This window comes from Achromobacter marplatensis (genome assembly GCF_002209535.1).
In the GTDB taxonomy this organism is placed as follows: Bacteria; Pseudomonadota; Gammaproteobacteria; order Burkholderiales; family Burkholderiaceae_B; genus Achromobacter; species Achromobacter marplatensis.
The window spans coordinates 564,669-621,000 of the sequence record NZ_NJIG01000003.1; the positions used below are offsets into that span (position 1 = coordinate 564,669).

General features: G+C 66.5%; 53 protein-coding genes (2 of these 53 only partly in view). 29 read left to right on the forward strand and 24 right to left on the reverse strand.

Going from position 1 to position 56,332, the window contains the following annotated elements:
* Window positions 1–123, forward strand: the final stretch of a protein-coding gene (locus CEY09_RS09570; RefSeq protein ID WP_035212922.1) for a LacI family DNA-binding transcriptional regulator. Its footprint begins 921 nt before the window's first position; 123 of the gene's 1,044 nt are visible here — the last part of the coding sequence; the start codon falls outside the window, past its left edge; the stop codon is at window positions 121–123.
* A 15-nt stretch (window positions 124–138) separates the two neighbouring features.
* Here CEY09_RS09570 and CEY09_RS09575 read toward each other — a convergent pair whose 3' ends face one another.
* Both CEY09_RS09575 and CEY09_RS09580 read right to left on the reverse strand, forming a co-directional pair.
* Window positions 139–936, reverse strand: coding sequence for a class I SAM-dependent methyltransferase (locus tag CEY09_RS09575; RefSeq protein ID WP_088588442.1), 798 nt, complete (start codon window positions 934–936; stop codon window positions 139–141).
* 186 nt (window positions 937–1,122) lie between these two features.
* On the reverse strand, window positions 1,123–2,352 hold the full coding sequence (locus tag CEY09_RS09580) for an MFS transporter (RefSeq protein ID WP_234818258.1): 1,230 nt from the start codon (window positions 2,350–2,352) through the stop codon (window positions 1,123–1,125).
* A gap of 156 nt (window positions 2,353–2,508) precedes the next feature.
* Here CEY09_RS09580 and CEY09_RS09585 point away from each other — a divergent pair, with 156 nt between their 5' ends.
* From CEY09_RS09585 to CEY09_RS09595, 3 genes are all read left to right on the forward strand, one after another.
* A complete protein-coding gene (locus CEY09_RS09585) occupies window positions 2,509–3,414 on the forward strand; it encodes a LysR family transcriptional regulator (protein WP_272938453.1) in 906 nt (301 codons plus the stop codon).
* 142 nt (window positions 3,415–3,556) lie between these two features.
* The gene (gene hutG / locus CEY09_RS09590; protein WP_088588445.1) at window positions 3,557–4,360 is read left to right on the forward strand and encodes an N-formylglutamate deformylase; all 804 of its coding nucleotides are present in this window, start codon (window positions 3,557–3,559) and stop codon (window positions 4,358–4,360) included.
* A gap of 33 nt (window positions 4,361–4,393) precedes the next feature.
* Window positions 4,394–5,407 carry a LysR family transcriptional regulator gene (locus CEY09_RS09595; RefSeq protein WP_006224107.1) on the forward strand — a complete coding sequence of 338 codons (1,014 nt, stop codon included), beginning with the start codon at window positions 4,394–4,396 and terminating at the stop codon, window positions 5,405–5,407.
* Window positions 5,408–5,414: 7 nt separating this feature from the next.
* On the opposite strand, the gene CEY09_RS09600 is transcribed toward CEY09_RS09595, so the two are convergent.
* From CEY09_RS09600 to CEY09_RS09615, 4 genes are all read right to left on the reverse strand, one after another.
* On the reverse strand, window positions 5,415–6,344 hold the full coding sequence (locus CEY09_RS09600) for an electron transfer flavoprotein subunit alpha/FixB family protein (RefSeq protein ID WP_088588446.1): 930 nt from the start codon (window positions 6,342–6,344) through the stop codon (window positions 5,415–5,417).
* On the reverse strand, window positions 6,344–7,093 hold the full coding sequence (locus CEY09_RS09605; protein WP_088588447.1) for an electron transfer flavoprotein subunit beta/FixA family protein: 750 nt from the start codon (window positions 7,091–7,093) through the stop codon (window positions 6,344–6,346). Before CEY09_RS09605 ends, CEY09_RS09600 begins: the two co-directional genes overlap by 1 nt.
* Window positions 7,094–7,155: 62 nt before the next feature.
* Window positions 7,156–7,668, reverse strand: a complete 513-nt coding sequence (locus tag CEY09_RS09610) for a HutD/Ves family protein (RefSeq protein ID WP_088588448.1) — start codon at window positions 7,666–7,668, stop codon at window positions 7,156–7,158.
* Between the two features lie 4 nt (window positions 7,669–7,672).
* The gene (locus CEY09_RS09615; protein WP_088588449.1) at window positions 7,673–8,860 is read right to left on the reverse strand and encodes an NAD(P)/FAD-dependent oxidoreductase; all 1,188 of its coding nucleotides are present in this window, start codon (window positions 8,858–8,860) and stop codon (window positions 7,673–7,675) included.
* A gap of 266 nt (window positions 8,861–9,126) precedes the next feature.
* Here CEY09_RS09615 and CEY09_RS09620 point away from each other — a divergent pair, with 266 nt between their 5' ends.
* The 11 genes from CEY09_RS09620 (at window position 9,127) to CEY09_RS09670 (ending at window position 19,950) form a co-directional block, all read left to right on the forward strand.
* Entirely contained in the window at window positions 9,127–10,140 is a 1,014-nt protein-coding gene (locus tag CEY09_RS09620) for an aliphatic sulfonate ABC transporter substrate-binding protein (protein WP_167390041.1), read from the forward strand.
* Between the two features lie 18 nt (window positions 10,141–10,158).
* On the forward strand, window positions 10,159–10,929 hold the full coding sequence (locus tag CEY09_RS09625; protein WP_035212924.1) for an ABC transporter permease: 771 nt from the start codon (window positions 10,159–10,161) through the stop codon (window positions 10,927–10,929).
* Complete coding sequence (locus CEY09_RS09630) at window positions 10,917–11,705, forward strand: ABC transporter ATP-binding protein (RefSeq protein WP_167390042.1); 789 nt, start codon at window positions 10,917–10,919, stop codon at window positions 11,703–11,705. Before CEY09_RS09625 ends, CEY09_RS09630 begins: the two co-directional genes overlap by 13 nt.
* A 200-nt stretch (window positions 11,706–11,905) precedes the next feature.
* Window positions 11,906–13,087: an ABC transporter substrate-binding protein gene (locus CEY09_RS09635; RefSeq protein WP_088588451.1), complete on the forward strand. Its 1,182-nt coding sequence runs from the start codon at window positions 11,906–11,908 to the stop codon at window positions 13,085–13,087.
* 12 nt (window positions 13,088–13,099) lie between these two features.
* A complete protein-coding gene (locus tag CEY09_RS09640) occupies window positions 13,100–13,957 on the forward strand; it encodes a branched-chain amino acid ABC transporter permease (protein ID WP_088588452.1) in 858 nt (285 codons plus the stop codon).
* A complete protein-coding gene (locus CEY09_RS09645) occupies window positions 13,954–14,976 on the forward strand; it encodes a branched-chain amino acid ABC transporter permease (protein WP_088588453.1) in 1,023 nt (340 codons plus the stop codon). Before CEY09_RS09640 ends, CEY09_RS09645 begins: the two co-directional genes overlap by 4 nt.
* Entirely contained in the window at window positions 14,973–15,728 is a 756-nt protein-coding gene (locus CEY09_RS09650) for an ABC transporter ATP-binding protein (RefSeq protein WP_088588454.1), read from the forward strand. Before CEY09_RS09645 ends, CEY09_RS09650 begins: the two co-directional genes overlap by 4 nt.
* Entirely contained in the window at window positions 15,725–16,432 is a 708-nt protein-coding gene (locus CEY09_RS09655) for an ABC transporter ATP-binding protein (protein ID WP_088588455.1), read from the forward strand. Before CEY09_RS09650 ends, CEY09_RS09655 begins: the two co-directional genes overlap by 4 nt.
* Complete coding sequence (locus CEY09_RS09660) at window positions 16,429–17,667, forward strand: thiolase family protein (protein WP_088588456.1); 1,239 nt, start codon at window positions 16,429–16,431, stop codon at window positions 17,665–17,667. Before CEY09_RS09655 ends, CEY09_RS09660 begins: the two co-directional genes overlap by 4 nt.
* A 28-nt stretch (window positions 17,668–17,695) precedes the next feature.
* The gene (locus CEY09_RS09665) at window positions 17,696–19,225 is read left to right on the forward strand and encodes an AMP-binding protein (RefSeq protein WP_088588457.1); all 1,530 of its coding nucleotides are present in this window, start codon (window positions 17,696–17,698) and stop codon (window positions 19,223–19,225) included.
* Window positions 19,222–19,950, forward strand: a complete 729-nt coding sequence (locus tag CEY09_RS09670; protein ID WP_088588458.1) for a GntR family transcriptional regulator — start codon at window positions 19,222–19,224, stop codon at window positions 19,948–19,950. Before CEY09_RS09665 ends, CEY09_RS09670 begins: the two co-directional genes overlap by 4 nt.
* Before the next feature lie 16 nt (window positions 19,951–19,966).
* Here the strand turns inward: CEY09_RS09670 and CEY09_RS09675 are convergent, their stop codons facing one another.
* Together CEY09_RS09675 and CEY09_RS09680 are read right to left on the reverse strand one after the other, a co-directional pair.
* Complete coding sequence (locus CEY09_RS09675) at window positions 19,967–20,482, reverse strand: DUF4952 domain-containing protein (protein WP_088588459.1); 516 nt, start codon at window positions 20,480–20,482, stop codon at window positions 19,967–19,969.
* Window positions 20,479–21,468: a LysR substrate-binding domain-containing protein gene (locus CEY09_RS09680; protein WP_088588460.1), complete on the reverse strand. Its 990-nt coding sequence runs from the start codon at window positions 21,466–21,468 to the stop codon at window positions 20,479–20,481. The genes CEY09_RS09675 and CEY09_RS09680 overlap by 4 nt, the downstream gene beginning before the upstream one ends.
* A 93-nt stretch (window positions 21,469–21,561) precedes the next feature.
* Between CEY09_RS09680 and cydC the strand changes: the two genes are divergently transcribed.
* Entirely contained in the window at window positions 21,562–25,176 is a 3,615-nt protein-coding gene (gene cydC / locus CEY09_RS09685) for a thiol reductant ABC exporter subunit CydC (RefSeq protein WP_088588461.1), read from the forward strand.
* Here cydC and CEY09_RS09690 read toward each other — a convergent pair.
* Window positions 25,148–27,727 (reverse strand): penicillin G acylase, encoded by a 2,580-nt coding sequence (locus CEY09_RS09690; RefSeq protein WP_088588462.1) that lies wholly within the window; start codon window positions 27,725–27,727, stop codon window positions 25,148–25,150. The two genes, cydC and CEY09_RS09690, sit on opposite strands and share 29 nt — an antisense overlap.
* A gap of 153 nt (window positions 27,728–27,880) precedes the next feature.
* Here CEY09_RS09690 and CEY09_RS09695 point away from each other — a divergent pair, with 153 nt between their 5' ends.
* A complete protein-coding gene (locus tag CEY09_RS09695) occupies window positions 27,881–28,858 on the forward strand; it encodes a LysR family transcriptional regulator (protein WP_088588463.1) in 978 nt (325 codons plus the stop codon).
* Here the strand turns inward: CEY09_RS09695 and CEY09_RS09700 are convergent.
* From CEY09_RS09700 to CEY09_RS09740, 9 genes are all read right to left on the reverse strand, one after another.
* Window positions 28,788–29,558, reverse strand: a complete 771-nt coding sequence (locus CEY09_RS09700; protein WP_088588464.1) for an SDR family NAD(P)-dependent oxidoreductase — start codon at window positions 29,556–29,558, stop codon at window positions 28,788–28,790. The genes CEY09_RS09695 and CEY09_RS09700 overlap by 71 nt on opposite strands.
* Window position 29,559: 1 nt before the next feature.
* On the reverse strand, window positions 29,560–30,258 hold the full coding sequence (locus tag CEY09_RS09705) for an ABC transporter ATP-binding protein (RefSeq protein WP_088588465.1): 699 nt from the start codon (window positions 30,256–30,258) through the stop codon (window positions 29,560–29,562).
* A gap of 10 nt (window positions 30,259–30,268) precedes the next feature.
* The gene (locus CEY09_RS09710; RefSeq protein WP_088588466.1) at window positions 30,269–31,042 is read right to left on the reverse strand and encodes an ABC transporter ATP-binding protein; all 774 of its coding nucleotides are present in this window, start codon (window positions 31,040–31,042) and stop codon (window positions 30,269–30,271) included.
* Complete coding sequence (locus tag CEY09_RS09715) at window positions 31,039–32,040, reverse strand: branched-chain amino acid ABC transporter permease (RefSeq protein WP_088588467.1); 1,002 nt, start codon at window positions 32,038–32,040, stop codon at window positions 31,039–31,041. The genes CEY09_RS09710 and CEY09_RS09715 overlap by 4 nt, the downstream gene beginning before the upstream one ends.
* A 31-nt stretch (window positions 32,041–32,071) precedes the next feature.
* On the reverse strand, window positions 32,072–32,992 hold the full coding sequence (locus tag CEY09_RS09720; RefSeq protein ID WP_088588468.1) for a branched-chain amino acid ABC transporter permease: 921 nt from the start codon (window positions 32,990–32,992) through the stop codon (window positions 32,072–32,074).
* A gap of 28 nt (window positions 32,993–33,020) precedes the next feature.
* Entirely contained in the window at window positions 33,021–34,202 is a 1,182-nt protein-coding gene (locus CEY09_RS09725; RefSeq protein WP_088588469.1) for an ABC transporter substrate-binding protein, read from the reverse strand.
* A 60-nt stretch (window positions 34,203–34,262) separates the two neighbouring features.
* On the reverse strand, window positions 34,263–35,717 hold the full coding sequence (locus CEY09_RS09730) for a 2-hydroxymuconic semialdehyde dehydrogenase (RefSeq protein ID WP_088588470.1): 1,455 nt from the start codon (window positions 35,715–35,717) through the stop codon (window positions 34,263–34,265).
* A 72-nt stretch (window positions 35,718–35,789) separates the two neighbouring features.
* Window positions 35,790–36,440 carry a class II aldolase/adducin family protein gene (locus CEY09_RS09735; RefSeq protein ID WP_337360712.1) on the reverse strand — a complete coding sequence of 217 codons (651 nt, stop codon included), beginning with the start codon at window positions 36,438–36,440 and terminating at the stop codon, window positions 35,790–35,792.
* On the reverse strand, window positions 36,437–37,300 hold the full coding sequence (locus tag CEY09_RS09740; protein WP_088588471.1) for a VOC family protein: 864 nt from the start codon (window positions 37,298–37,300) through the stop codon (window positions 36,437–36,439). The genes CEY09_RS09735 and CEY09_RS09740 overlap by 4 nt, the downstream gene beginning before the upstream one ends.
* A 150-nt stretch (window positions 37,301–37,450) precedes the next feature.
* On the opposite strand from CEY09_RS09740, the gene CEY09_RS09745 reads away from it, so the two are divergent.
* Window positions 37,451–38,164, forward strand: coding sequence for a GntR family transcriptional regulator (locus CEY09_RS09745; protein ID WP_006224130.1), 714 nt, complete (start codon window positions 37,451–37,453; stop codon window positions 38,162–38,164).
* Window positions 38,165–38,558: 394 nt separating this feature from the next.
* Entirely contained in the window at window positions 38,559–40,445 is a 1,887-nt protein-coding gene (locus tag CEY09_RS09750; RefSeq protein ID WP_088588472.1) for an ABC transporter ATP-binding protein, read from the forward strand.
* Between the two features lie 86 nt (window positions 40,446–40,531).
* On the opposite strand, the gene CEY09_RS09755 is transcribed toward CEY09_RS09750, so the two are convergent.
* Complete coding sequence (locus CEY09_RS09755) at window positions 40,532–41,200, reverse strand: LysE family translocator (RefSeq protein WP_234818260.1); 669 nt, start codon at window positions 41,198–41,200, stop codon at window positions 40,532–40,534.
* 97 nt (window positions 41,201–41,297) lie between these two features.
* Here CEY09_RS09755 and CEY09_RS09760 point away from each other — a divergent pair, with 97 nt between their 5' ends.
* A complete protein-coding gene (locus tag CEY09_RS09760; protein ID WP_006224133.1) occupies window positions 41,298–41,780 on the forward strand; it encodes an Lrp/AsnC family transcriptional regulator in 483 nt (160 codons plus the stop codon).
* 6 nt (window positions 41,781–41,786) lie between these two features.
* On the opposite strand, the gene CEY09_RS09765 is transcribed toward CEY09_RS09760, so the two are convergent.
* A complete protein-coding gene (locus CEY09_RS09765) occupies window positions 41,787–42,461 on the reverse strand; it encodes a DJ-1/PfpI family protein (RefSeq protein WP_088588473.1) in 675 nt (224 codons plus the stop codon).
* Window positions 42,462–42,527: 66 nt separating this feature from the next.
* Between CEY09_RS09765 and CEY09_RS09770 the strand changes: the two genes are divergently transcribed.
* Entirely contained in the window at window positions 42,528–43,445 is a 918-nt protein-coding gene (locus tag CEY09_RS09770; RefSeq protein ID WP_006224135.1) for a GlxA family transcriptional regulator, read from the forward strand.
* Between the two features lies 1 nt (window position 43,446).
* The gene (locus tag CEY09_RS09775) at window positions 43,447–43,827 is read left to right on the forward strand and encodes a zinc ribbon domain-containing protein (protein ID WP_088588475.1); all 381 of its coding nucleotides are present in this window, start codon (window positions 43,447–43,449) and stop codon (window positions 43,825–43,827) included.
* Here the strand turns inward: CEY09_RS09775 and CEY09_RS09780 are convergent.
* On the reverse strand, window positions 43,824–44,546 hold the full coding sequence (locus CEY09_RS09780) for an SDR family oxidoreductase (protein WP_006224137.1): 723 nt from the start codon (window positions 44,544–44,546) through the stop codon (window positions 43,824–43,826). The genes CEY09_RS09775 and CEY09_RS09780 overlap by 4 nt on opposite strands.
* Window positions 44,543–45,538 (reverse strand): Bug family tripartite tricarboxylate transporter substrate binding protein, encoded by a 996-nt coding sequence (locus tag CEY09_RS09785; RefSeq protein WP_006224138.1) that lies wholly within the window; start codon window positions 45,536–45,538, stop codon window positions 44,543–44,545. Before CEY09_RS09785 ends, CEY09_RS09780 begins: the two co-directional genes overlap by 4 nt.
* Before the next feature lie 123 nt (window positions 45,539–45,661).
* Here CEY09_RS09785 and CEY09_RS09790 point away from each other — a divergent pair, with 123 nt between their 5' ends.
* From CEY09_RS09790 to CEY09_RS09805, 4 genes are all read left to right on the forward strand, one after another.
* Window positions 45,662–46,702 carry a cyclase family protein gene (locus tag CEY09_RS09790; protein ID WP_088588476.1) on the forward strand — a complete coding sequence of 347 codons (1,041 nt, stop codon included), beginning with the start codon at window positions 45,662–45,664 and terminating at the stop codon, window positions 46,700–46,702.
* 3 nt (window positions 46,703–46,705) lie between these two features.
* Entirely contained in the window at window positions 46,706–48,322 is a 1,617-nt protein-coding gene (locus tag CEY09_RS09795) for an AMP-binding protein (protein WP_088588477.1), read from the forward strand.
* Window positions 48,323–48,324: 2 nt separating this feature from the next.
* The gene (locus CEY09_RS09800) at window positions 48,325–49,068 is read left to right on the forward strand and encodes a GntR family transcriptional regulator (protein WP_006224141.1); all 744 of its coding nucleotides are present in this window, start codon (window positions 48,325–48,327) and stop codon (window positions 49,066–49,068) included.
* Between the two features lie 145 nt (window positions 49,069–49,213).
* Complete coding sequence (locus CEY09_RS09805; protein ID WP_088588478.1) at window positions 49,214–50,485, forward strand: ABC transporter substrate-binding protein; 1,272 nt, start codon at window positions 49,214–49,216, stop codon at window positions 50,483–50,485.
* 15 nt (window positions 50,486–50,500) lie between these two features.
* On the opposite strand, the gene CEY09_RS09810 is transcribed toward CEY09_RS09805, so the two are convergent.
* The gene (locus tag CEY09_RS09810; RefSeq protein ID WP_088588479.1) at window positions 50,501–51,775 is read right to left on the reverse strand and encodes a Zn-dependent hydrolase; all 1,275 of its coding nucleotides are present in this window, start codon (window positions 51,773–51,775) and stop codon (window positions 50,501–50,503) included.
* Between the two features lie 8 nt (window positions 51,776–51,783).
* The gene (locus CEY09_RS09815; protein ID WP_088588480.1) at window positions 51,784–53,139 is read right to left on the reverse strand and encodes a dihydroorotase; all 1,356 of its coding nucleotides are present in this window, start codon (window positions 53,137–53,139) and stop codon (window positions 51,784–51,786) included.
* Between the two features lie 100 nt (window positions 53,140–53,239).
* Here CEY09_RS09815 and CEY09_RS09820 point away from each other — a divergent pair, with 100 nt between their 5' ends.
* The 3 genes from CEY09_RS09820 to CEY09_RS09830 form a co-directional block, all read left to right on the forward strand.
* Window positions 53,240–54,130, forward strand: a complete 891-nt coding sequence (locus CEY09_RS09820) for a LysR family transcriptional regulator (protein ID WP_088588481.1) — start codon at window positions 53,240–53,242, stop codon at window positions 54,128–54,130.
* 222 nt (window positions 54,131–54,352) lie between these two features.
* Window positions 54,353–55,444: a DUF917 domain-containing protein gene (locus CEY09_RS09825; RefSeq protein WP_088588482.1), complete on the forward strand. Its 1,092-nt coding sequence runs from the start codon at window positions 54,353–54,355 to the stop codon at window positions 55,442–55,444.
* A 10-nt stretch (window positions 55,445–55,454) separates the two neighbouring features.
* Window positions 55,455–56,332, forward strand: partial view of a urocanate hydratase gene (locus CEY09_RS09830; RefSeq protein ID WP_088588483.1) — the 5' portion only. Its footprint extends 790 nt past the window's final position; the window shows 878 of its 1,668 coding nt (coding positions 1–878); it begins with the start codon at window positions 55,455–55,457; the stop codon falls past the right edge of the window.

The window sequence follows — 56,332 nt, forward strand, 5'->3', positions numbered from 1 at the left end:
CAGATGGGCCGGCTGGGCCTGGAACTGCTGCTGCAGAAATTGGCGGGCGGCCAGCCCGACAGCCTGCGGCTGGCGCCCGAACTGGTCGTGCGCGACAGCAGCAACCGCAAGATCGCGGGCTGAGCCGCGCGTCGACGCCTAGCCGGGCTTGACGGCGTAGGTGGCCAGAAAGGTCGGCACGTAGCGGTCGATCAGGAAACGGGGATTGGGCTGGTGGTCTTCGTGAAAGCCCGCGAGCAGGAATCCCGCTTCCAACTGCCCGCCGATCTGGTCGGCCAGGCTGTGCCCGAACACCACCGCCTCGCCGCGCGCCAGCTTGGCCGCCAACGCCGCGGCATCCAGGTCGCGGGTGTCGGCATAGGGCAAGGCATAGGCCGGCCGGATCACACCCTGCTTCGCGTAGGCCGGGTCGCGGTCCCCCACGAACACGATCGGGTTGTAGAAGCTGGACAAGAGACGTCCGCCGCGGCGCAAGACGCGGTGACACTCGCGCCACACGGGGCGCACGTCCGGCACGTACAGGTTCGAGATCGGGTGGAACACCACGTCGAATGACGCGTCGTCAAACGCGGACAAGTCGCGCATGTCGCCCTGCACCGCGTCCAGCGCAAGTCCGTCGCGCGCGGCGACGCGGCGGTCCTGGTCCAATTGCTTTTCCGACGCGTCGAACACGGTCACCTGCGCGCCGGCCGCAGCCAGCACCGGCGCCTGCTGGCCGCCCGCCGACGCCAGGCACAGGATGCGCAGGCCTTGGGGGTGATCGAGCCAACCTTGGGGCAACGGCCCCGGCGTCAAGTGCACCGACCACTTGCCCGCGCGCGCGGCGGCAATGATCTCGGCCGTGACGGGGCGCGACCACTCGCAGTCTTGGGCGGCAAGCTGGTCCCAGGCGGCCTGGTTGTGGGCAAGAAAATCGAAGGAAGAAGAGGCAGTCATGAAGGATCCTGTAAAGCAACTGGCGCGACGCCGCACGGGGCGGCAGGCACGCCTGAGAATGACGGCCGGCTCCGTAGAGCGGGCCGGCTGCGACCGCGGCCCGCAGCGCAAAGGCCGGGCACGACAGTCTGATTCTTGTCGGCTTTAGAGGATCACTTCGATGCGCTCCTTGAAGATGTGGGGATTCTACCGAAATGCCGAACCGGCTTCACGCGCCCGCACTGCCTGTTGCCACCACCACAGCGCGCCCGCCGGCAGCAGCATGCACGCGGCCGCCAGCCACAGGTTCGCCCGCAAGCCCAGCGCGTCCACGCTGGGTACGCCCAGCAAGGAGCCGGCAGCGATACCCAGGTTGAACATCGCCACGAACAGCGCCGTGGCCGCTTCGACGGCGCCCGGGGCCGCCCGCATCATCCAGGCCTGAAGCGATACCGACACGCCGCCGTACGCCAGCCCCCACGCCACCAGCAAGACACCGCCGGCAAATCGCAGATGCCCCAATGCGGCCAGCAACGCCAGCGTCAGCAGCAAGGCAAGCGTGATCGTCAGCAGGACGCGGCCCGGCTGGCGCGCAGCGGCCTCCCCCGCCACGAAATTGCCCGCCACCCCGGCCGCGCCATAGGCGAACAACAGCGGGCCGATCCACGGCTGGCCAAAGCCTGCATGCGATTGCAGCAACGGCCGGACGAAGGTGTAGGCCATGAAATGCCCCGCCACCAGGAACAGGGTGATCGCGAGGCCGAGGCGCACCGCCGGATTGGCCAGTTGCGCAGCCAGTTGGCGTGCGGACAAGCTGCGCGGCGCAGGCAGCGGCGGCAAGGCCAGGGCGACCAGCAGCAGCACGGCCGCGCACCCTGCCGCCATCGCGCCGAACGCGGCACGCCAACCCGCCAGGTCGCCAATGAAGGCGCCTAGCGGCACGCCCAGCACCGAGGCCACGGCCACGCCGCCGAAGATGATGGCGGTCGCCGTTCCCACCGACTGGGGCGGGACGATCCTGCCCGCCAGGCCACCGGCGATGGCCCAGATGCCGCCGATGCAGATTCCCACCAGCATCCGCGCCCCCAGGAGCCAGGGCATGGACGGCGCCAGCGCGCTGGCCAGATTGGCGGCGGTCAGCATCGCCAGCAGACCGCAAAGCAGCCAGCGGCGGTCAGCGCCTTTGGCGCCGACAACGACCAGAGGTGCAAACAGCGCCGCCAGGATAGCGGGTACGAAAAGCATCAGCCCGCCCTCGCCCACCGACACGTGCAGGTCGCCGGTGATGGGCACCAGCAGGCCCACCGGCAGCATTTCGGTGGTGACGACGCTGAACGTGGCCAAGCCTACGGCAAGAACGCCTAGCCAGGCGCGCCGGGAGGTCTGGATGAGCGGGTCGGAACGGGAGTCAGAAGATGAAGGTGTGCTGCGGGACATAGGATGACGCTATCCGGAAAAGGCCCGTTGCCAGGCCGACCCCTACACAGTCTACTGTTTCCATTCTGCTGATAAAGTAGGCGTATAGCGATACACAAGGGACAATTCGTAGACAATAACGCCGCCCCTTCCAGTCGTCTGGATCACATCGGCGATCTGCTGGCGTTCGTGCGCGTAGCCGATGCGCAGAGCTTCACGGCAGCCGCCGAAAAGTTGGGCCTGTCGCGGTCGGCCATCGGCAAATGCATCGCGCGGCTTGAGCAAAACCTGGGCGCCCGGCTGATGCACCGAAGCACGCGCAGCGTCAGCCTGAGCGACGACGGCCGGATCTTCTACGACCATGCGCAGCGCATCCTGTCCGAAGTGGACAACGCCACCGATGCCATGGCCAGCCGCAAGCAGGCCCCGCGCGGCCGCCTGCGCATCGATCTGCCAGTGTCGCTGGGCAGGCTGCACCTGATGCCGCTGCTGCGCGACTACCTGCGACGCTGGCCCGACGTGGAGGCGGACGTCAGCTTTTCCGACGACTACACCGATCTGGTGCGCGACGGCATCGACGTGGCGATCCGCATCGGCGGCGACGTGGACAGCCGGCTGGTAAGGCGGGTGCTGGCACCGCACCGGCTGATCACCTGCGCCGCGCCGGGCTACCTGGCGCGCCACGGCGTGCCGGCCACGCCGGATGCCTTGAGCCAGCATCAGACGCTGGCCTTCACGCACGTGGGGCAGTTGGTGCCATGGCGCTTTGCCGTCCAGGGGGAGGAACGCCACGTGCCCGTCGCCGGCCGCCTGCGGCTGGGTCATACCGAAGCCTTGCGCGACGCCGCGCTGGCAGGCGACGGGATCGCGCAACTGGGCGCGTTCCTGGTGGCCGACGACTTGCGCGCGGGCCAGCTTATGCCCGTGCTGGAAGCCGTGGCCCCGACGGGCTCCCCGGTGTGTGCGGTGTATCCGCACCGGCGGCATCTGTCGCCCAAGGTGCGCATGCTGATCGATGAGATCGCCGGCGTCTGGAACACGGCCCCGCCATGGGGGCCCTATGCGCAGCCGTCACGTCCATAGTTCTTTGCATCAGCCAGCCTGATCATCAATATCCATTAAACTGATGCAATTACCGCGACGGGCCATGCTGCCTAGCATACAAGCGCCCATCGCCTGCGGCAGCACGCCGCAGCGCACCGTCTTTGTTACCCGGAGTTTTCCCTTGAGCGACATCTATCATTTCAGCCGCGGCACCGCCCCGCTGCTGATCTCCATTCCCCATTTGGGCAGCCAGATCCCCGATACGCAGCGCGCACAGATGACGCCGCTGGGCCTGGAGTCCGGCGATACCGACTGGCACCTGGACACGCTGTACCAATTCGCCCAGGCGCTGGGCGCGTCGGTGATCGGCGCGCGTTATTCGCGCTATGTGGTGGACCTGAACCGCCCGCCCAATGACGAAAGCCTGTACCCCGGCCAGACCAAGACCGGCCTGTGCCCGACCCAGACATTCCGCGGCGACGCGCTCTACCAGAACGACGCCGTGCTGACGGACGCCGAGCGCGCGCACCGCCTGCAAACCTATTGGCAGCCCTATCACGCCAAGCTGCGCGAAGAGCTGGATCGCATCAAGGCCGAGCACGGTACGGTGCTGCTGTGGGAAGCGCATTCCATCGCCAGCGTGCTGCCGCGCCTGTTCGAGGGCAAGCTGCCCGACCTGAACATCGGGACCTCCGACGGCGCCGCCTGCGCACCGGACATCCTGGCGGCGGTCAAGGAACAGCTGGACGGCTGCCGCGACTACACCTGGGCCATCAACGGCCGCTTCAAGGGCGGCTACATCACGCGCCACTACGGCGCGCCGGCCGACAACGTCCACGCCATCCAGCTGGAAATGTGCCAGTCCACCTATATGGACGAAACGCATCCCTACGGATGGCGGGTCGACTTGGCCGACAAGGTCATCCCGGTGGTCGAAGGCATGGTGCAGGCCGCCCTGCGGCAGACCACGGCGCGCCAGCGCTGATCCCTCGCACCTCCGTCCAGGACAGGCCAGGCAATGAACCGATTTTCCTTCACCACGACGGAAAACTATCCGGAATGGAGCCTGCTGCTGACCTGGGTGGCGGTGGTGGAAGCCGCGTCCGTTTCCGGCGCGGCACGCCTGCTGGGCCTGTCACAAGCGGCCGTGTCGCAGCGGATCAAGCAGTTGGAAGGCGCCATGTCGACCGAACTGCTGGACCGCAGCACGCGGCCGGCGCGTCCCACGCCCGCAGGCGAACTGTTGTTTGACCATGCCGCGCGCCTGCTGGCCCAGGCAGGCGACATGACGGAAAGCGTGCGCAACCTGAGCCGGGCCAAGCGCAACATCGTCCGCTTCGGCTGCGTGGATTCCTTCGCGGGCACCTTGGGGCCCACGCTGATCCACGGCCTGTCCGGCGCGTCGCGCCAGATCCGGCTGTGGTCGGGCATCACGCCCGTGCTGGACAAGCAGCTGGAGGACCGGCAACTGGACCTGGTGGTCACCACCAGCGCGTTGGCTGGCAAGCCCACCATCAAGAAGATCAGCCTGTTCAGCGAACCCTATGTGCTGATCGTGCCGCGCACGATGGACATGGACAAGATCGCCACGCTCAAGGAACTGGGCAAGCGCATGCAGTTCATCCGCTACAGCGCGCGTTCGTTCATCGGCGCCGAGATCGATCGCCTGATCGAATCGCACGACGTGATGATCGAGCGCACCTTTGAATTCGACAACACCGATCCCCTGCTGAGCCTGGTCACGGCGGGCATCGGCTTTGCGATCAGCACGCCGCTGTGCATCTGGCAGTCGCGCCATTTCGTGGACCAGTTGCGCGTGCTGCCGCTGGCGCCTTACCTGGGCGCCGCGCGCAGCGACGACGCGAGCCTGTCGCGCACGCTGTATCTGGCGGCGCGGCAACAGGAAGTGGGCAAGCTGCCCACCGAGGCGCGGGACGTGATCCTGATGGCGGTGGAACGCCTGATTCAGAAAGACATCGCCCCGGCCTTGGGGCTGCCGCCTGCCACGCTGTGGCGCAGCATGCGGCGTTGACGCGCCACTACAGCCCGGCGGTGAAGGCGGGAACCGCCTCGAACAGATCGCCGACCAGCCCGTAGTCCGCCACGCCAAAGATCGGCGCGTCGCCGTCCTTGTTGATGGCGACGATGGTCTTGGAGTCCTTCATACCGGCCAGGTGCTGGATGGCGCCCGAGATCCCGACCGCCACGTACAGCGCCGGCGCCACGATCTTGCCGGTCTGCCCCACCTGCCAATCATTGGGCGCATACCCCGCATCCACCGCAGCGCGCGAAGCCCCAAGGGCTGCGCCCAGCTTCTGCGCCAACGGGTCCAGCAGCTTGAAGTTTTCGGCGCTGCCCAGGCCGCGCCCCCCTGACACCACCACGCGCGCGCCACCCAGTTCCGGGCGTTCCGACACCGCGAGTTCGCGGCTGACGAAACGCGCCCGGCCCGCATCGGGCACGGCTGCCACCGTTTCGACCGGCGCGCCGCCGCCCTCGGCGGGTGCGGCGTCGAAGGCCGTCGGCCGGATCGTCGCCACGACGACGGGGTAGCCGCTCTTGACCGTGGCGATCGCGTTGCCCGCATAGATGGGGCGCTTGAACGTGTCGGCCGACACCACCTCGATCACATCGGACACCTGCGCCACGTCCAGCAAAGCAGCCACACGCGGGGCCGCGCTCTTGCCTTGCGTGGTAGCGGCCAGGAACAGATGCGTGTAGCCGCTTGCTGCCGCCACCGCCTGCGCGGCCAGGTTTTCGGCCAGGCCATCCCCCAGATGCGGCGCGTCGGCCAGCAGCACTTTCTGGACGCCCGCGATACGTGCGGCGGCGTCCGCCACGGCTTGCGCACCCGCGCCCGCCACCAGCACGTGGATCGGCATGCCCAGCTTGCCCGCGGCGGCGATGGCGTTGCGCGTGGCACCGGCAAGCCCGCGGTTGTCGTGTTCGGCAATAACCAGGACCGCCATCAGATCACCTTCGCTTCGTTTTTCAGTTTGTCGATCAGCGCGGCCACATCCGCCACCTTGACGCCGGGTGCGCGCGCGGCGGGTTCTTCCACCCGCAACGTTTCCAGCCGCGACCCCGGATCCACGCCCAGCGCCTCCGGCGTCAGGACATCCATCGGCTTCTTCTTGGCCTTCATGATGTTGGGCAGCGTGACATAGCGCGGCTCGTTCAGCCGCAAATCGGCGGTGACGATAGCGGGCAGCGTCAGCGCCAGCACTTCCAGGCCGCCGTCCACCTCGCGCGTGACGCGTGCCACGGCGCCGTCCACCTCGATGGCGCTGGCGTTGGTGGCCTGCGGCCAGCCCAGCAGCGCCGCGAGCATCTGCCCGGTCTGGCACGCGTCGTCGTCAATCGCCTGCTTGCCCAGGATCACCAGCGCGGGCTGCTCCTGTTGCACCACGGCGCGCAGCAGCTTGGCCACGGCCAGTGGCTGCAGCGCGACGTCGGTCTGCACCAGCACGCCGCGATCCGCACCGATCGCCAGCGCGGTGCGCAGCGTTTCCTGGGACGACGCCGTGCCGCAAGACACGGCGACCACGTCGGCCGCCGCGCCTTGCTCTTTCAAGCGCACGGCCGCTTCGACGGCGATTTCATCGAACGGGTTCATCGACATCTTGACGTTACCGATGTCCACGCCGCTCTGGTCGGCCTTGACGCGCACGTTGACGTTGTAGTCAACCACGCGCTTGACCGCGGCTAATACCTTCATGCGAACACTCCTGGATTAAGGAATCAATCAATGCCCCCGGCAGGAGGCGAAGAGAAGAACGGTCAGGCGGCAGGAATCGCCGCCCCGCGCAAGTCCAGCAACACGGCGTCCAGCCCCGGCCCGACGTCCACCTCCACGCTCATGCTGAACGCCTGAACCAAAGCGGGGACGGCGGCAAGCGCGCCGACAATTAACGGGGCCGGTGCCGAGCCGGCACAGGACACCGTTGCCTGGGCCGCACCGCGCAGCACGAACAGGTTCAACACCCGAACGGGACCACCCAGCAGACGGGACTGCAGCGCGAGGTCGCCGGCAAACGCCGTCGGCACGCCGGGCAGCAGATCAAGCCCGCCGCCCTCTCCTTGCAGCGCCAGGCCCTGGCCCGACAGCACGACCGAAACGCGGTCATAGCCCGGAAAGCGCGAATACGGGCCATCCTGCTCGATGTCCGCGATGCTGACGCGCCAGCGCGGCACCGCCGCCTGCCCGTCCACCGCCAGCGTGCGCGTGACGCCCCCGCCGTTCTTCCACGGCTCGGGCGGCAAGGCCTGCCAGGCTGCCTGTGTCCAGCGCATGCGATCAGGAGACGGCGCCAAGGCCGTACTTCCCGGTCAGCAATGCGCCGCTTTCGAAACGGCCAATGTCATAGGGCTTGAGCGACACATCGGTCGGCAAGCCCAGTGCTTCCTGCGCCAGCACGCGCCCCACGGTCGGCGACAACTTGAAGCCGTGGCCCGAAAAACCGAAACCCACGATCAGGCCCTGCACGCCAGGCACGCGGCCCAGCACAGGGTTCCAGTCGGGCGTCACGTCGTACACGCCGGTCCAGGATGAGGCCAGCCCCGCGGTCTCGTAGGCGGGGAAGCGCGCGGCCACCTGCTCGCCCACTTCCGCCACGTAATCCAGCGGAATGTCACCCTGTTCGGCGTCGCTCTTTTGCAGGGCCTCGCCCACGATGCCCTCGCTGACCAGCATCTGGTTGCCGCCATAGCTGCGGCAATACAGCATGCCGGGGGACGCCAGGTCCTTATAGACCGGCATCGAATACGTGTAGGGCGCGGTGTCGCATTCCAGCGCCAGCACCGCGTGGCGCTCGGGCACGACGGGCATCGCAACGCCCGTCCACGCGGCCAATTCCGATGTCCAGATGTTTTGCGTGCTGATCACCAGCGGGCTGGCGTAGTCGCCTTCAGAGGTGGACACGCCGACCACGCGACCATGCTCGATGAGCAATTTGCGGACGTCGACGTTTTCGCGGATGATCACGCCCCGCCGGCGCGCGCCGCGGGCAAAGCTGGTGGCCACCAGATACGCGTCAGCAAACCCGGCTTCGGGTTCAAAGCCGATCAGCGCGGCATCGTCGAACGAAGCAATGGGCAACAGCTCGCGCGCCTGGGCGGCGTCCAGCAGTTCCAACGCAATGCCTTGTGCGCGCTGTTGCTCGAGCGCGCCGCGCAACGGTTCCAGCTTGTCGTTGTCGGCCGCGCTGATCAGGTAGCCGCACTTGACCAGGCCGCAAGAAGCTTCCTCGTCGCCCACATAGCTGGCGAAATTGTTGAACACGTTCCACGAGCGCTGGGCCAGCTCTACGTTCTCGCGCACCGAATAGTGGGTGCGCAAAATGCCGGACGATTGAGAGGTCGTGCCGGCGCCGATCGTGGCCCGGTCCAGCACCAGCACATTCTTTGCGCCCAGCTCGGCCAGATGGAAGGCTACCGAACTGCCGATCACGCCGGCACCAATCACGATCACGTCAAAACTTTTCACGGACAAGGCTCCAAGGACAAGTGGCGCGAGTGTGAACCTGCCGTCTCCTGGCCGCCGCAATATAAGCAGCGCGAATACTTAATAAAAGCGGCCGATGAAACGGCGTCCGCAAAACCGGATTGCTTAAGCACGGCGAATTTTGACCATCGCCGCTCCTTATATTCACGTCGCGAAGCGATGGCCGGGTGACAGTCTGGCCTGCCGCACCCCAGAGTGCCGGCGACATGACATCTATCGGTCAATCTACATTCCAGTAGGGGAAAAATATGAACATGACTCGCCGCGCCATGCTGGTGCGCACCGCAGCTCTGGCGGGCGCCAGCGCCCTGGGGTTTCCCATGGTCGGCCGCGCCGCCAACGCCTCGTACACCTACGGCGGTTCGGCCTGGCTGGGCCACTATTCGGCCTACATCGCGATGAAAACGGGCCTCTTCGCCAAGCAGGGCCTGGACATCAAGTGGCAGAGCTTCGCCACGTCGTCCGACCGCATGAGCGCCGTGATGGCCGGCAACATCGACCTGGCCGGCACCGGCGTCGTGTCGTCGCTGGCCCTGATGGCCGCCGGGGCACGCCAGTTCCAGGTGATCGCCACGCCCAACAACTTCGGCCGCGCCGAAGGCGTGCTGGTGCGCGACGACGTCAAGTCAGTGACGGACCTGAAGGGCAAGAAGATCGGCGTGACCTACGCGTCCAGCGCCCACGTGCTGCTGCTGGACGTGCTGCGCCAGGCGGGTCTTGATCCCGACCGCGACGTCTCCATCATCAATCTGCCGGCCACCAACCTGCTGTCCGCCTATCAGGGCAAGCAGATCGACGCCGCGGTGGCCTGGACGCCGGCCTTCGACCGCATCAAGGCGGTGCCGGGCACGCACGTGCTGTTGGACGACACCGCGTTCTCGCTCTACAAGCAGTACGCCATCACCCCGGGGCCAGACGTGCTGCTGACGCATGCCAAGCTGGGGCGCGAAAACCCGGAAGCGGTGAAGAAATTCCTGCACGCCGTCTTCGAGGCCAACGCGATGCTGAGCCAGCAACCCGACGAGGCCGCCGGCGTGCTGCTGGAACTGACCGGCCTGTCCAGGGACGAGCAACTGGCCGTCATCAAGCAGACGCAGTGGTATTCCGCCGCGGATCAGAAGGGGCTGATGGTGGAACCGGGCAACTTTGTCACCGGCATGCAGCAACTGGCCGAGATGCTGGTGTCGCTCAAGCAGATCGACAAGGCGCCCCAGGTGAAAGACTGGGTCCAGGCTTCGTACCTCCCGGCCGCGACCCGGTAAGCACGGGACGCCTCGCCTATGTCCTCGCGTTCGTCTTCAAGGGAAACACGGCTGATCTGGGTCAGCGTGTTTTCGCTTCTTAGCTTCTTGTTGCTGTGGGAAGGCCTGTGCCGCGCCGGCGCAGTCGATCCCATTTTCCTGCCCGCGCCGTCCCAGGTCCTGGCGCGGGCCTGGTCCATGTCCGACCAGGGCACGCTGTTCTACAACGTGCTGGCCTCCACCCGCCGCGTGATGGTGGGCTTCCTGGCGGCGGTCATCGTGGCCATTCCGCTGGGCATACTGCTGGGCACGTCGAAGGTGGCGCGCGCCGTGTTCGACCCCATCATCTCGTTCCTGCGCCCCTTGCCGTCCATGAGCTGGATCCCGCTGTCGCTGCTGTGGTTCGGCATCACCGAAACCCAGAAGTACAGCATCGTGTTCATGGGGTCGTTCGTGCCGGCGCTGCTTTACGTGATGGAAGCGTCGCGCAGCATCGACCCGGTGCTGGTGCGGGCGGCGCGCAACCTGGGCGCCAACCGCTGGCAGGTCATGCGCGAAGTGCTGTTCCCCGGTTGCCTGCCGCAGATCCTGTCGGGCATGAAGATCATCCTGGGCCTGTCCTGGACCTGTGTGATTTCGGCTGAACTGGTGGCGTCCAAGGAAGGCCTGGGCTTCATGATCATGAACGGCAAGGAATTCTTCCAGACCGACACTGTGGTGCTGGGCATGGTGCTGATCAGCTTCACCGTGCTGGTGACGGATCTGTGTTTGCGGCTTCTTGAGCGATGGGTGCTGGCATGGCAACGATGAACGACACGATGATCCAGCTGAAGGGCATCTCCAAGTCCTATGGCGACGTGCCCGTGCTGGACCGCGTGGACCTGGAGGTCAAGCGCGGCGAATTCCTGGTGCTGCTGGGCGCATCCGGTTGCGGCAAGTCCACCTTGCTGAACCTGATGGCGGGCTTCATCACGCCCAATACCGGCACCGTCACCATCAACGGCCGCGCCGTCACCGACGTGACTGCCGCCTGCGGCATGGTGTTCCAGCAATATGCGCTGTTTCCCTGGCGCACCGTGCAGGAGAACGTGGAGTTCGGCCTGAAGATGCGCGGCATGTCCAGGCAGGAACGCGCGCCGATTGCCCGCAAGTACATCGAAATGGTCGGGTTGAAGGCGGCGGCGGACAAGTATCCGCACGCGCTGTCGGGCGGCATGAAGCAGCGGGTGTCGATTGCGCGGGTGCTGGCCAACGACCCGGACGTGATGCTGTTCGACGAACCGTTCGCCGCGCTGGACGCCATGACGCGCCAGGTGCTGCAGGACCAGTTGTTGTCGATCTATGAGCAAAGCGGCAAGACGATCGTCTTCATCACGCACTCCATCGACGAAGCGCTGACGCTGTCCACCCGCATGGCAGTGATGGGGTCCAAGCCCGGCCGTATCGTGCAGGACATCCACAACGACCTGCCCCATCCGCGCAGCGCCGACGTGCAGTTGTCGCCGCGCTTCGTGGAACTGAAGCGCTCCATCTGGGAACGCGTGCAGGAAGAGGTCACGCGCAGCATGGAGTTGGCAAGCGACTAAATCCAAAAGGGCTTGCCCGCCGCCCCTGCCCTCCGCTGAACGCTGAACCGCCCCAAATGCCTACTGGCTTTGGGGCGGTTTCTTTTCGTCCAGATGTAGCGGGTTTACCCCAATTATTCACATCACATCGACCAACGTAGTATATCAATCAAGCTACGTAAAACATTACGAGCAATAACGAAAAATACGAGGAGACGAAAATGAAGACATGGAGTTCCGCCGGATGCGGCGCGCTGGCGTTATACGCCGCGCTCATGACGGGCGCGCAAGCGGCCGAACCTGACACGTTCAAAATTGGAGGCGTGGTGTCGCTGTCCGGCACCTATGGCATCTTCGGCGAAGACATGCGCAAGGGGGTCACCGTCGCGATCGAACAGCGCGGGGGCAAGGTGCTGGGCAAGCCCATCCAGGTCACATGGGAGGACGACGAGACCAAGCCACAGCCCGCGGTGCAGAAGACCACGCGTCTCATCTCCGACGGGTCGCAGATGATCTTCGGCGCGGTCAGTTCGGCCAGCACGCTGGCCATCATGAACATCGCCAAACAGCGCAAGATCCCGCACCTGGTCACCATGTCAGCGGACGACAAGATCACGGTGCCCGGCGGCTCCCGCTATACGTTCCGCACCTCCAATACGCTGGGCATGGAACAACGCATGGCGCTGGCTTACACCAAGGAACAAAAGCTCAAGCGCATTTATGGCGTGACAGCTGACTACCAAGCCACGCGCGACAGCTGGGACTGGTACCGCCGCGAAGCCGAGAAGGCCGGGATCGAGATCGTCGGGGCGGACTTCCCGCCGCTGGGCAACCGAGACTATTCATCCATCGCCGACAAGATTGCGCGTTCGAATGCGGACGGCGTGGCGCTCTTCATGACAGGCTCGGATGCCGTCACCATGGTCAAGCAGGCAGGACAGATCGACTTGGGCAAGACGCGCAAGATCTTCGGCCCTGTCATTGCCGACGAGACCATGGCAGCCGGCGTGGGACCCACCTCGATAGGCGTGCAATCCGGCGTGCGCTATCACTTCACCGTGGACAACGAACCCAATACGGCATTCGTCGAGGCGTTTCGCAAGAAGTACAACGAATATCCTTCCGCTGCGGCGGGCGAAGCCTATGACGGCATGAGTTGGTGGCTGGACGTGGTGGAAAAGACCGGCAGTTGGGATAAGGAGAAGTGGGTAGAGGCGTTTGCCGGCAGCGTCCGCGACAACTCCGTGGAAGGCAAGAAGATCATGCGCGCCTGCGACCACCAGGCGATGCAAAACGGGTTGTGGGGCGTCGTGAGCGCAGGCAAGGCTCCCCAGCCGGCCTATGTCATGGATATCGTCCGCGTCTTTCCGCCGGACCAAGTATTCGAACCCTGCGCAGGCTGACGGATAGCTGCCATGTCCACTGTGATCATCGGTCTGAGCTTGGGAATGCTGCTATTCCTGCTGGCGTCTGGCCTTACGCTAATCTTCGGCATGCTGGGCGTCATCAACTTCGCCCATGGCGCGCTGTACATGCTGGGCGCCTATCTTGCCTTCGACATCCATCTGCGCACCGGATCTTTCGTCGCCGGCCTAGTCGTAGCGACGGCCGGCGTGGGTCTGGTGGGCGTGGCAATGGAGCGCCTGGCCCTGCGGCCGCTTTACAACCGCCCCCATTTCTACCAGTTGATCCTCACGTTTGGCTTCATCCTCGTCATCAGCGAAGCCGTGAAGTTCGTCTGGGGCCTGGGCTATCAGGAAACGCCGATGCCGGCGTTGCTGGCGGGCACGGTGGATCTGGCGGGCAGCACCATTCCCGTCTACCGGCTGTTTGTCATCGTTTTCGGCCTGCTGGTCTCGGTGGCGCTCTTCTTCGTGCTTGAGAAAAGCACCTTCGGCATGCTCGTGCGAGCCGCCAGCAGCGACGGCGAAATGGTACGCATCCTGGGGTTGCCCGCTGCCACCATCCGCAGTGCCGTGTTCGGCGTGGGCGCCGCGCTAGCAGGCCTGGCTGGCGCCATCTCCGCCCCCCTGTTTCCGATCGAGCTGGGCATGGCCACCAATACCATCATCGACTGCTTCATCGTGGTCATCCTGGGCGGGCTGGGCAATATCCGCGGCGTGGTCGCCGCGTCCCTACTGATCGGCATGGTCCGCGCGGTGGGCTACACCTTCATGCCCAGTTGGGTCGATATCCTGACATTCGCCATGCTGATCGCCACGCTCCTCACCCGTCCGCAAGGGCTGTTTTCCCGCCAAGCGAGGTTAGCATGACGATCTTCCGCCAAGATGCCGCCATTGCCGTCGGCGTTGCCGCCGCAGTGCTGGCGGTGCCGTTTCTCACACAGAACGACTTTCTGCTCAACCTGACCATCCTGATCATGGTGTGGTCGATATTCGCCGTAGGCTTCGATCTGGTATTCGGCCTGCTGGGCATGGTGTCCTTCGGCCACGCCGCCTTCCTGGGCACCGGCGGCTACGCGTTGGCCCTGGCCACGCAACGCTACGGCTTGCCGTTCGAAGCAGGGCTCGCGCTTGCCATCCTGGCGGGCGCTGCATGCGCCTGGCTCTTCAGCGTGTTCGCGCTGCGGGTATCTGGCATCTTCTTCGCGCTGGTCACGCTGGCGCTATCGCAACTGATGTACATCCTGGCCGACAGCAAACTGCGCGAATGGACTGGCGGCGCGGACGGCCTGCCCGGCATCGGCCGACCGGAACTGGCCGGCATCGACTTCTTCGACACCGTGAACTTCTACTGGTACGTCGCCGCGGTCTTTGCCCTGGTGATGGCCTTCATGTCGATGCTGCGCGCATCGCCCTTCGGGCGGGCCGTCGCGGGAGTGCGCCAGAACGAGATCCGAGCCAGCCAACTGGGCTACAACGTGCAGCGCCTCAAGCAGGTCACCTTCCTGGTTTCCGGCGCCGTGGGCGGGCTGGCGGGCGGGCTGCTGGCATCCGTCCTGATGTACATGAATCCGCAAATGCTGCACTGGACCACCTCGGGCGATGTCATCATCATGACGTTGCTGGGCGGCGCTGGCACGCTATGGGGACCGGTGGCCGGCGTGCTGCTGTTTGAGGTACTGAAGGAGTGGCTTAGCGGCTGGACCCCCTATTGGTACGGCATCCTGGGGCTGATTTTCATCTTGGCCACGCTGTACTTCCCGCAAGGAGTCCTGGGCGCCCTTCAAACCCGCTTGCGCCTGGCCCACCGCGCGGCTCCAACGTCCCAACCTGCCCCCAAGACAGCATCCGACGCCCCCCTGGCGCCTGGCGAAGGGAGTCCGTCATGAACCGCCTCGCCCTGCAGTGCGACAGAGTCAGCGTTACGTTCGGTGCGCTGCGCGCCATCGAGGATTTCAGCTATGCCTTCGAGACGGGCCGAGTCTATGGCCTGATCGGCCCCAACGGCGCAGGCAAGACAACCTTGCTCAACGTCCTGGCCGGACATCTTCCAGGCCATGGCGGACGCATCCTGTGCCACGGCGCGGACATTTCGCGTCTACGTGCCTATGAACGCGCCCGGCACGGTATCGGCCGAAGCTTCCAGATCACCAAGATCTTTCCCGAAATGACGGTATTGGAGAACATGCGCATCGCCGCGCAGATCAGCCATTCGCGCTTGCTGCCTTTCTGGCTGGCTCCACGCTACGACCGCCGGTTGGCCCCCACCATCGACGCCATGCTCGAACTGACAGATCTTGCGCCCTGGCGAAACACGATCGCCGGCACGCTGTCGTATGGGCTGCAGCGTGCGTTGGAACTGGGTCTGACTTTGTTGCCCAATCCGCGCATCCTGCTGCTGGACGAACCACTGGCCGGCGTGGGCCACCATGAGATCGCCGCGGCCACCCGCCTGATCCGTCATGCCGCTGCCGGCCGCACAGTGCTGCTCATCGAACACAATATGGATGTGATCATGACGCTGTCCGAGCATATCGTCGTGCTGTCAAACGGTCGAAAAGTGGCCGAAGGACCGCCAGAGGCCATCCGTGACGACGCCACCGTGCGGGCGGTCTACCTGGGCGAAGAGGTGGCAGCATGATCGAACTGCTGCATGCCGAGGTGCATTACGGCCAGGCACTGGCGCTGAAAGACATCACGCTGCGCGCGGCTCAAGACGAGATCGTCGCCATCGTCGGACGCAACGGCGCCGGCAAGTCCACCCTTCTCAAGGCACTGATCGGACTGCTGCCGCTGTCATCGGGAAGCCGGCGCAATGGCGGCCAGGATGCCACACGGCGCGCGGTCGAGCAGATCAGCCGCGACGGCATCGCACTGGTACCTGATACCCGCCGCATTTTTCCCAACCTGACCGTGCGTGAGAACCTGCGCATGGGTGCGCTGGCGCACCGGCCCGGCTATTGGACCCTGGAACGCGTACTGCAGGTGTTCCCACGCCTTGGCGAGCGCATCGGCTTTGACGGCGACCAGTTGTCTGGCGGCGAGCAGCAGATGCTGTCGATCGCGCGCGCGCTGCTGGGCAACCCCCGCATCCTGCTGCTGGACGAACCGACCGAAGGCCTGGCGCCCCGTATCGTCACTGACCTGATAGACGTATTCACAGAGGTACACCGCCAGGGCACGGGCATCGTCCTGGTCGAACAGAACCTGAAAGTCCCCGCGCGGCTGGCGCATCGCCAGTACGTGCTGGACCATGGCGAAATCGCCTGGAGCGGATCGGCGGCCGACGTCCGAGCCGACCGGGACATCATCGAATCCATCCTCACAACCGGGGTCAGAGCATGAGCGACGGCAAGACCTTTATCGCGGGCGTAGGCATCACCCGCTTCGACAAGCAACCTGAAAAAAGCGTCAAGGACCTGGTTCGGGACGCCGTCACACAAGCATTGGCCGACGCCGGCTGCGACGCTGCCGACCTTCAAGCGGCCTACTTCGCGACGGCCGGCCAGGGGCCCATCGAAGGCCAATATATGGTCGCGGGCCAAGTGGCGCTGAAGGTGATGGGTATCGTCGGAATTCCAGTCACCAATATCGAGAACGCCTGCGCCAGTTCCAGTACCGCGCTGAACGCCGCGCACCTGTATGTGGCGTCCGGCGCGGGCGACATCTGCCTGGCCGTGGGCGTGGACAAGCTGTACGCCGAAGACAAGGCCAAGAGTTTCGCCGTGTTCGACGGTGCCTGGGACGTACATGACGCACCGGCACAGATGGCGCGGCTGATGGCCCTTGCTCCTGACGTCACGCCGCCGCCCGGCTTCGAAGAGCCTGGCAAACGCAGCGTGTTCATGGACATCTACGCTAGCTTGGCGCGCCTGCACATGAAGACATTCGGCACCACGCAGCGACAGCTTGCCGCCGTGGCCGCCAAAAACCACATGCACTCCACGCGCAATCTGCTCGCCCAGTTCCAGTACCCGCTGACCATCGATGAGGCGCTCGCCGCCCGTCCCGTATCCTGGCCGCTGACGCTTCCAATGTGCGCCCCCATCAGTGACGGCGCGGCAGCCGCCATCGTCTGCAACGCGCAAGGCTTGAAGCGGCTTCGGGAGGCACGGGCGGTACGCTTGTACGCTAGTGTTCTACGCACCGCGACTGACCGCCCCGCGGACAGGTACGACCGCCACCTGTGCCACCTGGCCGCGCTCGAGGCTTACGAACGCGCCGGCGTCGGCCCGCAGGACATGTCTCTGGCCGAGGTCCACGACGCCACCGCATTCGCCGAAATTCAACAGACCGAAGCCCTGGGATTCTGCACGTTCGGCGAAGGCGGCCTCCTGGCGGAATCCGGCGCCACCAGCCTGGGCGGCCGCATCCCTATCAACGTGTCTGGCGGGCTGCTGTCGCGCGGTCACCCCATCGGCGCCACCGGCTTGGCCCAGGTTCACGAAATGGTGGTCCAGCTGCGCGGGGAAGCCGGCGCGCGGCAGGTCGACGGCGCGCGTTTCGCTATCGCGGAAAACGGCGGCGGCTTCAACGGCGTGGAAGAAGCGGTCACCTGCATCACGCTGCTTGGCCACTGATTGCGGCCTGTTCAACTTTTAGACAACCATGCATCTCAGCTCTCTTTTCCAGCGCAGCGCCACCACGTATGCCGACCAGCCCGCGCTGGCCGCCGGTCTGCGCACTCCCCTTACGTATGCCGGCCTCCAAGCCCGAGTGCAAGCGCTGGCCGGCTGGTTGCGCGGCCCGATGGGCCTGCAAGCCGGCCAACGGGTCATGCTGGCGCTGCGCAATCATCCCAGCTATATCGAATCCATGCTGGCCGTCTGGCATGCCGGCTTGTGTGCCGTACCCGTCAACGCCAAACTGCACGCCACCGAACTGGAATACATACTGCGCGATTGCGACGCCCGCCTATGCCTGTCGCAAGGGGAGATCCACGCCGCATTGGCGCCCGTCGCCCGTAGCCTGGACGCGATGCGCGTGGTGGACGTGGAGTCCGACGACTACGCGGCGGCGACACGCGGCCCCGCGCTGCCCCTGGAGCAGCGTTCCCCGCAGGAGCTCGCCTGGTTGTTCTACACCAGCGGCACGACCGGCAAGCCCAAAGGCGTCATGCTCAGCCACGCCAACCTGGTTGGCATGTGCCTGAATTTCTATGCCGACGTGCAGGCAGTGCAGCCTGGAGACGCCATGGTCCACGTAGCGCCCCTATCGCACGGCGGCGGTCTCTACAGTATCCCGTACTGGCTGCATGGCGCCTTGCAAATCGTTCCGGACAGCGGCGGCCTGGATGAGGTCGAACTGCATGGGTTGCTGACGCACTACCGCAACGTCAGCCTGTTCGCCTCGCCGACCATCGTGCAGCGCATGGTGCGCCATGCTCGACAGGCCGGCGGGCCGCCTCCCGGCCTGCGCGCCCTGATCGTTGGCGGCGCGCCGTTCTATATCGAAGACATCAAGGATGCCGTCGCCTGCTTCGGCGCACGTGTGGCGCAGATCTACGGTCAAGGAGAAAGCCCCATGTCGATATCCGCCCTGTCCGCCTCGCAGATTGCTGAAGCCGTGCGCACGAACGACGATGCGCTCTTGGGATCGGTGGGCTACGTCCAGACGTCGATGGACGTCGAACTGCGCGACGCCCGTGGCCAGGCCGTGGGGCAGGACGAACTGGGCGAGGTGGCCGTTAGCGGCCCTACCGTGATGCTGGGCTACTGGAACAATCCGCAAGCCACCGCCGACACGGTGGTCGACGGCTGGTTGCATACCGGGGATATCGGCCTCAGGGACGCGCGCGGACTGCTGCATCTGAAAGACCGCTCCAAGGACGTCATCATCAGCGGCGGCACCAATATCTATCCGCGCGAGGTGGAAGAGGCGCTGATGCGCCACGATGCCGTGCGGGAAGTCTCGGTAGTGGGCGCTCCCGACCCGGAATGGGGGGAAGCAGTATTGGCTTTCGTGGTACTTAAACCAGGCGCCCTCGTACTGGAACGGGATCTGGATCAGCTGTGTCTCGCATCCATAGCGCGCTTCAAGCGTCCCAAGCGCTATGTCTTTCTGGACGAATTGCCGAAAAACAGCACCGGCAAAGTGTTAAAACGCGAACTTCAACAACACGCGCTTCCCACTCCATGAACCTGTCTTCCCCCCTCTTTGTCCGCACGGCAGTCAGCCAGACGGAAAAAGCCTACAGCGCGCTGGAGGAAATGATCGTTACAGGCGAGCTGCCTCCGGGCAGCCAATGGTCGGAAACGACGCTTAGCGAGCGCGTGGGCATCGGCCGCTCGCCGGTACGCGACGCCTTGCAGAAGCTGGCATTCCAGCGGCTGGTGGAAATCGCCCCGCGCCAGGGCATCTTCATCTCGGAGATCGACTACCAGGGGCAGCTGAAGATCATCCAGGCACGACGCGAGATCGAACGGCTGATAGTCGCCCAGGCGGCGCAATGGGCCGACGACTCGGAACGCGCCGAACTGGCCCGACTGGCGCGCGAGCTGGAAGAGTTGAAGGCGGTCAACGACATGCGCGTCTACATGCGCCTGCATTTTGCGCTGACTAGCCAGATCGGGGCCGCGTCACGCAACAGCTACGCGGCCGAGTTCCACGCCATGCTGCAGACGCTCGCGCGTCGCTTCCTGTATTTCCATCAGAAGCGTCATCCCGATCTGGTGCAAATCTGCGAACTGCACATTCAGCAAGTCAATGCCATCGTGGAAGGCTCGGTGGAACGCGCTATCGCCACCGCGGAAGCCCGCAACGACTACGCCGAGAATCTGGCCCGCAATATCCTGATGGAGCTGATCGTTACGTCGGCCGTGACCATCAGTACCCCACCCCGCGCCAAGGGCGGCGCGGACTGAGCCGGCCAACGCTCGGCTACGGGCTCTTCCTGATCACGCCCACCCGGACGCTGAAGCTGGGAATTTCCTGCCACTGGCTGCGCGGGATCCGCAACGTTTCGACACCCATGCTGATTTCATAGCTGACGCTGCCGGGCCCATCGCGCCAAAAGAACGGCCCGCGAGTCGCCCAGCCGCAACAGACGTATTCCAGCGGCGGCATGCCGAAAGTCTGGCCTAGGTAGGCTTCCATCTCCGCCGCAAAGGCGCCGCTCACGCGATAACGGGCCTCCATGGGCTGGATGTAGGAATCGTCGTCCTGCTCGCATCCAAGGTATTCGACGTAGTCCGGCTTCTTTCCGAGGGTTTTGAGGAAGTCCTGGCAGGGCGTGTCGGGCCGCACCAGGCCCAGGGCACGGCCGTTGGCAACCCAGTCGGCCAGCGCGTCGCCTGGGGTCGACGTCTGCGCCGACGCTTTGCCTGCTGCCAGCGCCAACAGGCAAAGCGGCAATACCACCCAGGCCAGCCAGGCCGGGCGCAATATCACATTCATGGCAGCCTAGATATCGGGTCGACGGTCAGCGGCGTTACGTCCTGCCATGCCCCAGTGCTGCGCCCTTCTTCGGCCAGGAACTCCACCAGCGCGGGCAACGACGCGTCCATCGGACGGTTGGCGTGGATGCGCATTACGTAACCCCAGGAACCCGGCATCCGCAACTGCGGCATCAGGGGGACGAGGCGGCCGCTGGCCAGGTCTTCATCGATCAGCGGCGCGCGGCCCAACGCGATGCCGACGCCAGCCGCCGCGGCGGCCACGACGGTGCTCAGGCCGCTCAACACCATGGGCTCCTGCCAGTCCGCGTCGGCCAGGCCCAGCCGGCCGTTCCACGTCCGCCAATCGGTCTCGGGGCTGTCGATATGCTTTTCCTCGAGCCACCGGTGACGCAGGAAGATGCGCGGGTCGTTGCGGTCGGCTTCGGCGATCAGGGCGGGGCTGCAGACCGGCACGACGGTTTCGGTCATCAGCGGAATGTCGCCCGGCGCGGCCAGATGTGGTCCCTGGGTGCGCACGTGCAGAAAGGCCAGGTCGATGTCCTGGGCCTTCCAGGCCGGGTCCTGGCTGGCGTGCAGGTAGACCTGGACCCCGATGTCGGGGTGCAATTCAATGAAGCGGCCAATGCGCGGCGCGAGCCATAGCGCTGCCAGCGACGGGTTGGCCGACACGTTCAGCGTGTAACGCCGACGGCCGCGCGCGGTGGCCCGAGCATTGCGGCAGGCGGTGTCCAGTAGGGTCAAGGCCTGTTGTACGGAAGCCAGCAGATCGGCACCGGCTTCGGTCGTTTCGGCGCGGCGCACCGTGCCCCCGCGCCGCAAGAGCGGTACGCCCAGGTCGGTTTCCAGCGCGCGCAGCTGATGGCTGACGGCGCTCTTGGTGACGTGCAGTTCCGCGGCGGCGCGGCTCAAGCTGCCAAGGCGGGCAACGGCTTCGAAAGCGCGCAGAGCGGCCAGCGGTGGAGTATGGTTGGGAAGATCGGCCATGGGTTGAGTTTATCTCAACCCATGATTGAAAAACTATCGCTTTCGCACGCGCGTTGTATCAGTGACCATGCAAGCTCTGGATGGAGCATTGATATGTATTTCGACTCTCGATTGTGGCAACTGACGGCGGGGCTGCGCGCCGGCATGGCGGGCGGGATTTTCCTGGGCCTGCTGGCGCTGGCGGCCGGCATCGCGCGCTACGTTTTCCTGGGGCAGTTGCTGGCCCGCGTGTTCGATGGCGCGCCCTGGCAGGACTGGATCACCCCGGCGTTGTGCGTCGGCGCGATGGTGCTGTTGCGCGCCGTGTTCGACCACTGGCGAACCGTGCAGGCCAACCGCACCTCGGCATCGATCCAGCAGACGCTGCGCGGCAAACTGTACGACCGCATCGTCTCCCTGGGGCCGGCCTGGTTCGCCAACCAGCGCACCGGCGGCGTCATGCTGACGGTGGTGGACGGCGTCGAACAATTGCAGACCTTCTTCGGCCAGTACCTGCCGCAAGTCGCCATCGCGGCGGCGGCGCCCTTCGCCATTTTTGCCGTGATCGCATTCTGGGACGTGCCCACTGCGCTGGTCTTCCTGGCGGCGGCGCTCTTCGCGCTGTTCGGCCCGATGGCGGTCCATATGCTTGACCGCCGCGCCAGCCAGGCGCGCACCCGGGCGCTGAACGCGTTTGGCGAAGATTTCCTGGACGCGGTGCAGGGCCTGCCCACCCTGAAATCCTATGGGCAGGGCAAGGCCTGGGGCCAACGGCTGGCCGCCCGCGCACGCAGCCTGTCGGACAACACCTTCTGGGTGCTGTCGGTCAGCCTGCTGACGCGCGGCATCAGTGACCTGGGCGTGGCGCTGGGCGCCGCGCTGGCGCTGACGCTGGGCGCCTGGCGCGTGGCCGCCGGCGACATGAGCGTCGAAGCGCTGCTGATCGTGCTGATGGCCGGCACCGAGATCTTCCGCCCGCTGCGCGATCTGCGTTCGGTCTTGCACCGCGGCATGCTGGGCCAATCCGCCGCGGTCAGCATCCACGCGCTGATGGATGCGCAACCGCTGACGCCGGCACCGGATACGCGCGCGGCACGCGCCGCGCCTGCCCGCCTGGCGCCCACCATCGAGTTCGACGAGGTGGCGTTCTCGTACACGCCCGAACGTCGTGCGCATCAGGGCCTGGCGTTCAGCATCGCGGCCGGCGAACGGGTCGGCATCGTCGGCCCCAGCGGCGCAGGCAAGTCCACCATCGTGCGCCTGCTGCTGCGCGAATGCGTGCCCCAGTCGGGCAGCATCCGAGTGGGCGGCCATGACGTGAACACACTGGATACGCAGACGCTGCTGTCGCACATCGCACTGGTCAGCCAGGACATCACGCTGTTCCACGGCACGATCGACGACAACCTGCGGCTGGGACGCCCCGACGCCACGCACGAACAGGTGCGTGCCGCGGCCCGCGCGGCCAACATTGACGACTTCATCATGGCGCTGCCGGACGGCTACGGCACCCGCATCGGCGAGCGCGGCCTGCAACTGTCGGGCGGCCAGCGCCAACGCGTGGCGATTGCCCGCGCGCTGCTGCGCGATGCGCCCATCCTGATCCTGGACGAAGCGCTGTCGTCGGTGGATACCGAAAACGAGGCGTTGATCCAGCAGGCGCTGGACCGCCTGATGGCGGGCCGCACGACGCTGATCCTGGCTCACCGGCTGGCCAGCGTGATCGGCGCCGATCGCAGCCTGGTGCTGGACCAGGGCCGTGTCGTGGAAGCCGGCCCGCATGCGGAGCTCATGGCGCAGCGCGGGCTGTACTACCGCCTGATGCATGAGCAGGCCGCCGCCCACCAGAACCCGTCGGCCGGATCGCCCGCGCCCGCTCAGGCCGCCTTGGCGCAGCCGCAAGAGGCGCCCGCCGTTGCCTCCGACGACAAGCAGGGCCCCGCCCTGCGATCGTTGGACCAGGACGCCGAGCAGGTCGGCTGGCGCGCCACCCTGGGCACACTGCTGTCTGTCGTCAGGCCGTGGCGTGGCACCTTGACCGCGACCATCCTGCTCGGGCTGGCGCGCGTGGCCGCCTTCATCGGGGTGGGCATCTTCAGTGCCCTGATCGTGGCCGCCATCCGGGACGGCCGGGACGTTTCCGGGCTGATCGTCGGGCTGCTGATCGCCGCCCCACTGGCCGCGCTGTTCCACTGGCTGGAGTCCTGGCTGGCGCACGCCATGGCCTACCAACTGTTGGCAGACATGCGGGTCAAGCTCTACGACAAGCTGGAACGCCTGGCGCCGGCGTATCTGCTGCAACGCCGCTCGGGCGACCTCGTGGCGCTGGCGACGCAGGACGTGGAAATGGTGGAGTATTTCTACGCGCACACCATCGCGCCCGCCATCGTGTCGGTGCTGGTGCCGCTGTCGGTGCTGGGCTTCCTGGGCATCTATAGCTGGCCCGTCGCGCTGGCGCTGCTGCCCTTCCTGGCCTATGCGCTGGTGTCGCCGGTGCGTGGCCGCCGCCACGTCGATGCGCTGGGCGACAAGGCCCGCCACGCCCTGGGCGAAATGAGCGCCCACACCACCGACACCATCCAGGGTCTGGCCGACCTGACCGCGTTCCAGGCCACAGGCCGCCGGCGCGAGCAGTTCCTGAAAGTCGCAGACCAGTACCGCATCCGCCGCCTGGACATCCTGCGCGACCTATCCCGGCAGACCGCATGGTTTGAAGTGGCGATGGGCCTGGGCGGCCTGGCCGTGGCCGTCGTGGGCGCCTTGCAGGTATCGGCCGGCGCGCTGTCGGCCAGCATGCTGCCGTTGCTGGTGCTGATTGCGCTGGCGACCTTCCTGCCTGTGTCCGAGATCTCGCAGGTCAGCCGGCAACTGGCCGACACCATCGCCGCCACGCGCCGCCTGCATGTCGTGGCCAACGAGCCCGAGCCCGTCACCGACGGCCCGCTGGCGCCGCCCGTAGCCACGCACGGCCTGTCGCTGGCGTTCGAGCACGTCAGCTTCGCCTACCCCGGCAAAGACGAAGACACGTTGAAGGACTTGAGTTTCAAGGCGCCGGCCGGCGCCACGGTCGCGGTAGTGGGTGCGTCGGGCGCCGGCAAGAGCACAGTAGCCAGCCTGCTGCTGCGCTTCTGGGATCCGCGCACAGGCGTGGTGAAGCTGGACGGCGTGGACGTGCGGCAACTGCAATTGGACGGGCTGCGTGAGCGCGTGGCGCTGGTGACGCAAGACACCTATCTGTTCAACGACACGCTGGAAGGCAATATCCGGCTGGCTCGCCCCGAAGCCACGCCCGAAGAGCTGGCCCGCGCGCTGGACCAGGCGGCGCTGACCGACTTCGTACGGACCCTGCCCGATGGCCTGGCGACCCGCGTGGGCGAACGCGGCATGCAGTTATCAGGCGGCCAGCGCCAGCGCATTTCGATCGCTCGCGCCTTCCTGAAGAACGCGCCGGTGCTGATCCTGGACGAAGCCACCTCGCATCTGGACACCTTGTCCGAGATGCAGGTGCGCGGGGCGCTGGACACCTTGATGCGCCACCGCACCACGCTCGTGATCGCGCACCGGCTGTCCACCATTCGTGACGCTGACCTGATCCTGGTGCTGGAGCGCGGCACCCTGGCGGAAGCCGGCACGCATGACCAGTTGCTGAGAAAGCAAGGGGCCTATGCGCGCCTGGCCAGCCACCAGGGCGGCTACGCGGTCAATAACGCAGCGTCTGTACCGACGTAGCGTTGGCGCGCACTTCCGCATCCGTGAACCAGACGCGCTTGTTGCCGAAGCGGTTGTACAAGTCGAACTGGTCCCGGGTGTGGACGGACGGGGTGCCGTCCGGGGCCACAAAGCCGCTCTGCCCCGGCGCCACCACATCCACGGCGCGCACACCCTTGCCGTCGAACACCGTCATATTGTTTTCGGTGCCGCGGTTCTGGGTAGCCGGGTAGCTCAGCACCGCCTTATCGTCCGCCTGCGGCACGCCCAGGAAGTTCTTGGGCGCAAACACCATCGGCGGCGCAGGGATGCGCCAGGCGGCGGGGTCTTGTCCATACGCTTTCTGCAAGGTGGCCAGCGCCTCGTCCAGCGCGGCCAGGCTCACGGCTTCCGGGCGCTGCCCGTTGAAGAAATCGACCTGCTGGGGCACCCCGGCGTCCGGGCCGGCCAACGCGTTGAACAGCACCTTGACGCCCACCGTCAAGTTGACCGATCCGGTCGCCGGTGCGGCCGGCGTGGGATAGCCCGTGGCGCTGTACCACTTGAAGAAGTCGGCAGGCATCTCGTCAGCCAGCGTCGCCTTCAGCATGGCGCGCAGCCACGCGTCCATCACCGCCGGCCCGGCATTGTCATAGAAGCCCGGCTGCTTATCGCTGGTACTCATCCCGTCCCACGACTGCAGCCCCGCAACCAGTTTCACCCGGGCGTCGTCGGCCGGCAGCCCCGCCACCGCGCGTCGCAGGAACGGCAGGAAGTGGCGGCGATTGACGTCAGCATAGCTGGTGGTGCGGATCAGGTCCCACATCTGCTGCGGGCTGACCTTGCCGCCATTGGCGGTCATGGCCTTCAGGCGGGTCTCGATTTCGGCGTAGCGGTCGGCCTGGCCCCAGACGATGGCGAACAGGTCGGTGGACGGATAGCCGCGCATGGGCTGATTGTTCCAGTTGGCGATGAAGCCCTGACGCGGGTTGTAGACCTGGGGATTGGTCGCGAACGGCAGCATGCCGTCCCAGTCCATCTCGCCGGTGCCCGGCACGGGCAGGCGCGGGTCATGGCCGGGCTTGCGCTTGGGGTAGAAGCCCGTATGCGCGTAGCCGATGTTGCCGCGGTCGTCGGCGTAATACCAATTGATGGTCAGCGCATGGCGTGCGGCCTGCAGCTTCCATTGGTCCCAGTTGCGCGATTGCGCCTTGTGCGTCCAGGCCATCAGCGATTGCAGCTCGTAGCCTTCCCAGGCGCGCGCCTTGGCATAGGCCACATGTTGTTTGTCGTCGAACTTGGTGACGATGCCGTGCACGGTCCGGTAGACATCCATCAGGACGGGCGCGCCGTCCTTGACGGCGATGAGCTCGGTGCGCCTTTCCATGGTCTTCCACTCGCCGTTGTGGAAGTACCGCGTGCGGTCGGCGGGGTCGAGCTTTTCGGCGTAGATGTCCACGTCGTCACCAAAGCCCGCCGTCGAGCCCCATGTCACGTGCGCGTTGTGGCCGAACAGGATGCTGGGATAGGCAAAGGGCGTATTGCCTACGACATCGAAACCCGCCCCATGCAGGCCGATGCCGTAGGTATAGGCAGGGTTCCACCATCCGAACTGCGGGCCGTTCAAGAGGATGGCGCGCGCGTCCTTGGCGTGGTCGCGCCCCACGATCCACATGTTGCTGGTGGTCGGAAAGCCCGCGATCCCGGGCTGGCCGGAATCCGCGAACTGGGCCAGGAGGCGCGCGGGCACGGCCGCGGGCGCCTCGTCCAGCACCCCGCGCGTCTGCGGGTCGCGTGCCACGCGCTCCAGCATGGGCGGCGTGCCGTCGTAACGCGGCAGCGCGTAGGACAGCCTGGCCGGCGCCGTCGCTACTTCGGGCTGGTAGACACCCTCTTCTTCCGGCACCGTCGTGGGCGCGCGACTGTCGGTCATCCAGCGCAGCTGGTTGAAGATCTGCATGGCGCGCGTGTCGCCGTGCCGGTCCTTCAGCGCGGTCAGCAGCGCCAGGTTGTCGATCTCGCTGTTGGCGTCCGAAAACCGGTTAGCCATGGTGCCCACGAACACCATCGCCACATCGTAGGGTGTCCAGTCTGACGGTTGGAACTGCAAGTCGTTGAATTCCTTGGGGGTAAGGCTGTCCGGCTTGGCGCGCACCTGTGCGATCCAGGCATTCATGCCTGCCGCGTAGCCGTCCAGGATCTGGCGTTCAGAAGCCGGCAACGCCGCCAACTGGCGCTGGATGCGTTCCGGCGAAAAATTGCCGCGGATCGACTTGTCGAACGCCACCATTTTTTCGCCCAACACTTCGGCCACCTTGCCCTGGGTGCTGCGGCGCGCCATCTCCATCTGGAACAGGCGGTCCTGGGCGACGGCGTAACCGTAACCATAGAAGATGCCGTACACGGTACTGGCATAGACGTGGGGCATGCCGTATTCGTCGCGGCGGATGGTCACCTGGCCGCTGGCCGGGCGCGCTGCGCGGGCGTCGGCCGCTGTGGCCGAGGCATTGGCGGCGGCGGAAGGTTGCGCGTGGGCGGCGCCCACGCCGGCGCAGGCCGCCAGGATGGCGGCCGACAACAAGTGCTGCTTCATGTGAATCTGTCTCCGTATTGATAGGCCGCGCCGCGGTGCGAGACCCGGGCGCGGAGTGCGGCGCCTCTTGCGGGCACCGTCTACGAACCATGATACGAAGCGCCAAACTATAATTCCAATGCATTTATTTCATAGCTTTCATGCGCTTCCCACATGGACTTCCAGAAACTCAAGCATCTGCTGGCCGTCGTTGAATACGGCACGTTTTCACGCGCGGCGGAAAAGGTGAACCTGTCGCAGCCAGCCCTTAGCCGCAGCATCCAGGCGCTGGAAGCCGAGCTTGGCCTGCCGTTGCTGGACCGCGGCACGCGCCAGGTCCGCCTGACGCCGTACGGCGCCTGCGTGGCCGAACGGGCCCGCCGCATGCGCTTCGAAGAAACCGAGCTGCAGCGTGAACTGAAGACGCTGCACAGCGGCGAATCCGGCACGCTGACCATCGGCCTGAGCCCCACGCCGGCCTCCCTGCTGCTCTCGCCCTTCCTGACCCACATGGCGGCCAACCATCCCCAAGTGCGCGTGGGCGTCGAGCTGGGCGCCACGGCGACGCTGCTGGACATGCTGCGCGGCGAGCGCATCGACGCGATGGTCTGCGACGCGCGCATGTTGTATGACGCGGCCGACATCGACGCCCGTCCGCTCGCGCCGTTGCGCGCCGGCATGGTGTGCCGCGCGGGCCACCCCATCCTGGCGCACAAACGCGTCGGCATCGAACAGATCCGGCAGTATCCGGTGGCATCCAGCACCCTCAGCCCCGAGGTGTCGCTACGGCTGGCCGAAACGCTGGGGCCCGGTGGCGCGCCCGAAGTCATGGTGACGACGCGCTGCGAAAGCCTGGATCCGCTGGTGGATCTGGCCCTGCACACCGACACGCTGCTGTTGGGCGTGATCTGCGTCACCCGCCGCGAGCAAGCGGCCGGGCGACTGGTGGAAGTGCCGATCCCGCCAGACCGGCAGCGCCAGGGCCATTACGTGCTGGCGCGCCTGGCCGGACGCACGCCCTTGACCGCGCAAGACGCGCTGTACACCTTCACGCAACAGTGCTGGGCGGACTTCGCGACGTTCACTCCGGCACGGCAACCGTATAGTTCAGCGCCAGCCGCCCCCCGTCGACGTACACCGTCTGCCCCGTGACGTAGCTGGCGTCGTCTCCCGCCAGGAATACCGCCACCTTTGCCACTTCGTCCGTCTGGCCCAGGCGCTGCATCGGAATCCGGGACAGGACCGTGCGCCGGGCGGCGGGGTCGCTCGTGATGGTGGCCAGGATCTCGGTGTCAATGCTGCCCGGCCCGATCGCGTTCACCCGTATGCCATGCGGCGCCAGCGACAACGCCATCGACTTGGTCATCTGCCGTACCGCCCCCTTGCTGGCGCCGTAGGCCAGCTGGTCCGGCATCGCCAGTTCCGCCGTCATCGACGACAGCGTCACGATCGCGCCGTTCTGCCGGCCGCCGGCCACCATCGCACGCGCCGCAGCCTGGGCCACCAGGAAGGTGCCGCGCACGTTCACATTCATGACGGCGTCCAGGTCTTCCAACGTCAGGTCCAGGAAGTCCGCCGCGCGGATCACCCCGGCATTGCAGACGCAGATGTCCAGACCGCCCCAGCGCGCAACGCAATCCTCGGCCAGCGCCTTGGCCGCGGCCGGGTCGGTCACGTCGGCCACGAAGGCCGCCGCCCGCGCGCCCAGCCCGCGCACGGCCGCCGTCAGTTCGGCTTCCTTGCGGTCCGCCAGCAGCACGTAGGCGCCCTCGTCCACGAAACGCCGCGCTATCGCCAGCCCGATACCGCCCGCCGCGCCAGTGACCAGCGCTACCTTGTCCTGCAATCTCATTTCAGACTCCCACGTAGGCGGCCACCAGGTCGGGCCGCGCTGACAGTTCCACTGAGCTGCCGCGCCACACCGTCGCCCCCTTGTCCAGGATGACGTTGCGGTCGGACAGCCGCAGCAAGGCCGTGGTGTTCTTGTCCACCACGATCATCGACAAGCCTTCCGCTTTCAATTGCGCCAGCACGCGCCAGATCTCGGCGCGCACGACGGGCGCCAGGCCTTCGGTGGCTTCGTCCAGCACCAGCAGGCTGGGGTTGGTCATCAGCGCGCGCCCCAGCGCCAGCATCTGCTGCTCTCCGCCCGATAGTTGCGTGCCCAGGTTGCTGCGGCGTTCCTGCAGCCGGGGAAACAGCGCGTAGACACGAGGCAGCGTCCAGGCGTAGGCGCGGCCCCGTTCGCTGGCCGTGGCCACCAGGTTTTCCTCGACGGTCAGCGTGGGAAAGATCTGGCGCCCTTCCGGCACCAGCGACAGCCCCAGCCTGCCGATCCGGTATGGCGCCATGCCCCGCAACGAACGATCGCCGTATTGGATGCTGCCCTGGCTGGCGGGCAGCAGGCCGAACAGGCACTTGATGACGGTGCTGCGGCCCATCCCGTTGCGTCCGATCAGTCCCACCACCTCCCCCTGACCCACGTCCAGGTCCACACCGAACAGCGCCTGGCAATGGCCGTATCCCGCCGTCAACCCGCGTATCGTCAACATGGCGGCTCCTTCATGCGTCGGCGTCGTCGCCCAGATAGGCGCGGCGCACGTCGGGGTGATTGCGGATCGCGTCGGCGGTTCCGGTCGCGATGATCTTGCCGTAGACCAGCACGCTGATGCGGTCGGCCAGCGCGAAGACGGCGTTCATGTCGTGTTCCACCAGGACGATCGTGTAGCGGCCCTTCAGGCTTTGCAGCAAGGCGATGACGCCCGCGCTTTCCGCCGCGCTCATGCCCGCCATGGGTTCGTCCAGCAGCAGGACGGACGGTTGGCCCGCCAGCGCCATGGCAATTTCCAGTTGACGGCGCTGCCCGTAGGCCAGGCTTTCCACCGGCGCCTCGGCCACCGCGTCAAGCCGGCAGGCGCTGAGGGCCTCGCGAGCCGCCTCCACCACGTCGGCGCAATCGCGCAGCGCAGTCCAGGCCGACAGCCCGCGCCGGCGCTTGCGCAACGCCGCCAGGCAGGCGTTTTCCAGCACCGTGTAGCTGTCGAACACCGACGTCACCTGATAGGAGCGCAACATGCCCAGCGCCACGCGTTCCTGCACGGTGGCGCGCGAGACATCCGCCGCCCCCAGCGTGACCGCGCCACCGTCGGGCCGCAGTTCACCCGACAACAGGTTGATCAGCGTGGTTTTGCCCGCGCCGTTCGGGCCGATCAGCGCGTGCAATTCGCCCGGCGCGACATCCAGCGACACCCCGTCGGTCGCAGCAAGCCCGCCGAAGCGGCGCACCAGATCGCGGGTGGCCAGCGCGGCGGGCGCGGCCATCGTAGCGGCCTTCATACCGACGCCTCCTTGACCTCGGCCTTGCTGGCCTGGACGTTCTTGACCGGCGCCTGTCCCGGCGGCCACAGCCACGCCAGCGAGCGGCCGTAGCCGCCCCGGGCCAGCATCGCGATCACCACAACTACGGGCCCCATCAGCAGCATCCAATGCTGCGTCACGCTCTTGAAGGCCTCTTCCATCAGCAGATAGGCCACCGCGCCGAAGATCGGACCCAGCACATTGCCCAGGCCGCCGATCACCACCATGACAATCAGCTCGCCCGACACCGGCCACGACATGTAGCTGGGCGAGGCGAAGGCCGTCAGGTTGGCCAACAGCAGCCCGGCGATGCCGGTCAGCACACCCGAGGCCACATAAGCCGTCAGCCGCACGCCGAACACCGAATAGCCCAGCGCGTCCACGCGACGCGGATTGGCGTGCGTGGCGCGCAAGATCATGCCGAAGGGCGAGCGCCGCAGCCGCAGCATGCCCAGGCTTGCGGCCAGCAGCAGCCCCCATGCCGCCCAATAGACCGGCTGGCTGCCGCCCAGGTCAAAGAGGCCGAAGGCGCTGGCGTCGTAGATGTTCAGCCCGTCGTCGCCACCGTATTCGCGCAGGCTGACCGCCAGGAAATAGAACATCTGCGCAAAGGCCAGCGTGATCATGATGAAGCCGATGCCGGACGTGCGCAGGCATACCGTCCCGACCACCAGGGCCACCAGCGCGCACACCACGATGCACACCACCAACTGCACCCAGCCGTTGCCGATGCCGTAGAAGCTGAGGATGCCCACGGCGTAGCAACCCAGGCCCAGGAACATGGCGTGCCCGAAGCTGACCAGCCCCGCAAAGCCCAGCACCAGGTTCAGCGCCAGCGCCGCCAGCGCGTAGATCAGGATGCGCGCGCCCAGCGTCACGTAAAAGGGTTCGCCCAGCCACTGCGCCACGAACGGGACGGCGGCCAGGACCAGGAACAGCAGCGGCAGCACCCAGCGCCGGTACGAAGGTTCTTGCATGATGGATTGCCCTTTTTCATTGGCGCGCGGATCAGCGGCGCGCCGAAAAGACCAGGCCTTGCGGGCGAAACGCCAGCACCACGGCCATCAATACGTAGATCAGCATCGACGCCAACGCCGGCCCGACCGCGTTGGCGACCGGCGCGTCGAACACGGCGCGCAGCAGGTCCGGCAGGAAGGCGCGCCCCAGCGTGTCGATCATGGCGATCAGCAGCGCGGCGATCAGCGTGCCCCGCACCGAGCCGATGCCGCCCACCACAATGACCACCAGCGCCAGGATCAGCACCGGTTCGCCCATGCCCGACTGCACCGACAGGATCGGACCCGCCAAGGCGCCGGCCACGCCGGCCAGCACGGAACCCAGCAGGAACAGCAGCGTCTTCAGCAGGTCCACATTGGCGCCCAGCACGCTGGCGATAGGCGCGTTGCTGGCGCCAGCGCGGATCAGCATGCCAAAGCGCGTGCGCTGGATCAAAGACCATGCGCCTACTGCCACCAGCGCGCCCACCCCGATGATCATCAGCCGATACACGGGATAGTCGTTGCCGAACAGGCTGACCGCCCCTTCCAGCGTCTGGGGCACCGCCGCGTAATACGGCCGGCTGCCCCAGATGACCGAGGCCAGCTCGTTGAAGAACATCATCAGCCCGAACGTGGCCAGCACCTGGTACAGGTGGTCGTGCCGGTACAGCGGACGCGCGATCAGCCGTTCCAGCACCACACCCACGAATCCGCTGCCCGCCACCGCGGCCAGGATGGAGAACGTGAAAGAGCCGCTGGCGTTGTAGGCGGTGGCCCCCAGGAAGGCGCCGATCATGTAGAGCGAGCCATGCGCCAGGTTGATGAAGTTCATGATGCCGAAGATCAGGGTCAGCCCCGACGACATCAAGAACAGCAACGCACCCAGTTGCAGGCCATTGAGCAATTGCGACAGCAGCAGCGATCCATTCATCGGACGTCTCCCGAGGGCGGTCGCCCCGTCACTTCAGCGGGCAGTCCGCCACGTAGGCGTCCTGGTGGTCCTTCAGCACGGTGGCCAACTGCTTGACGCCCACGCCCTCGCCCTCTTTCACCACCTGGTAGGCATACAGGTTCTGCACGGGCATGTTGTTGGTGTTGAACCGGAACGTGCCGCGCACCGACGGGAAGGTGGCGCCCGCCGCTTTCACGGCCGTGGCCAGCGACTTGCTGTCGCCCACTTTTCCGCCTTGCGCGCGCACGGCGGCGTCCAGCAGATAGGCCGCGTCGTAGCCGCCCACGGCGTACTCCGACGGCAGGCGGCCGTACTTGGCCTTGAAAGATTCGACGAACTTGCGGTTCTGCGGATTGTCCAGCGTGGTCGCCCACGGCGTGCCGTAGATCGCGCCCACGGCCTGCTCTTTCAGCGCGGTCAGCGTGTTGGAATCGATCAGGCTTTCCGAGAAGAAGGGCAGCTTTTCCATCAGCCCGGCCTGGCGCAGCTGGCGCACGAAATTCACGCCCACGCCGCCCGTGTAGAAGGCGAACAGCGCATCGGGGCCGGCAGACTGCATGCGCGAAATCTCGGCCGAATAGTCCAGCTGCCCCAGCTGCGTATAGACCTCGTCGGACGGCTCCGCGCCATAGAAGCGCTTGAAGCCCGCCAGCTTGTCCTTGCCCGCCTGATAGTTGGCCGACATCAGGTAGGCGCGCTTGTAGCCCTGATCCTTGACGTACTTGCCCATGGCCTCCGACATGCTGTCGTTCTGCCACCCCAGCACGAAGAGATTCGACAGGCACATGCGGCCGGCGATGGGCGCGGGGCCGGCGTTGGTGGACAGCGCCACCACGCCGGATTCCTTGATGCGCCGCAGTTCGGCCATCAGCACATTCGAAAAACCCAGGCCGACGATGACGTCGACCTTGTCCTTTTCGATGAATTTCTGCACGACCTGCGCGCCCACGTCAGGCTTGAGCTGATCGTCCTCGCGGATCACCACCGCCTTCTGCCCGCCCAGGCTGCCACCCAACTGCTCGATGCCCAGCATCAGCCCGTCGTACTGGTCCTGGCCCAGCGCCGCCTGCGGTCCGGACAGCACGCCCGTAAAGCCTATGCGGATGTCGGCACGCGCCGATTGCGGCGCAGCTACGGCCAGGGTCGCCACCGCAGCCAGTGCGGCAAGGCCGCTTGGGATTGCTTGCATCTGATGTCTCCTTGGGGGTTGAGCGGCGGCGCCGTTCTACGCGGCGCCTGCCTTGATGCGTCAGAGCTTCACGCAGACATTGCGCAGCTCGGTATAGAACTCCAGCGAATGCACGCCGCCCTCGCGGCCGATGCCCGATTGCTTGGCGCCGCCGAACGCCGTGCGCAGGTCGCGCAGGAACCACGAATTGATCCAGCAGATGCCCACGTCCAGCGCCGCGCCCAGGCGATGGGCCGTGCCGACGTTGCTGGTCCATACCGTCGCGGCCAGGCCGTAAGGCGTAGCGTTGGCCAGGGCAATGGCTTCCTCTTCCGTATCGAACGGCGCGATGTGGCAGCACGGTCCGAAAATTTCTTGCTGGATGACGGCGGACGATTCCGGCAGGCCCGTCCACACGGTGGGCTGGATCCAGGCGCCCGCGGCCAGCCCGTCTGGCATGTCCGGCACGCCGCCGCCCGCCACCACCGTCGCGCCCTCTTCGCGGGCGCGAGCGTAGTAGCTCAGCACCTTGTCGCGATGGCGCTGCGAAATCAGGGGCCCCAGGTTCACGCCGGGGTCCTTGGGCCGTCCTAGCTTGAAACCCCGCGCCCGCTCGCCCAGCGCCGCGACGAAGCGCTCGAAGATGGGCCGCTGCACATAGACGCGCTCGGTGCCCAGGCAGACCTGCCCCGTGTTGTCGAACGCGGCGCGGGCGATGCCCGCCACCGCGCGGTCGAAGTCGGCATCCGCGAAGACGATGCCCGCGTTCTTGCCGCCCAGCTCGAACGACACGGGCCGCACGCCCACTGCCGCCGCCTGCATGATGGCTTGGCCGGTACGGGTTTCGCCCGTGAAGGTGATGCCGTCCACCAGCGGGTGGCGGCTGAGTTTTTCGCCAGCGGAATCGGGCCCGAAGCCGTGCACCACGTTGTAGACGCCGGCCGGCACGCCGACTTCGTTCATGACTTCGCCCAACAGCGTGGCGGTGCCCGGCGTGTCTTCGGACGGCTTGACCACGACCGTGTTGCCGCAGGCCAGCGCCGGCCCGACCTTCCAGGTCATCAGCAGCAGCGGCAAGTTCCACGGGCAGATCACGCCGATGACGCCGCGCGGCACGCGCACGCCGTAGTTCAAGGCGTGGCCGCCGTCCGGCGTTTCCAGGTCGAAGGTCTCGTTGGGAACGTTGCGGATCAGGTCGGCGAAGATCTTGAAATTGGCCGCGCCGCGCGGGATGTCCAGATGGCTGGCCAGGTCGTAGGGCTTGCCGGTGTCGGCGATCTCGGCGTCGACGAAATCGTCGAAACGGCGGGTGATGCCGTCGGCCACCGCGTGCAGCAGTTCTACGCGCTGCTGCGTCTTCAGCGCGCCCCACGGGCCGCGCAGCGCCGCCTTGGCCGCCCGCACCGCGGCGTCCACTTCAGCGTCGCCGGCTTCATGCACCCGGCCGATCAGCCGGTTGTCGACCGGATCGCGGTTGTCAAAGGTCTTACCGGTCTCGACCCAGCGGCCGTCGATGAAATTGCGGAAATCGGTCATTGCGCCCTCGGTTGTGACAGGTCGGCCAGCGCGCCTTCGGGGTCGCCGGCGGTCAGGTATTCCCACATGCGTTCATAGATGCGGCCGGTGCCTACCGCGCGGGCCGCGGCCTCTGCCGGCGACAGCACCGGCGCGCCGTCGGCCAGCCCCGCCGCGCGCAATTGCCATTCGATGCGGGCGGCGTCTTCCAGATACCAGGTCAGCACGGTGGCGTGCAGCAGCGACTCGGCGGCCACCACGGCGCCGTTGCCGCGCATCGCGATCGCGCTGGCCGCCCCCCAGGGTTTCGGCCACGCCACGCGCCTGCGCATCGCTGCGCACCAGTTGCGGGTCGTCCCACAACGGCACGGCGGGCGAAAAATAAGAGCCCATGCCGTGGCGCGCGGCCGGCGTGACGCGCGCCGAAGACAGGGTCATGACAGTGGGCGGCATGGAACGGATCACGCCGCCCACGTCCGGCCGCAGCCGATAGATGTGCTGGTGGATGCGCACTTCGCCCAGCACGCCTTCGGGCAGGTCGCCATGCACCGGCACTACCGTGCCCGCCTCACCGGGTGCGATCAGGCCCATGGGCCGCGCCGCGCACACCAGGAAATGGTCGGCATCCAGCCGGCTGCTGCAATGCCCGTAGGCGTGGACCAGATTGGCCCGGGCCAGCGCGCGCGCGGCGACGCGCACCAGCGCCTCCTGCCCGGCGCTGGCGTCCTTGCGCGATGCGCTCATGTCTTGAACTCCGGGATATCGGGCTTGGCGCCCCACATGCAGAACGACGACGGCACGGCGGGGAAGCTGCGCGGCCGATGGGTCTTTTCCTCTTCGGCGCTGATCAGCCTGACGCCGGTGGAGTATTCGTAGATCATCCCGTCCGGGCCGTCGAAATACAGGAACATCGCGCCCGAGGTCGGATGCCGGCCGGGGCCGAAACGGATCGGCACGTTCCATTCGCGCAGCTGATACCAGGCGCGCATGATGTCGTCGATGCTTTCGACCTGATGGTTGATGTGCTGCACGCCCGGGTACGAGGACGGGAACAGCGCGATCTTGTGATGGACTTCATCAATGCGCAGCAACGGCGCCTCGCCGATGCGGTCGCTGACCCGGGCAGACAGCAGGCCCGTCCAGAAGGCCTCGTCGCGCCGCGGGTCCAGTGTGCGCAGGCCGATATGCGAGAAGCCCGTGACGCCGGCATCGCGGCCGGGGAAGTAGCGCCGCCCGCTATGTTGCGGCGCCAGCACCAGTTCGATCCGATTGCCGGAGGGGTCGGTGAATTGCAGGAAATCGCGCACGTAGCGCTGCTCGGCATCCTCGCGCCGCCCGGCCGCGACTTGGTAGCCGCTGCGCTCGAGCACGGCGCCGGCACGCTCCAGTTCGTCGGGCGAATCCACTTCGAACGCGGCGGTGTGGTCGCGCGGATCGCCTTCGAAATAGCAGAGGGTGTGGTCGCGGGAGTCGGACTTGAAATACGCCGCGCCGTGTTCCTTGCGGGCAAGCTCCAGTCCCAGCACCGCGGTCGCGTAGCGCACCGCAGCGTCCAGATCACGGGTGCCCAGCCGGACGTACCGGATGTCATGTAGCCGTATCACTGCTTGTCTCCAGGTGCGCCTGCCGCCGGCATCGTGCCGGGGGAATTTTTCCGCTGGATTGGCGGCGCTTTTTTCTACGATAGGCAGCGTAAATCTCGAAGTCAACAATTTTTATCGAGATTTTCTTGGCGTAGTGCTACAGTGCTCTTCATGTCTGACGGAACCCCGCTCCCCTCGCTTGCCCACACCGCCTCGGCCAATACCCTGGTGGGCACGGCCTATGTCAACCTGCGGCGCGACATCATCCAGGGCAAGCATCCGCCCGGCTCACGCCTGCGCGTCGAACACCTGAAAGACGATTACGGTGTGGGCGCGGGCACGCTGCGCGAAGCGCTGGCGCTGCTCGTGTCGGACGCGCTGGTGATCGCACAGGGGCAGCGCGGCTTTCACGTCACGCCCATTTCGCTGGAAGACTTCCGCGACATCACCGAGAACCGCGTGCTGCTGGAAACCGAAGCGTTGCGCCAGTCGATCGCGGTGGGCGACGATACCTGGGAAAGCGCCGTGCTGGCCGCCTTCCACCGGTTGAGCAAGGCCGAGCAGCGCCTGGCCGCGGACCCGGAAGCCCGCTTCGAGGAATGGGAGCAGCGCAACCGCGAGTTCCACCGCGAACTGATCAGCGCTTGTCCGTCGCGCTGGATGCATCATTTCCTGGGCATCCTGTATCAGCAGGCCGAGCGCTATCGCCGCCTGACCGTCACGCGCAAGCCCATCGCGCGCGACTTGCAGGATGAACACCAGGGCATCCTGGATGCCACGCTGGCGCGCGACGCCGACCGCGCCTGTGCGCTGCTTGCCGCGCACATCCGCCTGACTTACGACGCGGTCGCGCAATTGCCCGCGGACTTGTTCACGTCGGCGTGATGGCCAGCAGGGCTTTGCCGCCAGCGGGCGCCCGAGTTGAAAAAAACCCACACTCGACGCGCCGCACGCCCTGCCCCCGTTGATTCGCCTACATCACTTCTATAGAATCAGCAATACGGGCCTTTGCCCATTTCCTTTTTCGTCCACTCAAATCACCGACAGGGAGGCTGCATGATGACTCACCCCATGCCCAACGCCGTCCCGCGCGTGTCCCCGCGACGCCATTAAGTCGTCGCCCGCGCGGAGCCATCGCTAGACCGTTACCTAGCGACCGGTCCTCCGTGCCCGCTCCAAACCCCTGAACGCAGTCGCCGGTGCCCTTGGCATCTGGCTTGTTATCCCCTCTTTCCTCACAAGGACATCCTGGCGTGTCTTGTGCCGCCAGGCCATTGTTATGGCTAGAAAAAAAATAGACTTTCGAGGACAGGCCTTTAAGGATGTCCTGGGCTTTACCTTCCGCCACTGGGGCCTGCAACCCTGGCGCACGCTCGTCATCGTGGTGCTGGCATTGTTGTCGGCCGTGGCCGATATCCTGACCCCGATGTACGCGGGCCGGCTGGTCGACGCCGTCGCGTCCGGTTCAACGGGCGACGATCTGGCCTGGAGCGCCGCCCTCACGGCTTTCTGGCTGCTGGTGGCGCTGGGCGTGGGCGGCACCTTGCTGCGCCAGGCCGTGTTCCAGAACATCATCACCTTCACGTTGAAGATGATGAACGGCATCGTGTCCAACGCCTTTTACCGGGTGCAGCGCTTTTCCACCGACTGGCATGCCAACAGCTTCGCCGGCTCGACAGTGCGCAAGATCACGCGCGGCATGTGGGCCGTCGACATCCTGAACGACACGCTGCTGGTCGCGCTGCTGCCATCCGTCGTGATGCTGGTGGGCGCCACGGCCTTGCTGGGCGCGCACTGGCCGCTGATGGGGCTGGTGGTGGGCCTGGGTTCCGTGCTGTACATCGCCGTCACCGCGGCGCTGTCGCTGGGCTTCGTGGCGCCGGCCGCGCGTCTGGGCAATGCCTGGGACACGCGCATGGGCGGCGCGTTGGCGGATGCCGTCAGCTGCAACGCGGTCGTCAAGGCCTTCGGCGCGGAGACCCGCGAAGAAGTCCGGCTGGACCGCGTGGTCAACAAGTGGCGCAACCGCACCCGCCGTACCTGGGTGCGCGCCACGCTGAACGGCGGCATCCAGGGCGCGATGCTGGTGGTGATGCAGGCCGCCATCCTGGGCGCGTCGCTGCTGCTGTGGTCGCGCAACCAGGCGACGGTAGGCGACATCACCTTCACGCTGACGATGTTCTTCGTGCTGCAAGGCTATCTGCGCGACGTGGGCATGCACATCCGCAACCTGCAACGTTCGGTCAACGACATGGAGGAACTGGTGGCGATGGAACGCCAGCCTCTGGGCGTGACCGACCGCGCCGGCGCGGGTGCGATTAAGATCACCAAAGGCGAAATCCGCTTCGAGGACGTGACGTTCCGCTATGGCTCGCACAACACCGCGCTGTACGACAAATTCTCCGCGCGCATCGCGCCCGGGGAACGCGTCGGCCTGGTGGGGCATTCGGGCTCGGGCAAGACCACGTTCATCAAGCTGATCCAGCGTTTGTATGACGTGAACGGCGGCCGCATCACCATCGACGGGCAGGACATCGCCCTGGTGAAGCAGGCGTCGCTGCGCAGCCAGATCGCCATCGTGCAGCAGGACCCGGTGCTGTTTCACCGCACCCTGGCGGAGAACATTGCCTACGCCCGGCCCGGCGCCACCCAGGCCGAGATCGAGCAGGCCGCCCGGCTGGCCAGCGCGCATGATTTCATCATGTCGCTGCCCAAGGGCTACGACACGCTGGTGGGCGAACGCGGCGTGAAGCTCTCGGGCGGTGAGCGCCAACGCGTGGCGATCGCGCGGGCGTTCCTGGCGGACTCGCCCATCCTGATCCTGGACGAGGCGACCTCCAGCCTGGACAGCGAAAGCGAAGTGCTGATCCAGCAGGCGATGGACCGGCTGATGGAAGGCCGCACCACGCTGGTGGTCGCGCACCGCCTGTCGACCGTGCGCGCCCTGGACCGCCTGCTGGTGATGGACCATGGCCGCATCATCGAAGAAGGCAGCCACGATGCGCTGATCCGTTTGAAGGGCGGCCTGTACCGGCGCCTGTTCGAACGCCAGGCCCTGGAACTGACCAAGGGCATGACGGCGGCGGAACTGTTGCAGGATGGCGCCACGGCGCCTGCCGCCAAAGAGGAAGACGTGGACGAAGACGCCTACGCCTTCGGCAAGTAAGCGGCGCTGCCGTGAAAGAAAAAGGGCCTGGCGCAGCAATGCGTCAGGCCCTTTGTCTATCTTGCCCCGCCTTGTCGTGATGCGTTTCAGGCCGGGCGTTGCGCGAACGTCAGCCGCAAGCCGAAACCGATCAGCGCGGTGCCGAAGATCACGCTTTGCACCTTCTGCGCCCGCGGACTGGACGACATCCAGCGCCCCACGGCCCCGCCCGCCAGCGCGCACACCACGTCGAACGCCAAGCCGAGACTGACCAGGATGACGCCCAGCAGCGCGAATTGCGGACCGATCGGCCCATGGTCCGGCGACACGAACTGCGGCAGCAGCACCGAGCAGAACAGCAGGGCCTTGGGATTGAGCACATTGGTCAACACGCCGGCCATCAACGCGCCGCCCAGGCCCGAGCCTCGCGGCGGCGTCTGGCCGGCAGCGTCCAGCACCACGGGCCCGGCCCGCAGCAGCCGCACGCCCAGCCACATCAGATAGATGCCGCCCACGGTGCGAGCGGCGTCGAACGCCCACGGGTGGGTCTTGAACAGGGCCGCCAGCCCCAATGCCGCCAGCGTCACGTGGGCGGCGCGTGCAATGGCCAGGCCAACGGCGACCGCCAACGCCTGCCCCCGTCCCCGCAATACGCCCGTCTCCAGCAACAGGATCATGTCCGGCCCGGGCACCACGTACACAATCAGCAAGGCCCCAAGAAACATCGCCATATCGGCCATCACCGCGCTCTCCCGCGCATTCTTCAAGGCGATCATTCTAGGAAAATCGGACTGGCATGTGCTTGCGATTCATGCCAATCCGATTACCATGATTGGCATACTCGTCTTCTTTATCCACTCATTTCTTGAATCTATGCCAAAGCGCGACCTGGATGCTTATGACCGGCGCATTCTCGAGGCCTTGCAGCAGAACGGCCGCCTGACCAATGTGGAGCTTGCCGAGCAGATCGGCCTGTCGCCCTCGCCCTGCCTGCGCCGCGTGCGCATGCTGGAAGAAGCGGGTGTGATCCAGGGCTACGAGGCCCGGCTGGCGCCGGACGAAGTCGGCCTGGGCCTGACCGTATTCGTCGGCGTCAAGGTGGAGCGGCACCACGAACGCGATGCCGAGCAGTTCCGCAAAGAAGTCAGCGCGCTGCCGGAAGTGATCGCCGCGCACCTGGTGTCCGGCGAATCCGACTTCCTGCTGCAGGTCGTGGTGCCGGACCTGCGCGGTTACGAGCGCTTCCTGCTGGGAACGCTGCTGAAGCTGCCGGGCGTAAAGGACATCCGCAGCAACTTCGCCATCCAGACGGTCAAGCCGCAAAGCCCGCTGCCGCTGGACCATCTGGGCAAGTAACCCGCCCTAGGGCATGGCCGCCGCCGCCCGGTCCACCGCGGCGCGCCGCCGATCGAACCGCGCCTGCGACATCTCCAGGTAACGCTGGACCACCGCCGGCTCGGACGTCTTGGGCGTGCCGCCGGGAAACGGCGGTTTGGGGTCGTATTCGATCTGCAGCTGGATCAGCTTGGCGACGTCGTCGCCGCAAAGCGCCGCCACGACCTTCAGGCCCATGTCGATGCCCGAAGTCACGCCGCCCGCGGTGTAGGTGTTGCCGTCCACGCACAGGCGCTCGTCGGTTGGGATGGCGCCGAAGCGCGACAACAGTTCGCGCGCTCGCCAATGGCTGGACGCCCGCTTGCCGCGCAACAGCCCGGCCGCCCCCAGCAGCAGCGACCCCGTGCAAATACCAAACAGATATTGCGCGTCTTGCCCCTGCTTGCGCGTGAATGCCACCCAATCGGGGTCAACAATGGCATCATCCGTGCCCGGCCCGCCGGGCACGACCAGCAGATCGCAGGGCGGCGCGGACGCCAGCGTCTGGGTGGGCACGAATTGCAATCCGCGATCGCACCGTACCGGATCCCGCGTTTTTGCGACAAAATCCACGGTGAAGCCCGGCGCGTTCGCCAGGACCTCATAGGGGCCGGTCATATCCAGCTGGGTCAGCCCTTCGAACAAGAGAATATTCACATGCATGACGATGCTCCTTCAAGAACGCCAACGCCCAGCATAGGCGGACGCGCCCAGTCCGTTGCGCCACAAATGGCGGAAAACGCGCCACAACGCGTGCTGTTCGTGCTGTTCGACGGCTTTCAGCCGCTGGACCTGGCAGGCCCTTGGCAGGCATTCAGTTCGGCAAACGAAGAGGCGGGAAAGGCGCTGTACCAGTTGAACACGATTGCCGCCGAACGCGTCGTCAGCACCTGGGAGCAAGGGCTGCGCATGCAGGTGGACGGCACCTTCGAAGAAGACGGCGACGCACCGGTCGACATGCTGCTGGTGCCGGGCGGCCCCGGGGTCGACCGCGCCAGCGCGCACGCGGAAACACGCGCCTGGCTACGCCGCCGCGACGCCGGCGCCGCGCGCACGTGCAGCGTCTGTACCGGTGCGTTCGTCCTGGCCGCGGCGGACCTGCTCAACGGACTGGCCGTCACCACGCACTGGCGCTCGGCGGACCGGCTGCGCCAGATGTACCCCGCGCTGCGCGTGCAGGACGACCGTATCTTCATCGAAAGCGGCAAGTACTGGACCTCTGCCGGCGTCACCGCAGGCATCGATCTGGCGCTGGCCCTGATCGAACGCGACCATGGCGCGGCACTGTCGCAGCAGGTGGCGCGCCGGCTGGTCGTCTTCATGCGGCGCGACGGCGACCAGCGCCAGTACAGCCAGAGCCTGCGGCTGCAAGACCGCGTCGCCGCACCGTTCCGCGACCTGGTCGAAAAGATTGAAGCGCACTTGTCGGCGCGCTGGTCGGTGGACGACATGGCGGACGCCTGCCATATGTCGCGGCGCACCTTCCAGCGCAAATTCGCGGCGCATTTCGGCGTGGCGCCCACCGAAGTGCTGCGGCGCCTGCGCGAAGAACGGGCCAGCGCGCTGCAAAGCACCGGCAAGCTGCCGCGCAAGACCGTCGAGCAGCACGTGGGACCGTTGCATAAAAGGCCGGAACGGCTTTCCTGAAATGCCGATCACCGACAGCCCCTGCCCCGAATGCGGCCATCCCCTAGCCACGCGCACGCAGGGCATGAGCCTGATTGCGGAATGCGCGCATTGCGGCTGGATGGTGGCCACGACCAATCCCAACCACCCCTTCCATGACCGCACGCCCTACACGGTGCGCGCGCGTGCGCAAGGCATCGCGCGCGGCACCGCCATCGCCCGCCTGTCGGCAACCTTGGGCACCGGCGTCCCCGTCGCGCGCGCCATCCTCGACCAGGGCCTGCCCGTGGCGGAAAACGTTTATGCGTACGAGGTGATCCGGCTGCACAAGCTGCTCTGGCCGCAAGGCCTGTCGCTGCAGGTCACGCCGGAATTCACCTGGGAACTGGACGACAGCCTTTAGCCCGCCAGCCCCACGGACATGCCGCCGCACACGTACAGCAGTTGCCCCGTGATGAAGCCGGCGCGCCGGTCCAGGAACAGGGCGACGCTGTGCGCCACCTCTTCCGGCTGCCCGACCCGGCCCACGGGGATGGAGGCTTCCAGCGCCAGCGTCTTCGGCTGGCCGGGTGGGTTCGACTGGTTGAACAATTCGGTCGCGATCGGGCCTGGCGCAACGGTGTTCACGGTGATGCCGTCGGCGGCCAGCTCCAGCGCCCAGGTGCGCGTCATGCCGGCCAGCCCCGCCTTGGACGCGCCGTACACCGTTCGCCCGCCCTTGCCCAGCGCGGCGCGGCTGCCGATGTTGACCACGCGTCCGTAGCCCGCCTGGCGCATGCCCGGCAACAACGCCTGCAACAGCAGCACGGGCGCCGTGACATTCAAGGCCATCGTGCGCAGCAAGTCTTCCTCGGACACGTCCTCGATGTTGGCGACCTGGATCATCCCCGCATTGTTGACCAGGTGCAGCACCGGCCGCTCGGCCGCCAGCTCGCGCGCCGCCTCGCGGGTGGCCGCCGCATCGCCCAGGTCGACCGAGCGGAAGGTCTCGCCAGGGAGCAGTTGGTCGGGCGCGCGGCGGCTGAAATTGACGACCTGATAGCCGTCCTGCACCAGGCGCGCCACGATGGCGCGGCCGATACCCCGGCTGCCGCCGGTGACAAGTGCGATGGGGGTGTTCATTGCGCGGTGATTCCTTTGTCTTTGATGAGTCCGCCCCATTTCTTGCGCTCGTCGCGCTCGAAGGCCGCCAGGTCGTCGCCGAAAAGCGTACCGGGTTTGGCGCCCATGGTGGCGAAGTTGGTGGCGATGGCCTGGCTTTGCAGGCCGCTGCGCGCGGCATCGATCAATTGCTTGACCACGGGCGCCGGCGTGTTGCGCGGCGCGTACAGGGCGAACCACGCCGTGACGTCGAACCCGGGCAGACCCGACTCCGCAACGGTGGGCAGGTTCGGCACCGACGGATCGCGTTCGCCGGATGTGACGGCCACCCCGCGCACCAGATTGCCGTCCTTGATCTGCGCCAATGCGCCCGGCAGGTTGTCGAACAGCAGATCCACCTGGCCGCCCGCCACGGCCGGCAAGGATGCGGACGTGCCCTTGAACGGCACGTGCAGCATGGTCACCCCCGCCATCGATTCGAAATACGCGCCCGTCAGATGGACCGACGATCCGATGCCGGGCGAAGCATAGGTCAGCTTCTTGTCGGGCGATTGCTTGGCCGCCTTGATGACGTCGGCCACAGTCTTGTACGGCGATTTGGCGCTGACGGCGATCACGTTGGGCGTCGTGGAGACCAGCGCGATCGGTACCAGATCACGTTCGGGATCGAACGTCATGTTGCTGTAGAGAAACTGGTTGATGGTCTGCGTGCCGATGGTGCCCAGGCCCAGCGTGTAGCCGTCCGCCTTGGCGCGGGCCACGTACGCCATGCCGATGTTGCCGCCAGCGCCCGGCTTGTTTTCCACCAGCACGGTCTGCTTCAAACCCGGTTGCAGCGCATTAGCGATGGCGCGGCCGAAGATGTCCGCGCCGCCGCCCGGCGGATACGGCACGACGACGGTGACGGGGTGTTCGGGATAGCCGGCGGCCTGGGCCGCGGGCAGCGCCACAGCCGCCAGGGCGGCGGCGGCAAGCCAGCGCCGCGCGGCGCGCGGATGCACGAATTGCGTCATGAATTTTGTCTCCTATCGAACTCGCTTATTGCGGGTTTCTTCTTAAGGCTTTCGCGGATACTCAAAGTACGTAAATACGTACTATAGTTATAAAAACATAGAAAACGGATAGGAGACAAGCAAATGAAACGCTGGACGCAACGCCCGGAAGGGTCCACCTGGGGCGACTTCGGGCCGGACGACGAACTGGGCCGGCTGAACCTGCTGACGGAAGAAAAGGTGTTGCAGGGGGTGCGCGAAGTGCGCGTGGGCAAGGTGTTCTGCCTGTCGCTGCCGCTGGACCTGCCCGGCGGCAACGTGCTGAATCCGCGCCGCCATGCACCCACGCTCAAGCCCACGTTCCGCGAAGGCACGCCCTACCTGAATTTCGCGATGTCGCAGGTGCAGCCCGAGGCGGTCGACGTGCTGTCGGATGACCAGGTCACGCTTTCCATGCAGTACTCCACGCAGTGGGACGGCCTGTGCCACGTAGGCGCCCTCTTCGACATCCAGGGCGACGGCCAGGCCCGCCGCGTCTATTACAACGGCTACGCCGCCGGCGTCGACGTGTTCGGCGGCGCCGACCCCGACACGTCGGGCGACGCCTGCTGCCCGCCGGGCGGCTCGTATGCCCGCAAGCTGAGCATCAGCCGCTACGCCGAAAAAGGCATGCAGGGACGCGGCGTGCTGGTGGACCTGGCACGCGCGTTCGGCCCCGGCCGCACGCTGGTGGGCCACGAACAGTTGCAGACCGCGATGCGCGAGCAGGACGTCGTCGTGGAGCCGGGCGACATGCTGGTGCTGCGCACGGGCTTCGCCGAACGCTTGGTGGCCATGAACGGGCAGCCCGATCCGCACGCGCTGGAACAGACCGGCGCCGTGCTGGACGGCGCCGACGCGGCGCTGCTGGACTGGATCACCGCCAGCGGGGTCGCCGCCCTCTGCGCGGACAACTACGCCGTGGAGTCCTATCCCGCGCGCACATCCGGCCCCGGCCATTCGATCCTGCCGCTGCATCACCATTGCCTGTTCAAGCTGGGCGTGCCGCTGGCGGAACTCTGGTATCTGAAGGACCTGGCCGATTGGCTGCACGCGCACGGCCGCAACCGCTTCCTGCTGACCGCCCCGCCCTTGCGCATGCCGGGCGCGGTGGGCTCCCCCGTGACGCCGATCGCCACGGTGTAAGCCATGTTCGTACCGACTTCGACGTTTTCCGGCCACCTCGACGCGCTGGCCGCGCGCTGCCCCGAGGCGACCCTGCTGATCGACCAAGACCAGCGAATCAGCGCCGCGCAGTTGCGCGCGCAAAGCCGGGCGCTGGCCGCGGGGCTTGCCCGCATCGGCGTGCGGCCTGGCCACCGCGTGGCCGTCTGGCTCCCCAACTGCGCGGCCTGGGTGGAATCTTTCCTGGCCTGCGCGCACCTGGGCGCCGTGGTGCTGGCCGTCAACACGCGCTTTCGCGCGTTGGAAGTGGCCGACATCCTGGGCCGCGGGCAAGCGGACTGGCTGGTGTTCTGGCCGGGCTTCAAGGGCATCGATTTCCAGGGCATTCTTGACGGCGTCGACCCCGCTCAATTGACGCGTCTGCAAGGCGTGGTGGCGCTGACCGGGCCGGACGAAGCCGCCCCGGCCGCCGTCCCCGGCATACCGGTGCACCGCTATGCGGACCTGCTGGCCACCGACACTCCGCCGCCCGCCCCGCACGGCAACGCCGGCGTGCTGTGCTTCACCACATCGGGCACCACGTCCAAACCCAAGTTCGTCCTGCATGACCAGCAGACCTTATTGCGCCACGGCGCGGCGGTCGCGCAGGCCTTCGGCTACGACGACGACAGCTGCGTGCTGGCCAGCGCGCCGTTTTGCGGCGCATTCGGCTTTGCGACGCTGGTGGGCGGCCTGGCGCAAGGCGTGCCTGTGGTCTGCGCGCCGGTGTTCAACGCCGCGGAATCGGCCCAGGCCGTCGCCCGCCATGCGGTCACCCATACGTACGCCAACAACGAGGCGCTGGTCGGCATGATGCAAGCCGCTCCGCCTGGCGCCTTCGCCTCGGCGCGCCTGTTTGGCTTCGCCAGTTTCACGCCCGCGCTGGACAACATGCTGGACCTGGCCCGCGAGGCCGGCGTGCCACTGACCGGCCTGTACGGGTCCAGCGAACTGATCGCGCTGGTGGCGGGCCAGCCGCGCGATCCGGCAGACGGCGATGTCTCGGCGCGCCATCAGCCCGGGGGCACGCTGATCTATCCCGACGCCCGCGTACGCGCCCGCGACCCTGAATCCGGGCAGGTGCTGCCGCACGGCCAATCCGGTGAAATCGAAATCCTGTCGCCCAGCCTGATGCAAGGCTATCTGGACAACCCCGAGGCCACGCGCCACGCCGTCACGGACGACGGCTATTTCAAGACGGGCGACCTGGGCTACACGCTGACGCCGCGCCAGTTCGTGTTCCAGACGCGCATGGGCGATTCCCTGCGGCTGTCGGGCTTTCTGGTGAACCCGGTTGAAATCGAGCAAGTGGTCGAGACCCTGCCCGGCGTACGCGCCTGCCAGGTCGTGGGCGCCACGCGCCAGGGCAAGATCGTGCCTTACGCCTTCGTGCTGCTGCACGAGGGCGCCACGGCCGATCCCGACGACTGGACGGCCGCCTGCAAAGCTGCGATGGCGGGCTTCAAGGCGCCCGCGGGCTTCGCCGTGCTGGATGCCTTCCCTTCGGTCGAGAGCGCCAACTCGGTCAAGATCCAGAAGCACCGGCTGCGCGACATGGCAGACGCTATGCTCTCGGATCCTTCACCGCCGCCCGCCCCCTGACCATGTCCGCCCGCAAGCTCTTTTCGCACAGCCCCCAGCCGCTTTACCTGCAAGCGGCGGCGCTGTTCCGCAGCCATATCCAGAACCGCACCTGGCGGCCGGGCCAGCAGATCCCGCCGCTGGAATCGCTGATGGAAACCTATGGCATTTCGCGGGCGACCATCCGCCAGGCGTTCGGCCTGCTGGAGCAGGACGGGCTGATCCGGCGCTCGCGCGGGTCGGGCACGTTCGTCAACGCCGAACTGCCGGAAACGCCTACGCTGCTGATCCCCAAGACCTGGGCCGAAACCGTGGAACTGAGCAATCAGCTGGGCACGGTGTCGCTGGTGGAATCCAGCGCCGACTCGCCGCTGCCCGACACGCTGGGCATGCCCTGCGAGGCCGACCGCAGCGGCAGCTTCCAATATCTGCGCCGCGTGCACACCACGGAGGCGGGCCCCTTCTGCTATAGCGAGGTCTTCCTGGAAAGCGGCCTGTTCCGCAAGCATCGCGCCCGCATCCAGAAAAGCACCGTCGCGCCGGTGCTGGACCAGTTCTACGGCGCCCGCATCACCGAGGCCCGCCAGGTGCTGAACGTGATCGAGGCCGGCCAGGAGTCCGCGGAATCCTTGCAGATTCCAGTGTCGTCGCCCGTGGCCGAGTTGCGCCGCTATGCCTGCATCGATGGCCGCGTGGTGTATTTCGCGCGGCTGGAATTCCCGTTCCGCAAAGTGCGGATGGAATTCGACCTGCTGACCCAGCGTTGATCCCCCAGACCCCGACCGCCCAAGGAGCCTACCCCGCCACCACGCCCCCGTTTCGCGGCCCGACCCAGACCCACATAGAGCGCGGCATCACGCCAATCAAGCGCCAGCAGGTTCCAGACAGATCCGGCACAAGAGGAGACAAACCATGGCTAACGCCAACACGCCCCGGATTTCATCGCATTGCCGCAGCACGCTTACCCGTTTGTTCACCACCACCGCCATTGCCGCGGGCATCGCCGCCGCCCTGGCCGCGCCTGCGCACGCGCAACCTGCCGCCGTCTCTGACGACATCGTCCGGCTGGGCCTGATCCTGGACATGAGCGGCGTCTACGCCGACGTGACGGGCAAAGGCAGCGCCACCGCCGCCGAAATGGCGATCGCCGACTTCGGCGGCACGGTGCTGGGCAAGAAGATCGACCTGATGGTGGTGGACCACCAGAACAAGGCAGACATCGCCGCCGCCAAGGCGCGCGAATGGTACGACACCCAGAAGGTGGACGCGATCATGGACGTGGCGGGCTCGGCGCCCGCGCTCGCCGTGCTGGAAGTGGCCCGCGAAAAGAAAAAGATCGTCGTCTTCAGCGGCCCCGGCACCGAACGCATCACGAACGATTTGTGCTCGCCCTATTCCGTGCACTACACCTACGACACCTGGTCGCTGGCCAACACCACCGCGCGCGCCACCGTGGAGAAAGGCGGCAAGACCTGGTACTTCCTGACGGCGGACTACGCCTTCGGCCACACGCTGCAGGCCTCCGCCACCGAAGTCGTCAAGGCCAATGGCGGCACCGTGCTGGGCGCCTCGCGCCATCCGCTGGGATCCAGCGATTTCGCGTCCTACCTGCTGCAGGCCCAGGCCAGCAAAGCCCAGGTCGTCGGGCTGGCGAATGCGGGCGGCGACACCGTGAACGCCATCAAGGCCGCCAGCGAATTCGGCCTGACCAAGGGCGGCCAGAAAATGGCCGGCTTGCTCTTGTACATCAACGACATCCACGCCATCGGCCTGGAAGCCGCCGCCGGCCTGACCCTGACCGAGGCCTTCTACTGGGACATGAACGACCAGACCCGCGCCTGGTCGCAGCGCTACTACGACAAGCTCAAGAAGATGCCCAACATGAGCCAGGCGGGCACGTATTCGTCGGTGATGCACTACCTGAAGGCCGTGCAGGCAGCCGGCACCGACGAACCCGTGGCCGTCATGAAGCAGATGAAGTCCCTGCCCATCAACGACTTCTTCGCCACCAACGGCCGCATCCGCGAAGACGGCCGCATGGTGCACGACATGTACCTGTTCGAAGTCAAGCAGCCGTCTGAATCCAAACGGCCGTGGGACTACTACAAGCTGGTGGCGACGCTACCCGGCGACCAGGCGTTCATGCCCCTGTCGAAGTCGACCTGCCCGCTGGTGAAGAAGTAGGCGGCAGCACCCCGCTTACGCGCGCAGCACCCGGTCCAGCTCCAGCACCGACTGGTACAGGACCCGGGTGCCGTCCAGCAACTGCGCGGGTTCGATCCATTCTTCCGGGCAGTGGCTGCGGCCATTCAGGCACGGGATGAAGACCATGCCGATGGGGCCCGTGGGCGCCATGTACACGGCGTCATGGCCCGCGCCGCTGGGCAGGCGCATCGACGCGTAACCCAGCTGGTCGGCCGCGGCCTTGACCGCGTCCATCACCAGCGGCGAACAGTCCGTGGGCTGCGCGCGGCTCAGTTGCGTGAAGCCTGCCGTCAGGCGCAGCGCCTTCAGGTCGTCGGCCACGCCCGCCATCAACGTTTCCGGGAACGCGTCCAGCACGGCGTTGCTGTCGCTGCGCATTTCCAGCGTCAGCTCCACGCGGCCGGGCACGGCGTTGGCGGCGTTCGGCGTCATCGACAAGCGGCCCACCGTGGCCACCACGTAATGCGGATTGCCGCTGGCGGCGCTGGCCTGGCGGCTGGCGGCATCGATGATGCGGGCCGCACCCACCAGCGCGTCGCGGCGGATGTCCATGGGGGTGGTGCCGGCATGATCAGGCTGGCCTTCCACCACGATCAGCACGCGGCGGATGCCCACGATGTTGGTGACCACACCGATCGGCAGGCCGCGGCTTTCCAGGACGGGGCCCTGTTCGATATGCAGTTCGACGAACGCCGCGGTGTCGCCCGCGTTGCGCAAGGGGGCATGAAGCGCCGCCGGGTCGCCGCCGATGCGGGCGATACCTTGGGCCAGCGTCTCGCCGTCGGGGTTGCGGGCGGCCAGCATGTCGGCCGTCAGTTGGCCGGAGAGCGCGCGGCTGCCCACGCACGAGATGCCGTAGTCGCTGGGTTCTTCGGACAGGAAGTCGATGACTTCGAACGGATGCGCCAGTTCGATGCCGTGTTCCTGCATCGTGTGCGCGACTTCGATGCCGGCCAGGACGCCGATGATGCCGTCGAAGCGGCCGCCGGCCATGACGGTGTCGCAATGCGAGCCGGTGGCAATCGGCTTGCGGGCCGGGTCGCGCCCGGCGCGGGTGCCGATCAGGTTGCCGCCCGCGTCCAGGCGGGTGGCCAGGCCGGCGGCTTCGAATTCGCTGCGCAGCCAGGCGCGAGCCTCGTCGAACAAGGGCGAAAAGGCGCGGCGCGTCCACGGGACGTCGGGCAGGGTGAAGCGGGACAAGGCTTCAATGCGCGACCACAGGCGGTCGGCATTGAGCGGGGGAAAGGAAGGAAGTTCGGCGAGAGTCATCGTCGTCCTCATGCCTGGCGCGGGCGCAGGAAGCGGCCATCGCCCTTCTGGTTGACGATGCGCTGGCCGTCGTAGACCTGCTGGCCACGGCACCAGGTGCCCGCGACGCGCACGGTGAACTCGCGCCCTTCGAACGAACTCCACTGCACCGCCGACAGGCTGCCCGCCGGATCGAAAGCGTAGCGTTCGGGCTTCAGGATCACGATGTCTGCGTCCTTGCCAACCTCAAGCGTGCCCTTGCGGTCATCCAGCAGGAAATGCCGGGCCGGGTTGCTGCTGAGTTGCCGCACGACCATCGACGGCGAAATGCCGTGCTCTTCGCAGCCAGTCCAGAATGCCGGCAGCAGCGTTTCCAGGCCGGGACCGCCCGACGAATTCTTGAAGACGTTCGGGTTCTGCTTACGCTCCAGGCCCCAGCTGACATGGTCCGACGACACGAAAGTGCATTCGTCGTTGGCGATGTGCGTCCACAGCAGGTCCACTTCGGCCTTGGGCCGGATTGGCGGATAGTGCTTGGTCTTGGCGCCGAAGCGGCGGGTATGTTCCTCGTGATTCAGCATCAAGTACTGCACGCAGGTCTCGATGCTGGCGTGATGGCCATTCTGCCGGTACATGTTGCAGATCTCGAAGCCGCGAGAGGTCGACACGTGCACCGCATGGGCGCGCGCGCCGGTTTCCGCCCCGATCTCGTAGATCAGCGCGGTGGCCAGGTTTTCGATCAGCGGCGTATGCGCCCGCATGAACGCGTCCCAGCCCGTGTCGCCGGCGTCAACCAGGCGCGCAATGTTCTTGCGCGTCATCTCCTGCATCTGGTTGTGCACGCCGCAAGCCAGCCCGGAAGGCGCAATCAGGCGGAAGGCGTCGTAGAGGTCGTCTTCCTCGATGCGAGGAAAGCGGCCCGGCGTGGCTTCGAACGTCGAGAACTTGAAGGCGCAGACGCCGCCTTCGATCAGCCCGGCGGCCGCCTGCAGCCCATGCTGGGGGTTCAGCGTGCCGAACAACGCAACGTCCACATGGCAGTCGCGCTCGACTTCGGCAATCTTGGCGTCCAGCTGTGGGCGCGAGGCGACGGGTTCCGGATCGTCGTAGGGCATGTCGACCATGACGGTGACGCCGCCCGCCGCCGCCGCGCGCGAGGCCCAGCCCAGGCCTTCCTGGTTCAGCTGGCTGCCCGAATGCACCTGGCCATCCACCACGCCGGGCATGATCCACATGCCGCGCGCGTCCACGCTGTCATGGCCAGCGGGCGCCACGCCCGTGCCCCGCTGCGCGATGCGGCCGTCACGCACCGCCAGCCAACCGTCCATCGCCACCCCGTCCGGGTCCACGATATTGCCGCGCACCACCAAATCGAATTCGCTCATGACCGCTTCCATCCTGTGTTGAGTGCTGGAAGTGTAGTAACGGCCCAAGCAAAACGTCTTATGCTTATATGTGCGTAGGAATTAACATCAGGTTAAGCATATGAAACTCAATCTGCGGCAGATCGAGGTCTTCCGGGCCATCATGCTCAGCGGATCCATCAGCGGCGCGTCCAAGCTGCTGTTCGTCTCCCAACCCGCGGTCAGCCGGCTGATCGCCTATACCGAACAACGCCTGGGACTGATGCTGTTCCAGCGCATCAAGGGCCGGCTGTATCCCACGCCGGAGGCGCGCCGCCTGTTCGTCGAGGTGACGGCGCTGTACCAGAACGTGCAGCGGGTCAACGAAGTGGCTGACAACCTGGCCGAGAACCGCGAGGGCCAGTTGCGCCTGTCGTGCAGCCCCAGCCTGGGCCAATCCCTGCTGCCGCGCGCCATCGCGCAGTTCCGACGGCAGTTCCCTGAGGTGCGCATCGTGCTGCAGACACTGATTCCGTCAGTGATGCTGCAGTCGCTGTTGACGCAGCAGGTGGAGTTGGGCGTGGCGTACATGCCGGTGGACCATCCCAGCCTGGCCTGGCAGCCCCTCTATGAAAACCGCATCGTCGCCGTGCTGCCCAAGGGCCACGCGCTGGCGGCACGCAAGCAGGTGACCGTGAATGATCTAGTCGACGAACCGCTGATCGGCTACAGCGCCGACATCCCGTTCGGCATGCTGATCAACAAGCTGTTCGGCGGCGGCGATGCGCAGCCCGAACCGCGTATCGAAGTGCAGCAGGCCCACGTGGCCTGCGCCCTGGTCCAGGCGGGCGCCGGCGTGGCCCTGGTGGACGAGATCACCGTGGCCGGCCCGATCTGGTCGGATGTGGTGACCGTGCCCATCGTCGGAACCGTCAACGCGCCCGTCAACGTGTTCCACCTGCAGCTTCAGCCCTTGTCACGGCTGGCGCAGGCTTTCATCCAGGTGCTCCATACGATGGACCAGCGCCCCTAGGGCACGTCCCGCGGCTGCGGCGCAGTCCCTGGGGATATCCCTTAGGGCGCCACACCAAGGCGCGGCAGCTGCGCTATGAGCCACCGTAGACCATTAACACGATGTTATGCAGCAGGCATAAAAGGTAATACGACATTATCAAAATTGGTTCCTATGATGCCCCCGTCTGTTCCGCAAAACTTGCGGGAAGCTATTGAAACGGCAATCGGGGAGAAGGCCATCATGGGTAGGATTTTGACAATGCGCGATGTCGAGGCGGCCGTGCGGGGCGGCTCGGTGTTCGCCTGTGGCGGCGGCGGCTGGGCCGAACATGGGCGCGAACTGGGTTCGCTGGCGGTCACCATCGGCCGGCCTGAGCTGGTGTCGATGGACGAGGTGCCCGACGATGCGTGGATCGCCACTGCGGCCGCCATCGGCGCGCCGGGCGGCCTGACCGACTGGCAGATGCTGGGCATCGACTACGTCCGCGCGGCACAGCGCTTGCAGGATGCCCTGGGCGAACGCGTCTACGGCCTCATCATCGGCCAGAACGGCATGTCCAGCACGCTCAACGGTTGGCTGCCTTCCGCCGTGCTGGGCACCAAGGTCGTGGATGCCGTGGGCGATATCCGCGCCCACCCCACCGGGGACATGGGGTCGCTGGGCCTGGCCGGTAGCCCCGAACCCATGATCCAGTGCGCCGTCGGCGGCAACCGCGCCAACAACGCCTATATGGAACTGACCATCCATGGCGCCACCGGGCGCGTCTCGCCCGTGCTGCGCAAGGCGGCCGACATGGCCGGCGGCTTCATCGCCAGTTGCCGCAACCCGATCCGCGCCTCGTATGTGCGCCGCCACGCCGCGCTGGGCGGCATCAGCCGCGCGCTGGCGCTGGGCGAAGCCATCCTGGCGGCGCAACCCCGCGGCGGCAGCGCGGTGATCGACGCGATCTGCAAGGCCACCGAGGGCGAGATCATTGGCTCGGGCAAGGTCGTGCGCAATACCCTCAAATACACCGAAGAGGCCTTCGACATCGGCACGGTCGAGATCGGCGAAGGCGCCGCCAAGCGCGTGATCCACGTGATGAACGAACACATGGCGGTCACCGATGGGCAAGGCGGACGCGTCGCCTGCTATCCGGACGTGATCACTACGCTGGACGCCGACGGCAACCCCGTCAGCGCCGGCCAGCTGCGCGAGGGCCTGCAAGTCAGCATCCTGCACGTGAGCAAGCAGCACCTCCCCCTGTCCTCCAGCGTGACGGACCCGTCCGTCTACCCCATCGTGGAAAAGGCGCTGGGCATGAACTTCACCGACTACGCGTTGGCTTCCTGAGGACATCGGCGTGAAACGAGCATTCAACATCCCCGGCGGCAACGTGCTGCGCTGCAAAGGCTGGCGCCAGGAAGCGCTGCTGCGCCTGCTGGAAAATGTGCTGGCGGTGGGCGAAGACCCCGACAACCTGGTGGTCTATGCGGCGCTGGGCCGCGCCGCGCGCGACTGGCCATCGCACGACGCAATCGTCCGCGAGTTACAGGAACTGGAAGAGGATCAGACCCTGATCGTCCAATCCGGCAAGCCGATCGGCGTGCTTCGCACGCATCCGATGGCGCCCATCGTCATCATGGCCAACTGCAACATAGTCGGCCAATGGGCCCACGCCGAAAACTTCTACCAGCTGGAACGCGACAATCTGATCTGCTGGGGCGGATTGACGGCGGGCGACTGGCAGTACATCGGCTCGCAAGGCGTGATCCAGGGCACGTACGAGATTTTTTCACGCATCGCCGAACGCCACTTCGGCAATGACCTGCGGGGCCGATTCATCCTGACCGCGGGCATGGGTGGCATGGGCGGCGCGCAGCCGCTGGCCGGCCGCATGGCGGGCGCCGCCATCCTGACGGTGGAAATCAACCCCGAACGCATCGACAAGCGCATCAAGGCCGGCTTCCTGGAACGCCGCGCGGATACGCTGGACGAGGCCCTTGCGCTGATCCGCCAGGCCCAGGAACGCCGCGAACCGCTGTCGGTGGGCCTGCTGGGCAATGCCGCCGACATCTATCCCGAAATCCTGGCGCGCGGCATCGTGCCCGACATCGTCACCGACCAGACGTCGGCGCATGACCTGGTCTATGGCTACATCCCTTCCGGCCATACGCTTGAAGCCGTGGCGGAACTGCGTCGCACCAATATCCCCGGGCTGATGGACGCCAGCCGCGCTTC

Excerpts from the sequence above, each read along its gene's own strand:
- CEY09_RS09630 (WP_167390042.1), top strand. The coding sequence starts at position 10,917 with ATGGCAACGATGAACGACACGATGATCCAGCTGAAGGGCATCTCCAAG.
- CEY09_RS09705 (WP_088588465.1), bottom strand. The coding sequence starts at position 30,258 with ATGTTGACGATACGCGGGTTGACGGCGGGATACGGCCATTGCCAGGCG.
- CEY09_RS09770 (WP_006224135.1), top strand. The coding sequence starts at position 42,528 with ATGGCGGAAAACGCGCCACAACGCGTGCTGTTCGTGCTGTTCGACGGC.
- CEY09_RS09680 (WP_088588460.1), bottom strand. The coding sequence starts at position 21,468 with ATGGCCGATCTTCCCAACCATACTCCACCGCTGGCCGCTCTGCGCGCT.
- CEY09_RS09655 (WP_088588455.1), top strand. The coding sequence starts at position 15,725 with ATGATCGAACTGCTGCATGCCGAGGTGCATTACGGCCAGGCACTGGCG.
- CEY09_RS09670 (WP_088588458.1), top strand. The coding sequence starts at position 19,222 with ATGAACCTGTCTTCCCCCCTCTTTGTCCGCACGGCAGTCAGCCAGACG.
- CEY09_RS09595 (WP_006224107.1), top strand. The coding sequence starts at position 4,394 with ATGAACCGATTTTCCTTCACCACGACGGAAAACTATCCGGAATGGAGC.
- CEY09_RS09805 (WP_088588478.1), top strand. The coding sequence starts at position 49,214 with ATGGCTAACGCCAACACGCCCCGGATTTCATCGCATTGCCGCAGCACG.
- CEY09_RS09635 (WP_088588451.1), top strand. The coding sequence starts at position 11,906 with ATGAAGACATGGAGTTCCGCCGGATGCGGCGCGCTGGCGTTATACGCC.
- CEY09_RS09600 (WP_088588446.1), bottom strand. The coding sequence starts at position 6,344 with ATGGCGGTCCTGGTTATTGCCGAACACGACAACCGCGGGCTTGCCGGT.
- CEY09_RS09795 (WP_088588477.1), top strand. The coding sequence starts at position 46,706 with ATGTTCGTACCGACTTCGACGTTTTCCGGCCACCTCGACGCGCTGGCC.
- CEY09_RS09625 (WP_035212924.1), top strand. The coding sequence starts at position 10,159 with ATGTCCTCGCGTTCGTCTTCAAGGGAAACACGGCTGATCTGGGTCAGC.
- CEY09_RS09730 (WP_088588470.1), bottom strand. The coding sequence starts at position 35,717 with ATGACCGATTTCCGCAATTTCATCGACGGCCGCTGGGTCGAGACCGGT.
- cydC (WP_088588461.1), top strand. The coding sequence starts at position 21,562 with ATGTATTTCGACTCTCGATTGTGGCAACTGACGGCGGGGCTGCGCGCC.
- CEY09_RS09580 (WP_234818258.1), bottom strand. The coding sequence starts at position 2,352 with ATGTCCCGCAGCACACCTTCATCTTCTGACTCCCGTTCCGACCCGCTC.
- CEY09_RS09650 (WP_088588454.1), top strand. The coding sequence starts at position 14,973 with ATGAACCGCCTCGCCCTGCAGTGCGACAGAGTCAGCGTTACGTTCGGT.
- CEY09_RS09790 (WP_088588476.1), top strand. The coding sequence starts at position 45,662 with ATGAAACGCTGGACGCAACGCCCGGAAGGGTCCACCTGGGGCGACTTC.
- CEY09_RS09785 (WP_006224138.1), bottom strand. The coding sequence starts at position 45,538 with ATGACGCAATTCGTGCATCCGCGCGCCGCGCGGCGCTGGCTTGCCGCC.
- CEY09_RS09815 (WP_088588480.1), bottom strand. The coding sequence starts at position 53,139 with ATGAGCGAATTCGATTTGGTGGTGCGCGGCAATATCGTGGACCCGGAC.
- CEY09_RS09720 (WP_088588468.1), bottom strand. The coding sequence starts at position 32,992 with ATGAATGGATCGCTGCTGCTGTCGCAATTGCTCAATGGCCTGCAACTG.
- CEY09_RS09825 (WP_088588482.1), top strand. The coding sequence starts at position 54,353 with ATGGGTAGGATTTTGACAATGCGCGATGTCGAGGCGGCCGTGCGGGGC.
- CEY09_RS09760 (WP_006224133.1), top strand. The coding sequence starts at position 41,298 with ATGCCAAAGCGCGACCTGGATGCTTATGACCGGCGCATTCTCGAGGCC.
- CEY09_RS09710 (WP_088588466.1), bottom strand. The coding sequence starts at position 31,042 with ATGAAGGCCGCTACGATGGCCGCGCCCGCCGCGCTGGCCACCCGCGAT.
- CEY09_RS09745 (WP_006224130.1), top strand. The coding sequence starts at position 37,451 with ATGTCTGACGGAACCCCGCTCCCCTCGCTTGCCCACACCGCCTCGGCC.
- CEY09_RS09750 (WP_088588472.1), top strand. The coding sequence starts at position 38,559 with ATGGCTAGAAAAAAAATAGACTTTCGAGGACAGGCCTTTAAGGATGTC.
- CEY09_RS09780 (WP_006224137.1), bottom strand. The coding sequence starts at position 44,546 with ATGAACACCCCCATCGCACTTGTCACCGGCGGCAGCCGGGGTATCGGC.
- CEY09_RS09675 (WP_088588459.1), bottom strand. The coding sequence starts at position 20,482 with ATGAATGTGATATTGCGCCCGGCCTGGCTGGCCTGGGTGGTATTGCCG.
- CEY09_RS09755 (WP_234818260.1), bottom strand. The coding sequence starts at position 41,200 with ATGATCGCCTTGAAGAATGCGCGGGAGAGCGCGGTGATGGCCGATATG.
- CEY09_RS09725 (WP_088588469.1), bottom strand. The coding sequence starts at position 34,202 with ATGCAAGCAATCCCAAGCGGCCTTGCCGCACTGGCTGCGGTGGCGACC.
- CEY09_RS09610 (WP_088588448.1), bottom strand. The coding sequence starts at position 7,668 with ATGCGCTGGACACAGGCAGCCTGGCAGGCCTTGCCGCCCGAGCCGTGG.
- CEY09_RS09820 (WP_088588481.1), top strand. The coding sequence starts at position 53,240 with ATGAAACTCAATCTGCGGCAGATCGAGGTCTTCCGGGCCATCATGCTC.
- CEY09_RS09765 (WP_088588473.1), bottom strand. The coding sequence starts at position 42,461 with ATGCATGTGAATATTCTCTTGTTCGAAGGGCTGACCCAGCTGGATATG.
- CEY09_RS09660 (WP_088588456.1), top strand. The coding sequence starts at position 16,429 with ATGAGCGACGGCAAGACCTTTATCGCGGGCGTAGGCATCACCCGCTTC.
- CEY09_RS09645 (WP_088588453.1), top strand. The coding sequence starts at position 13,954 with ATGACGATCTTCCGCCAAGATGCCGCCATTGCCGTCGGCGTTGCCGCC.
- CEY09_RS09690 (WP_088588462.1), bottom strand. The coding sequence starts at position 27,727 with ATGAAGCAGCACTTGTTGTCGGCCGCCATCCTGGCGGCCTGCGCCGGC.
- CEY09_RS09605 (WP_088588447.1), bottom strand. The coding sequence starts at position 7,093 with ATGAAGGTATTAGCCGCGGTCAAGCGCGTGGTTGACTACAACGTCAAC.
- CEY09_RS09695 (WP_088588463.1), top strand. The coding sequence starts at position 27,881 with ATGGACTTCCAGAAACTCAAGCATCTGCTGGCCGTCGTTGAATACGGC.
- CEY09_RS09700 (WP_088588464.1), bottom strand. The coding sequence starts at position 29,558 with ATGAGATTGCAGGACAAGGTAGCGCTGGTCACTGGCGCGGCGGGCGGT.
- CEY09_RS09575 (WP_088588442.1), bottom strand. The coding sequence starts at position 936 with ATGACTGCCTCTTCTTCCTTCGATTTTCTTGCCCACAACCAGGCCGCC.
- CEY09_RS09715 (WP_088588467.1), bottom strand. The coding sequence starts at position 32,040 with ATGCAAGAACCTTCGTACCGGCGCTGGGTGCTGCCGCTGCTGTTCCTG.
- CEY09_RS09665 (WP_088588457.1), top strand. The coding sequence starts at position 17,696 with ATGCATCTCAGCTCTCTTTTCCAGCGCAGCGCCACCACGTATGCCGAC.
- CEY09_RS09775 (WP_088588475.1), top strand. The coding sequence starts at position 43,447 with ATGCCGATCACCGACAGCCCCTGCCCCGAATGCGGCCATCCCCTAGCC.
- CEY09_RS09620 (WP_167390041.1), top strand. The coding sequence starts at position 9,127 with ATGAACATGACTCGCCGCGCCATGCTGGTGCGCACCGCAGCTCTGGCG.
- CEY09_RS09640 (WP_088588452.1), top strand. The coding sequence starts at position 13,100 with ATGTCCACTGTGATCATCGGTCTGAGCTTGGGAATGCTGCTATTCCTG.
- CEY09_RS09810 (WP_088588479.1), bottom strand. The coding sequence starts at position 51,775 with ATGACTCTCGCCGAACTTCCTTCCTTTCCCCCGCTCAATGCCGACCGC.
- CEY09_RS09735 (WP_337360712.1), bottom strand. The coding sequence starts at position 36,440 with ATGAGCGCATCGCGCAAGGACGCCAGCGCCGGGCAGGAGGCGCTGGTG.
- CEY09_RS09800 (WP_006224141.1), top strand. The coding sequence starts at position 48,325 with ATGTCCGCCCGCAAGCTCTTTTCGCACAGCCCCCAGCCGCTTTACCTG.